This is a genomic window from Bacillus sp. ISL-77 (assembly GCF_018613105.1).
On sequence record NZ_JAGGQY010000047.1, the window covers coordinates 57,672 to 115,342 of the forward strand.

47 protein-coding genes and 1 other annotated feature (1 of these 48 only partly in view) are annotated in these 57,671 nt (G+C 38.8%); of the genes, 38 read left to right on the forward strand and 9 right to left on the reverse strand.

Annotated elements, in window-relative coordinates:
- Positions 1-176: 176 nt before the first annotated feature.
- The 3 genes from J7E77_RS19420 to J7E77_RS19430 all read left to right on the forward strand — a co-directional run bounded on the left by J7E77_RS19420 (position 177) and on the right by J7E77_RS19430 (position 4,883).
- Entirely contained in the window at positions 177-1,946 is a 1,770-nt protein-coding gene (locus J7E77_RS19420; RefSeq protein ID WP_214716550.1) for an ABC transporter ATP-binding protein, read from the forward strand.
- Positions 1,933-3,714, forward strand: coding sequence for an ABC transporter ATP-binding protein (locus tag J7E77_RS19425; protein WP_214716551.1), 1,782 nt, complete (start codon positions 1,933-1,935; stop codon positions 3,712-3,714). Before J7E77_RS19420 ends, J7E77_RS19425 begins: the two co-directional genes overlap by 14 nt.
- A 242-nt stretch (positions 3,715-3,956) precedes the next feature.
- Positions 3,957-4,883, forward strand: a complete 927-nt coding sequence (locus J7E77_RS19430; RefSeq protein WP_214716552.1) for an ArsR/SmtB family transcription factor — start codon at positions 3,957-3,959, stop codon at positions 4,881-4,883.
- Between the two features lie 154 nt (positions 4,884-5,037).
- Here the strand turns inward: J7E77_RS19430 and J7E77_RS19435 are convergent, their stop codons facing one another.
- Positions 5,038-7,593: a LamG-like jellyroll fold domain-containing protein gene (locus J7E77_RS19435; RefSeq protein WP_214716553.1), complete on the reverse strand. Its 2,556-nt coding sequence runs from the start codon at positions 7,591-7,593 to the stop codon at positions 5,038-5,040.
- Positions 7,594-7,942: 349 nt separating this feature from the next.
- Between J7E77_RS19435 and J7E77_RS19440 the strand changes: the two genes are divergently transcribed.
- From J7E77_RS19440 to J7E77_RS19485, 10 genes are all read left to right on the forward strand, one after another.
- Complete coding sequence (locus J7E77_RS19440) at positions 7,943-8,884, forward strand: arabinan endo-1,5-alpha-L-arabinosidase (RefSeq protein ID WP_214716554.1); 942 nt, start codon at positions 7,943-7,945, stop codon at positions 8,882-8,884.
- A gap of 573 nt (positions 8,885-9,457) precedes the next feature.
- Complete coding sequence (locus J7E77_RS19445) at positions 9,458-11,095, forward strand: extracellular solute-binding protein (RefSeq protein ID WP_214716555.1); 1,638 nt, start codon at positions 9,458-9,460, stop codon at positions 11,093-11,095.
- A gap of 196 nt (positions 11,096-11,291) precedes the next feature.
- Positions 11,292-12,149 carry an ABC transporter permease gene (locus J7E77_RS19450; protein ID WP_214716605.1) on the forward strand — a complete coding sequence of 286 codons (858 nt, stop codon included), beginning with the start codon at positions 11,292-11,294 and terminating at the stop codon, positions 12,147-12,149.
- 58 nt (positions 12,150-12,207) lie between these two features.
- Complete coding sequence (locus tag J7E77_RS19455; protein ID WP_214716556.1) at positions 12,208-13,110, forward strand: carbohydrate ABC transporter permease; 903 nt, start codon at positions 12,208-12,210, stop codon at positions 13,108-13,110.
- A gap of 92 nt (positions 13,111-13,202) precedes the next feature.
- Complete coding sequence (locus J7E77_RS19460; RefSeq protein WP_214716557.1) at positions 13,203-15,482, forward strand: glycoside hydrolase family 127 protein; 2,280 nt, start codon at positions 13,203-13,205, stop codon at positions 15,480-15,482.
- Between the two features lie 51 nt (positions 15,483-15,533).
- A complete protein-coding gene (locus J7E77_RS19465; protein WP_214716558.1) occupies positions 15,534-16,529 on the forward strand; it encodes a LacI family DNA-binding transcriptional regulator in 996 nt (331 codons plus the stop codon).
- Between the two features lie 59 nt (positions 16,530-16,588).
- Positions 16,589-17,605 carry a Gfo/Idh/MocA family protein gene (locus J7E77_RS19470; protein ID WP_214716606.1) on the forward strand — a complete coding sequence of 339 codons (1,017 nt, stop codon included), beginning with the start codon at positions 16,589-16,591 and terminating at the stop codon, positions 17,603-17,605.
- A gap of 58 nt (positions 17,606-17,663) precedes the next feature.
- Positions 17,664-18,290: a YesL family protein gene (locus J7E77_RS19475; RefSeq protein WP_214716559.1), complete on the forward strand. Its 627-nt coding sequence runs from the start codon at positions 17,664-17,666 to the stop codon at positions 18,288-18,290.
- Between the two features lie 277 nt (positions 18,291-18,567).
- The gene (locus tag J7E77_RS19480; protein ID WP_214716560.1) at positions 18,568-19,272 is read left to right on the forward strand and encodes a DsbA family protein; all 705 of its coding nucleotides are present in this window, start codon (positions 18,568-18,570) and stop codon (positions 19,270-19,272) included.
- Between the two features lie 2 nt (positions 19,273-19,274).
- The gene (locus J7E77_RS19485; protein ID WP_214716561.1) at positions 19,275-19,679 is read left to right on the forward strand and encodes a disulfide oxidoreductase; all 405 of its coding nucleotides are present in this window, start codon (positions 19,275-19,277) and stop codon (positions 19,677-19,679) included.
- A 73-nt stretch (positions 19,680-19,752) separates the two neighbouring features.
- On the opposite strand, the gene J7E77_RS19490 is transcribed toward J7E77_RS19485, so the two are convergent.
- Entirely contained in the window at positions 19,753-19,839 is an 87-nt protein-coding gene (locus J7E77_RS19490) for a YjcZ family sporulation protein (RefSeq protein WP_214716607.1), read from the reverse strand.
- A gap of 232 nt (positions 19,840-20,071) precedes the next feature.
- On the opposite strand from J7E77_RS19490, the gene J7E77_RS19495 reads away from it, so the two are divergent.
- Positions 20,072-21,052, forward strand: a complete 981-nt coding sequence (locus J7E77_RS19495) for a 2-hydroxyacid dehydrogenase family protein (protein WP_214716562.1) — start codon at positions 20,072-20,074, stop codon at positions 21,050-21,052.
- Positions 21,053-21,101: 49 nt separating this feature from the next.
- Here J7E77_RS19495 and J7E77_RS19500 read toward each other — a convergent pair whose 3' ends face one another.
- Both J7E77_RS19500 and J7E77_RS19505 read right to left on the reverse strand, forming a co-directional pair.
- A complete protein-coding gene (locus J7E77_RS19500) occupies positions 21,102-22,367 on the reverse strand; it encodes an FAD-dependent oxidoreductase (protein ID WP_214716563.1) in 1,266 nt (421 codons plus the stop codon).
- A gap of 139 nt (positions 22,368-22,506) precedes the next feature.
- The gene (locus tag J7E77_RS19505; protein ID WP_214716564.1) at positions 22,507-22,953 is read right to left on the reverse strand and encodes a Dps family protein; all 447 of its coding nucleotides are present in this window, start codon (positions 22,951-22,953) and stop codon (positions 22,507-22,509) included.
- A 361-nt stretch (positions 22,954-23,314) separates the two neighbouring features.
- Here J7E77_RS19505 and J7E77_RS19510 point away from each other — a divergent pair, with 361 nt between their 5' ends.
- From J7E77_RS19510 to J7E77_RS19560, 11 genes are all read left to right on the forward strand, one after another.
- On the forward strand, positions 23,315-23,917 hold the full coding sequence (locus J7E77_RS19510) for a cell wall hydrolase (protein ID WP_214716565.1): 603 nt from the start codon (positions 23,315-23,317) through the stop codon (positions 23,915-23,917).
- Positions 23,918-24,295: 378 nt separating this feature from the next.
- Positions 24,296-25,657, forward strand: coding sequence for an APC family permease (locus J7E77_RS19515; RefSeq protein ID WP_214716566.1), 1,362 nt, complete (start codon positions 24,296-24,298; stop codon positions 25,655-25,657).
- 206 nt (positions 25,658-25,863) lie between these two features.
- A complete protein-coding gene (locus J7E77_RS19520; RefSeq protein ID WP_214716567.1) occupies positions 25,864-27,150 on the forward strand; it encodes a Glu/Leu/Phe/Val family dehydrogenase in 1,287 nt (428 codons plus the stop codon).
- Between the two features lie 32 nt (positions 27,151-27,182).
- The gene (locus J7E77_RS19525) at positions 27,183-27,473 is read left to right on the forward strand and encodes an SAV0927 family protein (RefSeq protein WP_214716568.1); all 291 of its coding nucleotides are present in this window, start codon (positions 27,183-27,185) and stop codon (positions 27,471-27,473) included.
- A 22-nt stretch (positions 27,474-27,495) separates the two neighbouring features.
- Entirely contained in the window at positions 27,496-27,744 is a 249-nt protein-coding gene (locus J7E77_RS19530) for a biotin/lipoyl attachment domain-containing protein (RefSeq protein ID WP_214716569.1), read from the forward strand.
- A gap of 116 nt (positions 27,745-27,860) precedes the next feature.
- A complete protein-coding gene (locus tag J7E77_RS19535) occupies positions 27,861-29,984 on the forward strand; it encodes a sigma 54-interacting transcriptional regulator (RefSeq protein WP_214716570.1) in 2,124 nt (707 codons plus the stop codon).
- 249 nt (positions 29,985-30,233) lie between these two features.
- Positions 30,234-31,727, forward strand: a complete 1,494-nt coding sequence (locus J7E77_RS19540; protein WP_214716571.1) for an aldehyde dehydrogenase family protein — start codon at positions 30,234-30,236, stop codon at positions 31,725-31,727.
- Between the two features lie 25 nt (positions 31,728-31,752).
- Entirely contained in the window at positions 31,753-33,126 is a 1,374-nt protein-coding gene (locus J7E77_RS19545) for a putrescine aminotransferase (RefSeq protein ID WP_214716572.1), read from the forward strand.
- Positions 33,127-33,154: 28 nt separating this feature from the next.
- Positions 33,155-34,525, forward strand: coding sequence for a 4-aminobutyrate--2-oxoglutarate transaminase (gabT, locus tag J7E77_RS19550; protein WP_308160707.1), 1,371 nt, complete (start codon positions 33,155-33,157; stop codon positions 34,523-34,525).
- 39 nt (positions 34,526-34,564) lie between these two features.
- A complete protein-coding gene (locus tag J7E77_RS19555) occupies positions 34,565-35,986 on the forward strand; it encodes an NAD-dependent succinate-semialdehyde dehydrogenase (RefSeq protein ID WP_214716608.1) in 1,422 nt (473 codons plus the stop codon).
- Between the two features lie 322 nt (positions 35,987-36,308).
- A complete protein-coding gene (locus tag J7E77_RS19560; protein WP_214716574.1) occupies positions 36,309-37,433 on the forward strand; it encodes an HAD family hydrolase in 1,125 nt (374 codons plus the stop codon).
- Between the two features lie 45 nt (positions 37,434-37,478).
- Here J7E77_RS19560 and serA read toward each other — a convergent pair whose 3' ends face one another.
- On the reverse strand, positions 37,479-39,122 hold the full coding sequence (gene serA / locus J7E77_RS19565) for a phosphoglycerate dehydrogenase (protein WP_214716575.1): 1,644 nt from the start codon (positions 39,120-39,122) through the stop codon (positions 37,479-37,481).
- 63 nt (positions 39,123-39,185) lie between these two features.
- Positions 39,186-39,398 (reverse strand) — a binding site (T-box leader).
- Between the two features lie 289 nt (positions 39,399-39,687).
- On the opposite strand from serA, the gene J7E77_RS19570 reads away from it, so the two are divergent.
- Together J7E77_RS19570 and thrB are read left to right on the forward strand one after the other, a co-directional pair.
- Complete coding sequence (locus J7E77_RS19570; RefSeq protein ID WP_214716576.1) at positions 39,688-40,983, forward strand: homoserine dehydrogenase; 1,296 nt, start codon at positions 39,688-39,690, stop codon at positions 40,981-40,983.
- Between the two features lie 98 nt (positions 40,984-41,081).
- The gene (gene thrB / locus J7E77_RS19575; protein ID WP_214716577.1) at positions 41,082-41,999 is read left to right on the forward strand and encodes a homoserine kinase; all 918 of its coding nucleotides are present in this window, start codon (positions 41,082-41,084) and stop codon (positions 41,997-41,999) included.
- Here thrB and J7E77_RS19580 read toward each other — a convergent pair.
- Both J7E77_RS19580 and J7E77_RS19585 read right to left on the reverse strand, forming a co-directional pair.
- Entirely contained in the window at positions 41,992-44,541 is a 2,550-nt protein-coding gene (locus J7E77_RS19580) for an EAL domain-containing protein (RefSeq protein ID WP_214716578.1), read from the reverse strand. The genes thrB and J7E77_RS19580 overlap by 8 nt on opposite strands.
- A gap of 92 nt (positions 44,542-44,633) precedes the next feature.
- Entirely contained in the window at positions 44,634-44,777 is a 144-nt protein-coding gene (locus tag J7E77_RS19585) for a hypothetical protein (RefSeq protein WP_214716579.1), read from the reverse strand.
- A 185-nt stretch (positions 44,778-44,962) separates the two neighbouring features.
- Between J7E77_RS19585 and J7E77_RS19590 the strand changes: the two genes are divergently transcribed.
- From J7E77_RS19590 to J7E77_RS19635, 10 genes are all read left to right on the forward strand, one after another.
- On the forward strand, positions 44,963-48,211 hold the full coding sequence (locus J7E77_RS19590; protein ID WP_214716580.1) for a winged helix-turn-helix domain-containing protein: 3,249 nt from the start codon (positions 44,963-44,965) through the stop codon (positions 48,209-48,211).
- A 155-nt stretch (positions 48,212-48,366) separates the two neighbouring features.
- Positions 48,367-49,548, forward strand: coding sequence for a substrate-binding domain-containing protein (locus J7E77_RS19595; RefSeq protein WP_214716609.1), 1,182 nt, complete (start codon positions 48,367-48,369; stop codon positions 49,546-49,548).
- Positions 49,549-49,652: 104 nt separating this feature from the next.
- Positions 49,653-50,426 (forward strand): ABC transporter ATP-binding protein, encoded by a 774-nt coding sequence (locus J7E77_RS19600; protein ID WP_214716581.1) that lies wholly within the window; start codon positions 49,653-49,655, stop codon positions 50,424-50,426.
- Positions 50,404-51,111 carry an ABC transporter ATP-binding protein gene (locus J7E77_RS19605; protein ID WP_214716582.1) on the forward strand — a complete coding sequence of 236 codons (708 nt, stop codon included), beginning with the start codon at positions 50,404-50,406 and terminating at the stop codon, positions 51,109-51,111. The genes J7E77_RS19600 and J7E77_RS19605 overlap by 23 nt, the downstream gene beginning before the upstream one ends.
- Positions 51,112-51,129: 18 nt before the next feature.
- A complete protein-coding gene (locus J7E77_RS19610) occupies positions 51,130-51,990 on the forward strand; it encodes a branched-chain amino acid ABC transporter permease (protein ID WP_168245429.1) in 861 nt (286 codons plus the stop codon).
- A 7-nt stretch (positions 51,991-51,997) separates the two neighbouring features.
- Positions 51,998-52,996 carry a branched-chain amino acid ABC transporter permease gene (locus tag J7E77_RS19615; RefSeq protein WP_374102991.1) on the forward strand — a complete coding sequence of 333 codons (999 nt, stop codon included), beginning with the start codon at positions 51,998-52,000 and terminating at the stop codon, positions 52,994-52,996.
- 12 nt (positions 52,997-53,008) lie between these two features.
- Positions 53,009-53,188 carry a hypothetical protein gene (locus J7E77_RS19620; RefSeq protein ID WP_088089358.1) on the forward strand — a complete coding sequence of 60 codons (180 nt, stop codon included), beginning with the start codon at positions 53,009-53,011 and terminating at the stop codon, positions 53,186-53,188.
- Between the two features lie 18 nt (positions 53,189-53,206).
- The gene (locus J7E77_RS19625) at positions 53,207-54,229 is read left to right on the forward strand and encodes a 3-oxoacyl-ACP synthase (protein WP_214716583.1); all 1,023 of its coding nucleotides are present in this window, start codon (positions 53,207-53,209) and stop codon (positions 54,227-54,229) included.
- Complete coding sequence (gene phaZ, locus J7E77_RS19630; protein WP_214716584.1) at positions 54,222-55,118, forward strand: intracellular short-chain-length polyhydroxyalkanoate depolymerase; 897 nt, start codon at positions 54,222-54,224, stop codon at positions 55,116-55,118. Before J7E77_RS19625 ends, phaZ begins: the two co-directional genes overlap by 8 nt.
- 156 nt (positions 55,119-55,274) lie before the next feature.
- On the forward strand, positions 55,275-56,774 hold the full coding sequence (locus J7E77_RS19635; protein ID WP_214716585.1) for an acyl-CoA synthetase: 1,500 nt from the start codon (positions 55,275-55,277) through the stop codon (positions 56,772-56,774).
- Positions 56,775-56,802: 28 nt separating this feature from the next.
- On the opposite strand, the gene J7E77_RS19640 is transcribed toward J7E77_RS19635, so the two are convergent.
- On the reverse strand, positions 56,803-57,126 hold the full coding sequence (locus tag J7E77_RS19640) for a spore coat protein (RefSeq protein WP_214716586.1): 324 nt from the start codon (positions 57,124-57,126) through the stop codon (positions 56,803-56,805).
- Positions 57,123-57,329, reverse strand: a complete 207-nt coding sequence (locus J7E77_RS19645; protein ID WP_168245425.1) for a hypothetical protein — start codon at positions 57,327-57,329, stop codon at positions 57,123-57,125. The genes J7E77_RS19640 and J7E77_RS19645 overlap by 4 nt, the downstream gene beginning before the upstream one ends.
- 138 nt (positions 57,330-57,467) lie before the next feature.
- Between J7E77_RS19645 and J7E77_RS19650 the strand changes: the two genes are divergently transcribed.
- On the forward strand, positions 57,468-57,671 hold the 5' portion of the coding sequence (locus tag J7E77_RS19650) for a spore coat protein (protein ID WP_214716587.1). 6 nt of this gene lie beyond the right edge of the window; 204 of the gene's 210 nt are visible here — the first part of the coding sequence; its start codon is at positions 57,468-57,470; its stop codon lies beyond the right edge, outside the window.

Genomic DNA, 57,671 nt, shown 5'->3' on the forward strand with positions numbered 1-57,671 from the left:
ACTATAATAGGTTAATGAATGTTTTTATTTTTATAATTGAGGTGAAAGAAACATGGGTGAAAAATAAACAAACTCTTGCTATGGACCTAATATACTTATGTCCATACATATAATGGAAAATCCAATAATATGATGTATTTATGTTTAAAAGCTCTTCGGGGAGGAGGAAGTCGATCATGCAAAGCATGCGTTGGGCATGGGGGTATATAAGGAATTCTCGTGTTAGATTATTTTTTGGTCTTTTTTTGGCTCTTGTTGTTTCCGTATTAAATATGATCAATCCATATATCGCGGGTAAAATCATTGATAAGGTCATTTATGGACATCAGAACGGTCTATTATGGTATCTTTTGGGGTCAATGATCATAGTAACTCTAGTTAAAACCATTATCCGCTATAATTATCAATTGATTTTTGAAGTTATTTCTCAAGGTGTCATATTTACGATAAGAGGGCAGATGTATGACCGGCTTAACCAGTTGGATTTCAGTTTTTATGACCGGACCAAAACGGGAGATATTATGGCCCGAATGACCGGTGATATGGAAGCTGTAAGGCATTTTACGGCTTGGGTTATTTATATGATTTTTGAAAACCTTACCATATTACTATTTGCGATTGGGTTTATGTTTTATATTAACCCGCTATTAGCATTGGCCATGCTGGCAGTCACGCCAATTATCGGCTTTTTTGCTACGCGGTTATCCTTTACCGTTAAACCTACTTTTTCGGCGATCAGGGGCCAGTTTGCCAGGCTGAATTCAGTAGTGCAGGAAAACATTAGCGGGAATCGAGTCGTTAAGGCCTTTGCGAAGGAAGATTACGAGATTGAAAAGTTTTCAGTAGAAAATGAGGCCTTTAAGGAGAAGAACCTTGCCTCCGCAAGAGTTTGGGAGAAGTATCTGCCCGTCCTCGATTCACTAGCGGGAGTATTAACGGTTGTCATGATTTTAGTGGGAGGCACTATGGTCATTAATCATTCCCTTACTTTAGGTGAATTAGTGACTTTTAATTCCTTGATTTGGGCATTAAATAATCCAATGCGTATGGCTGGATGGTTAATCAATGATGTTCAGAGGTTTATTGCTTCAGCTGAAAAAGTGGAAGATTTGTTAAATACAAAGCCAGAGATCAAAAATGAAGGAAAAAGATTTAATGTAAAGCACATCAATGGGGTAGTGGATTTTAATCAGGTTTCGTTTAGCTATGGTGACGAACCGGTTTTAAAGGATATCAGCTTTAAAGTGATGCCAGGACAAACGGTTGGTATTATCGGACCAACCGGTGCAGGAAAATCCACATTAGTCAATCTTTTAAGCAGGTTTTATGATGCAACAAGCGGGGAAGTAAGAGTCGATGGTCTTAATGTAAAAGAATGGGATATCGCTAAATTAAGGGATAGCTTGGCAATGGTAATGCAGGATGTCTTTCTTTTTTCAGATACAATTGAAGGAAATATTGCCTACGGGAACCCAGAAGCTACCTTAGACGCAGTACAATCTGCTGCCAAAATGGCAGAGGCCGATGATTTTATTTCCAAGCTCCCAGAAGGATACGACACCATTATTGGGGAACGGGGGGTAGGTCTTTCCGGAGGTCAAAGACAAAGGATTGCGTTAGCCCGGGCGATTCTAAAAAATCCATCCATCCTGATCCTGGATGATACAACATCAGCTGTGGATATGGAGACAGAGCTACGTATCCAACGAACATTAAAGTCCATTTTAAAGGAGAAAACCTGTTTTATTATTGCTCATCGGATTTCATCTGTAAAAGAGGCAGATATAATTCTGGTAATGGAAAATGGCACGATAATTGAAAGAGGAAAGCATAAAGAACTGCTTGCGAAAAAAGGGTATTACTATAAAGTGTTTAGGAACCAAAATGGGAATTTTGATGGTAAGCACGATGGTGAGGATGTGATATATCTCAATGGCGCGCAATAAATTTGATGTAGATGAAGAATTGGAGTCCCCGTTTAGTTTTATTCATCTTAAGCGGATGTTTGCTTATTTAAAACCTTACAGAAAAAAGATCCTTTTAATCGTTTTTATCATGCTGATTGCTAGCTCCGCCAATTTAATCGGTCCTTATTTGATTAAAAAAGCCATTGACGAGAAGATTCCAAATAACGATGTTGCTGGTTTATGGGGTCTGGCCGGAATTTACTTAATCGCCCTCTTTATAACCGGAATTTGCATGAAATTTAAGATTAGAATGATGTCTCAGATTGGGCAAAGTGTCATCCTTCATATTAGGAAAGATTTGTTTACCCATTTGCAAAAGCTATCCTTCTCATTTTATGACAGCCGGCCGCATGGGAAGATTTTAGTAAGAGTCGTAAACTACGTAAACTCATTAAGTGATCTATTATCTAATGGACTAATTAATTTGATTACTGACCTTTTCAGTCTTTTCGTGATTATCGGTTTTATGTTAGCCATTGATGTAAAGTTAACGCTTATGGCCATGCTGGGTTTTCCAATCCTTGCAGCAGTAATCCTCCTTATAAAAAATGCCCAGCGAAAGGCATGGCAAACGTTAAGTAACAAACAATCCAATATGAATGCTTATATTCATGAAAGTATCAATGGAATTAAAGTGACTCAAGCTTTTACGAGAGAAGAAGAAAATAAACGCATTTTTAATAATGTATCTGAAGGTTATCGCAGCTCATGGATGAAGGCAGTACGAATTCAGTTTCTGTTATGGCCTTCGATTGAAAACATTTCAATACTGACAACCTCATTAATATATGTTGTTGGTATATCGCTGATTGGTAATGGCGTATCAGTTGGGGCTTTGGTGGCATTTGTCGGCTATATCGGAATGTTTTGGGCACCAATTGCAAATATCGGGAATTTCTATAATGCGATTATTAATGCAACAGCCTATTTGGAACGAATTTTTGAAATGATTGATGAACAACCAACGGTCAAAGATCGTCCGAATGCTGTAGAACTTCCTTTAATCAAAGGAAAAGTAGAATTTAAAGATGTTATTTTTGGATATGAAGATGGGGAACAAATCCTAAAGAACATTAATTTCTCTGTCAATCCGGGTGAAACGATAGCTCTAGTCGGGGCAACTGGTTCGGGTAAGACAACGATCGTCAGTTTGCTAAGCCGTTTTTATGATGTAAGCAGAGGACGAATTGAAATTGACGATATCGATATTAACACGGTCACTATTCCATCTCTCAGGAAGCAAATGGGTGTCATGCTTCAAGATCCGTTTATTTTTTCCGGCACAATTATGGATAATATTCGGTATGGACGGCTTGATGCTACAGATGAAGAAGTAATCGAAGCGGCGAAAGCGGTTCAAGCACATCCATTTATTAGCGGATTGTCAGATAGATATCAAACAGAGGTAAACGAAAGAGGCACAAGGCTTTCCACTGGTCAAAGACAACTCATCTCCTTTGCCCGTGCACTGTTAGCTGATCCGAAAATTTTAATCCTGGATGAGGCTACATCATCAATCGATACGGAAACCGAGCTTGCCTTGCAAAAAGGACTTGAGACTTTATTGGCGGGCAGAACTTCCTTTATAATTGCGCATCGCCTTTCCACGATTCAAAATGCAACACGCATCCTTGTGATCGATAAGGGCAGAATTATTGAGGAAGGCTCTCATCAAGAATTAATGGATCGAAAGAGTTACTATTGGAAGCTGCATCAATCACAGCATAAATCTTTAGAAGTGGGGTAAGCTGCCGAAGAAGAGAATTATCCAACTCAAAAGTTCCATATGATGGTTCCGGGTGAAAGATTTATTTATCATAAATAATTAATAATTCATAAAATGAGAAGAGTATACAGATGCCTGTATGCTTTTTTTTGTACTAGAAAAAGAAAGAAAGTTTGTCATATAGTCTTGTATAGGCCTCTTTATAGTAGTATTGTATTATTGTTAATATATTTATTAATGGTTTTTAAGGTGGAGAAGTAGAAATGAATTTAGATATTTCGGAACATTCATTGCCTGTTTTTGAGGCACTTGCCAGCAAGGTAAGGATAAAAATTATTCATCTCCTGGCTGAGCACCCGCGAAATGTAAAGGAATTGGCTGAAAGTCTAGAACTTAGCAGCGCAATCATGACCATGCATGTCAATAAATTAGAAAAAGCTGAAATCATCCATTCGGAATTAATTCGCGGCAAAGGTGGACTACAAAAAAGGTGTTTTTTGAATGTTGAGAGGTTAGAAATTGTTTTCCCTTCGAAAGAGCGTGAAATAAAGAAATTCCATGCAACAGAAGTGTCAGTGGGTCATTATACCGATTTTTATGTCGAACCTACATGCGGTTTGGCAACCGCAGAAAAAATTATAGGAGAGTTTGATGATCCTCGTTACTTTCTTCACTCTGACCGCATGAATGCAAAAGTGTTGTGGTATAGTAAAGGATTTATTGAGTATAAAATACCTAATTTTCTGCTCGGAAATCAGGAACCTAACGAACTAGAAATATCACTAGAAATATCATCAGAGGCTCCTTTTACTAATAACAATTGGCCATCTGATATTTATTTTTCCCTAAATAATACTTTATTGGGTAAGTGGACAAGTCCGGGAGATTTTGGTGACAGCCGCGGGAAATATACGCCTAACTGGTGGCCATCAGAGATCAATCAATACGGCTTGCTAAAACGCCTGAGAATTACTTCTGAGGGAACATATATGGATGGAATAAGGATATCAGATGTGAGTCTTGACGATGTAAACATCCATGACAAGCAATGGACGTTTCGGATTGCCGTCCATGAAGACAGTGAAAATGTAGGTGGAGTAACACTATTTGGTGCAGGATTTGGGAATTATAATCAGGATATTCTTTTTCGGCTCTATTACAGTGACAAAGAATTAACTAGAGCTGAATAGAAGGTTTTGTAGGTAAACTGCTGGAAATCAGTGGTCTACGTGACTGGAAAGTGGCTGATGCAGAGTAATCGGTCACGTAACTCTCAAAAACAATAATTAACAAAGCTTAAAAGAAAAAATCGTATGGATCAACCATACGATTTTTTAAATTTTATTAGTTTGTCTTTGCTAATTCCGCAAGTTGTGACGGTGTTAATGCACCTTCATAAATCCGTAAGTCATCCATTAAACCCTTATATGGAGTATCCCACCAGTTGACAGCTAGGCTAAATTTGCCATCCGAAGTCGTAAAGATATTGGAGAAGTCTGATCCTGTATACTTTTCAACACCATTTACATAAACTTTAATCGTGCCATTATCAACTGAGAAAGCCAAATGTGTCCATTCACCAGTTTTGATGGTTGAACCGATAGGGGCATCATACCATCTTGCGCTGCCTGACCAGACCATGGTGTTATTGGCTGCCGGTCCTTGCGGAAGAAGGCTCACCCAGTTATTAGGATCTTTTGCTCCAAAGAAAGTTGTAGTGTATGTGGTTAATTGTTCAGGTTTTAACCAAAGCGATACAGAATACTGGTTGCTTTTTATGAGCCCGTCTGGTAAGCGAACGCCAGATGCTCCGTTAAATACGGCGGCTTGGCCATTTTTTCCGGCAGCATAAGTAATGCTGCCGCCTGTATTATCGATTCTATTTCCGGTTAAATTACCATCAGCAAATTTTCCATTAATGTCACTTAAATTATTATCAAATCCATAATATGCTGTTAACACAGCGTTTGTCCATGGTAACACAGTAATTTCAAAGGTTTTGGTTGCTGTGACAATACCTTTCGTAATTGTTGCAGTGAGGGTTGCAGTCAAAGCTTCTGAACCAGCTTCTGGGCGATTGATTTTTCCAGTGTTAGAAACAACTGATTCGTCTGATGATGACCATGAAATCGTTGTATGTCGAGTTCCCTCAGTAGGAAGTGCCAAATTGGAAATGACTTTTGTTGTATCACCAAGTTTCAAATCATTGACAACAGCTGCTACGACTTCTTCATCGGTTTTATTTGTCAATTTACTTCCCCAAATAGATACACCTTCATTTGATAAGGCAGTAAATGTCATCACATAGCGTTCTGAAGTTGGATCCCATTGACGGACAAATACCCCATTATAAGTAATGCCATCTATTACTAGTATTACTTGATTTTGGCTGTCCTTTTCCCATGTACCAGTCACATCGCCAGTAATCGTATTATCTTTATTTAAACGAATGAAGACTGATTTATGAATAGCTGCAGAATATTCTTTGCCTTGGTTAATAAATTTATATTCACCAATTAGGTCTTGTCTGTTCACCTTATCAAGTGTTTCACCTGCATAGCGGTAAGGAGCAACCACAGGCCAGCCATCTTTGTTCATAAACATTTGGTGAACGCGCACTTCATGATACTCACCTTTTTGTGGGAAGCGGCTATGGAAAACTAAAAATTGCTGCCCAGACTTAGAATCCAAGTAAACTGAATTATGTCCTGGGGAAAGATAACCTACTCCAATTCCTGTTCCAGGATCTCCTACTTTTCTTTCGAACAAGAAGTTACCCATGATCTTATTTCCGTATGGAGTATTTTGAACATCGCCTGGAAGAACAGCATTTTGTCCTGCAGCATCTACATAAGGACCATCAGGGCTAGTTGAGCGGAACTGTCTCATGTTATAACCGCCGTCAGCGCCTAACCAGCCATATGTTACATATAAATAATAGTAGCCAGTATTTTTATCATAGATAACGTAAGGGCCTTCGCCAGATTTATAATAACCGCCGGCTATTTTGGTTCCAAAATAACGGTCAATTAGTCTTCCGTCAGATGTTTTCCCGTCTTTACCAGGATAGATCGCTTTACCAGTGGCCTTATCAATCTCAAGTACATAAATTCCTCCGGACCAAGAACCATAGGTCATCCACAGCTTGCCATCCTTATCATAAAACACAGTAGAATCGATTGCATTGGGAAAGTTACTATTATTAAAAGAACCATTACCATTAAACCAGCCAGACCTTGGACCTTCTAATTTACCTTCATCAATAAGATTTTTAATATTAGTATTATCCCATTTCTTATTTACAGTGCTATTTGCATCGTAAGCTTCATCTCTAGTAAAACCAGAATAAACGATAGTATCCACATACTTATATGGACCTTCAACATTTTGCGATACAGCATAGCCAATAGCAGAACGGATATAAGTAGATGATGCACTATAATAAATCATATAGGCACCCTTTGTTCCATCCTCATTAACATAGTCTTTATTATAGAAAACGTCCGGAGCCCAAACGGCAAAACCGCCCTTGCTGTCCGAATCATTTTCACCGGCCCATTTAAAAGAACCAGCTATATTTTTAGATAAATCATCGTATATCTTATTCCCAGGCGTTGTATAGCCATTGGTAAATGTTTGCCAATTGATTAAATCAGTTGATTTAGCAGCTTCAATATGAGAGCCGAATACGTAAAAAGTGTCACCATCTTTTACAATAGAAGGGTCGTGAACAGATACATTTTGAAAATCAGGCGTTTCACCTTGATGGTCAAGGTGTGGCTTATTATTATTTTCGCTTGGCGGACTAATAGGATTTTCTGTACCAAGTGCAGTAGTTGGGATAATTAAGATAAGCATTAGCAAAACAAGTGAAAAACTTCGTATCAAACATTTCCTCATTAGGTTGTTCTCCTCTCTTTTTTCAAATCCATATGAAAATACATCCAATCTGCTAAAACTAGAAATCCCTCCTATAGTTAGATTTTCTTACCATCAATAAAACGCTTACGAACTTAAATAATTAATATAAATATTAATGGATTAATAATACTATGAGTGAATTAAATACTCATGGGTATATAGTCTTGTTATTTGCTGAAAGACATAATGTTTAATGAATTTTGAAAGAAAGTCTTCGTTTCTTTTGTTATTCTGTTAATATTATTATTAATGTATTAATCTAATTATTAGTATTTGATAGAATTTGAGGAAATCATAACTTAAACTATTAAAAGGATTGGTGAACAAGATGAGTAACTCGAATAACTTTGGCGGAGTTAACTTTTACGATATGGAATGGAATTTGAAGGGGGATTTATGGGCCCATGATCCGGTAATCGCAAAGGAGGGAAACCTCTGGTACGTTTTTCATACGGGAAACGGCGTTCAAATGAAAACATCTGAAGATGGGGTCACTTGGAAGCAGGCAGGACAAATATTTCCGTCGTTACCGGAATGGAGTAAGGAGTATGTTCCTGAGAAAGAGGAAGATAGTTTATGGGCTCCAGACATCTATTTTCATAATGGAGTTTATTATTTATATTATTCTGTCTCAACCTTCGGGAAGAACACCTCGGCTATAGGGTTAACGACCAATACCACCCTTGATCCGGAAAATCCCGATTATGAATGGAAGGACTTGGGGTATGTTATCCACTCGACTGCAGCAGATAACTTCAATGCGATCGATCCTAATTTAATTTTTGATCAAGAAGGCCAGCCTTGGTTAAATTTCGGTTCCTTTTGGTCGGGGATGAAGCTGATCCAATTAGATCCGGCAACTATGAAGCCTGCTCCGGGAGCTGAACTGATTTCCATCTCAACCCGGAACGAAGAACCAAATACAATTGAAGCGCCTTTTATTGTATATCGAGACGGGTATTATTACCAGTTTGTATCGTTTGATTTTTGCTGCCGAGGCATTGAAAGCACCTATAAGATTGTCGTGGGCCGGGCAAAAGAGATAAGCGGGCCTTATATGGATAAGAATGGGGTTTCAATGATGGAAGGAGGCGGTACGTTGATTGATGCAGGAGATGAACGCTGGATTGGACCGGGGCATTGTGCCGTTTTCTTTTCCGGTAATTCGAGCATCCTCGTTAATCATGCCTACGATGCCTTGAAAAAAGGGAAACCTACTTTGCAAATAAGACCTTTGTATTGGGACGGAGACGGCTGGCCGCATTTATAGAGGAGCGAATATAAAAAAAGGCCCTCCATCTATGGACGTATATGGAGGGCCTCTTAGCTGATGAATTGAAAGATGTTAAAAAACTGTTCCGATAAATGGAGAGATTGTCATTTTATTTACCTCAACAACCTTAGTAATCTTTTCGATTGTTATTTAAGGTTAATATTATTATTAATTAATAAATAAAAAAGCAATTGACCAAAATATAAGTAAGCGTTATCATTTAAATATCCTCAAAACATTTAGTTAATAGATTAATATTTTTATTAACTAAATTAACACCTCAAGAATCTGTCAATTTACCTATTAGATAAGATCTTCTAGATAATAGTCAATCTGACTGAAGAACTTCACCTGTTTTTTTGTTAACGTACACGAACTTTTTTTATTACCTGGCCTGTATCAAAAATAAATAACTTACTTTCGTTGTATCTCGTGAACGTTATCTTTTTCTTTTTGTGTACGTTCACGTTACATATACTTCCATTTCTTAAAAGGGGTGAACAGAGAAAGAGTGTGTTTTTCTTCTGAAGGAAATGTTTTTTCAAAAATTGTAAAAATGGGGGAAATCAGATGAAAAAGAAAAAGGTTTTAAGGAGTTTACTGGCACTATCTTTATCTGCCTCAATATTAGCTGCTTGTTCTAACGATAAGGCATCTAACGAAGAAAATGCGGCAAGTGGCGGCAAGACAAGGGATGGCAAGGCACAAATAACTGCCCTTATTACAAAACATCCGTTAACACAAGATCTTTCAAAAATGGAATGGTTAAAAGAAGTAGAAAAACGTGCAGGCGTAACAATTAAATGGCAAGAGGTTACTGCGGACTGGGATCAGAAAAAGGGTGCAATGCTTGCCAGCGGTGATGTTCCAGATTTAATTATTGGACCAAACGCTATTACAGATGCAGATCAGGTACAATACCAAGGTTTGTTTGAAGATTTATCTGACGATATTGACAACAAATTGCCAAATGTAAAAAAGATGTTTGAAGCAAAACCGGAAACAAAGGGAATTGCCACACAGCTTGACGGAAAAATCTACGGACTGCCTAAATATCAACGGTTTTGGCCGGCGACAGCAACAAGACAATTTATCAACCAAAAATGGTTAGACAATCTAGGGTTAAAAGCGCCGACGAATTGGGATGAATTGTATGATGTTTTAGTAGCTTTTAAAGAAAAGGATGCTAACGGCAACGGCGATCCTAATGATGAAATTCCGATGGACTTTGCTCCAACTGGAACAGGAGGCTTTGGTTTCTTCCATCCGACAGTTCTTTTGGGAAGCACTGGGATTACTTTAGCTGAAGGCAGCGGCCAAGGCTATTTTGTTGAAGATGGGAAAGTGAAAAACTTCTTAACAGACGATCGTTATAAAGAATTTATTAAATTCTTGAATAAGTGCTATAAAGCCGGGTTAATCAGCAGAGAAGTATTTACTCAGGATTACACAAAATACCAATCTGTTGCCCGCGGAAATGGTGATGTTGCAAAGGTTGGTTATACGTATGGCTGGGAAGTAACAGACAGATTCGGAAACACACTGGCTCCGCAATATACAACGTTGGCTCCATTAAAGCAGTCAGCTGACTCAACCACAAAATTATCCTGGACCTACGATTATAACGCACTAAACTATGGTGCCAATATGATTACATTGTCAGCTCAAAGTAAAAACAAAGAAGCTGCCATGAAATTTATCAATGAATTGTACGATCCAAAAGTCAGTATGCAAGTACTGTTTGGTTCAATGGGTACCAATATCGCGGATAACGGAGACGCCAGCTACAAGGTATTGCCTCCGGCGGATGCGAAAATGGACCCAGGCACATGGAAATGGACTTCTACTTGGGCCGATAACGGACCTATGTATATTGCTGATGATTTAAAGCTGGAGCTTGGTACGGATATGCAATCAGTTGGCAAGCAAACCGAACCGCTAATGGGTGCACTAAATGCTGTAGATGAGGATAAAGACGTTTACCCTGGTATGTTTATTAAATACAGCAAAGAGGACAATTCGAAATTAAGCTTAAACGATACAAACCTTATGAATTTGGCGATGCCGAAATACTCGCAGTGGATCACAAAAGGCGGCATTGACAAAGTATGGAATGCCTATGTGAAAAATGCCGAGAAAACCGGCCTGCCTGAAAACCTAAAGGTTATGCAAAAGTATTATGACGATTACAAGAAAAATCAGAAATAACATATCATTCTGGAGGATGCTATACCATCTTGAAGTGGTATAGCATCTTCTTAAAATAAAGGAGGTACTTTTTGTGGCCTTTATAAACACGGAAACAAATAAATTAAACAGAAATTTATCAAGTACACCTGGTGCCAAAACAGTAAAGAAAGCAACAATATTAAACACCTTTAAACGTGACTATCAATTGTGGCTCATGATCTTGCCTGCTATTGTTGTTATTGTTATTTTCAACTACATACCGATGTATGGCATCCAGTTGGCTTTCCGCGAATTTGATTTTACCAAGGGGCTTACCGGGGGAGAATGGGTTGGGATCAAGTATTTTGAACAATTTGTTACTAACTATATGTTCAAAGATTTAATGACCAATACAGTCACCATCAGTTTAACAACGATTATACTAGGATTTCCGGCACCGATTATTATGGCGCTGATAATCAATCAAGTTTTTGGCGAAAGATGGAAGAAAACGTTACAAACAACTGTTTACTTGCCACACTTTATCTCCATGGTTGTTATGGTTGGTTTGTTAAATGTCTTATTATCACCAGAAACAGGAATTGTCGGCCATGTCATGAAATTGCTAGGGCTCGGGGACATCAACCTGTTGGCTTCCGAAAAAACCTTTGTCCCAGTATATGTTCTTTCTGATATATGGCAGCATGCCGGATGGAATAGCATCATTTATTTAGCGGCGCTGGCAAGCGTAGATCCGCAATTATATGATTCTGCAAAAATCGATGGCGCAAGCAGATGGCAAACGATTCGGTATGTTGATTTACCAGCCATCGTTCCTACGATGATTATCCTCTTTATTCTTAGTATGGGAAATATCTTAAATACAGGATTTGAAAAAATATTCTTAATGCAAAACCCATTGAATCTTCCAGTTTCTGAGGTTATTGCCACATATGTATATAAGATCGGTATTATTTCAAGTCAATTTAGCTACTCTGCTGCCATTGGTTTATTTAATACACTCATCAATTTTATTTTCTTATTAGCTATGAATTTTATTGCGAAGAGATTTTCAAATATTAGTTTATGGTAAATATATAAAAATAAGGGTTTTGCTAGGATGAATCTCAACCATGCAAGGAGGTAAAGTCATGGTGCTTTTTAATCGGAAAGGAAAAACTACTTCAGATTTAATTTTCGATTTTATTATTTTTGTATTTTGTCTGTTTATCTTTTTAATTGTTGCCTATCCTTTGTACTTTGTCATTATTGCATCTGTCAGTGACTCCACTCTGGTGTCTACTGGGAAAGTTCTACTGTATCCAAAAGGGTTCAGCCTATTCGGATATACGGAAATTTTTAAAGATACTAGAATTTGGGTGGGTTACAAAAATACTATTATATACACACTTTTAGGTACGTTTATCAATTTACTGCTTACCCTGCCGGCAGCCTATGTTCTATCAAGACATGAGTTTAAAGCAAGACGATTATTAATGTTTGTATTTGTCTTTACCATGTTTTTTAACGGAGGTTTAATTCCAACTTATCTATTAATGAAAGATTTAAATCTCACAAATAATATGTGGGTTTTCATCATTCCTTTTTCTGTCAATGTATTTAACCTCATTATTACACGGACATTTTTTGAAAGCTCTATACCTAAAGAATTGTTTGAGGCAGCACAAATGGATGGCTGCACACATTTTCAATTTTTTGGGAAAGTGGTGCTGCCACTTTCAAAAGCGGTTATATCAGTTGTAGGGCTCTATTACTTGGTAGGGCACTGGAACGACTTCTTCACAGGTTTAATTTACATTCGCGACTACAGTTTACAACCTCTGCAAATCGTTTTAAGAGACATTCTTCTTTCCAATCAAGTATTTGCTGAAGGAGCAGGTTCTGGAGGGGCATCCGGGGGTTACGCACAAAAATACGCAGATCAAATCAAGTACGGGGTTATCATTGTATCTACTCTGCCAATTTTAATTGTTTATCCATTTATCCAAAAATACTTTGAAAAGGGCGTTATGATCGGGTCTGTAAAGGGATGATCCAAGAAATGTATATTCCTGATCCGGTATGTTTAGCTATCGATTCAATTAAATCGATAGCTATAGAAATCTAAACAGAAGGAGGGGACGTAATGGAAAACGTTACGTTATTAGATGGTATTTTTAAAGAATCGCAAGAAAAGGGAAAAGAATATTTGGTTTATTTAGATATTGATAGACTTATTGCACCATGTTATGAAGCAGTTTCGCAAACACCAAAGAAAGTTCGGTACGGCGGGTGGGAATCAACTCCCATCAGTGGACATTCGATTGGTCATTGGCTTTCAGCTGCTTCTGCTATGTATACGGTTACGAAAGATGAAGAATTACTGAACAAAATTGAATATGCTGTTAACGAACTAGCTCTTGTCCAAAGCTTCGATGAGGATGGCTATGTCAGCGGCTTCCCTCGTACATATTTTGACAAGGTTTTTACAGGAGATTTCGAGGTTGAAAATTTCAGTCTCGCAGGCGGATGGGTTCCTTGGTACAGTATTCATAAAATTTTTGCAGGTCTTATTGATGTCTATTCCCTTACTGGAAACAATAAAGCATTAGAGGTTGTCACAAAACTTTCTGACTGGGCAAAAAAAGGAACAGACAATCTGAATGATGAGCAGTTTCAAAGGATGCTGATTTGTGAACATGGCGGAATGAACGAAGCAATGGCCGATCTATATACCATTACAAATAATGAAGATTATTTGAAGCTGGCCATCAGATTTTGCCATCATGCCATACTCGATCCTCTTTCTAAAGAGATCGACGAACTTGAGGGAAAACATGCGAATACACAGATACCGAAGGTCATCGGGGCAGCTAAGCTATATGAGATTACTGGGAATGAGGATTACAAGAATATGGCGGTTTTCTTCTGGAATGAAGTAACGAAAAACCGTTCCTATATTATTGGCGGAAATAGTATAGGAGAACATTTTGGACCAGTAAATAAAGAAACATTAGGTATCACAACCGCGGAGACTTGTAATACATATAATATGCTGAAGCTGACTGAGCATTTGTTCCAATGGAATCATAAGACTGAATATATAGATTACTATGAAAGAGCACTCTACAATCATATTCTAGCATCACAGGATCCAGATTCAGGCATGAAAACATATTTTGTTTCGACGCAGCCAGGGCACTTTAAAATCTACTGTTCACCGGACAATTCTTTCTGGTGCTGTACGGGGACTGGGATGGAGAATCCTGCCCGATATACAAGAAACATTTATTATCAAGAACAGGAAGATTTGTTTGTTAATTTATTTATTGCTTCTGAATTAATCATGGATGAAAAGAAAATAAAGCTAAGGCAAGAAACCGATTTTCCAAGGTCTAATAAAGTCCGATTATACTTTGAAGAAGCAGCAGCTGAATTCTTAAACGTACATATCCGTGTACCATATTGGGTTTCTGGAGCTCTAACTGTTTTTGTAAATGGTGTAAAAACCAATTCGATTTCAGAAAATGGTTATGTAACTATCGGCAGGAACTGGAGCGGCAGGGATACAATAGAATTTACCCTTCCCATGGATCTCCATACCTATACAGCTAAAGATAATCCTAGAAAAGTTGGCTTTATGTATGGACCTGTTGTTTTGGCAGGAGCACTTGGTAAGGAGAATTTTCCGGAAAGTGATATTCTCGAAGATCATTTAAAATTAAACAATTATCCACTTATTGATGTTCCTAGCTTTGTAGCTGACAAAGTAGAACTTAAGCAATGGATTAAACCTGTTGAAGGCTTTCCATTGACATTTGAAACAGATAAAGTTGGGCAGCCTGGCAATCAAAAAATTACCCTCGTTCCATTTTACAACTTGCATCACCAGCGCTATACATTATATTGGAATCTGATGGATGAAGAGGCCTACAAAACGTTTGTAGATAAAGAGAAAGAGGAGCTTGAAAAGTTAAGAGTTATCACCGTTGACGTTGTACAACCAGGTGAACAGCAGCCTGAGATAGAGCACAGAGTTAATAGCAAGAACTCTCAAACAGGTTATTTTAATGTGGTGGAAAAATCGTGGCGTGATAGTCGCGGAGAAGGCTTTTTCAGTTATGAAATGTTAGTGGAGCCTGATAAGAAAATGTACTTACAAGTAACTTATTTTGGCAGGGATAAGACACTTTTTGCAGATGGAAAAAAATATGAACGCGACTTTGAAATTGTGATTGATGGACAACTGGTTGCCACTCAAAAACTTGAGGGAAATCATTCTGACGGTCTTTTTAATATTTATTATGAGATTCCGTTAACAGTAACTGAAGGGAAACAACAGGTTGAAGTGAAATTTCAGTCTGGCGAAGGTAAGGCAGCAGGCGGTGTGTATGAGGTAAGAGTAATAAATTCCTTAAGTAAATGAGGTCTTAAGCTTTCAGAAATATCATGTTGTGAAATAGTGGAGGCACTCACTATGCGGGTTACGATAAAGGATTTAGCGAAATATTGTGGTGTTTCATCGGGTACGGTGGATAGAGCATTAAATAATCGTCCAGGAATAAAAGAAAAGACAAAGAAGCTTGTTTTAGAAGCAGCTCGCGAGTTAAACTACCGTCCCGATTTTACAGCCAGGAGTCTTGTAAAAGGTAAAACGATGACTTTAGGTATTGTTTTATTTGATTTATATAACCGATCTTTTGCACAATTGTTAAATGCAGTGGAATATAAGGCAAGAGAGAATGGGTACTTTATTTATATTGCATTATCAGATAAAGATCCAGAAAACGAAAAGCTATGTATTGAGTACTTAGCAAATCATAAAGTGGATGGAATTATCCTATTTACAGTCAATCAAGGTAAAGAGTTTGAGGACTATTTACAAGGGTTTTCCATACCAGTTATCACTATCTTTAATTATTTGTCAGAAAACTGGGATTATGTTGGAATTAAAGAAAAAGAAGCAATGATAGATGGAGTGGGTCACATTGTTGATAAAGGATATAAGAAATTCATCTATATTTGCCCTCCATTGAAGTACCAAGGAAAAACAAATATTTATACACAAGAAGAAAGATTAAAAGGATTTTTAGATGGATTATCAATAAAAGGCATCAATGAAGTTCCATTAATTATAAAACATAATGGTTATTTAAGTGAGCTGGAAGAAGTAACGTTTGAGAAAAATAATAAGACAGCCATCGTCTGTTCCTGTGATTTGTACGCACTTGAAGTCATGAATTTTTTAAAGAATAAGGATATAAAAATCCCAGAAGAGGTCGGACTGATGGGGTTTGATAATATTGATGTACTAAAATACATTTCTCCTAAGCTAACAACAGTTGAATATCCAGTTGAACAGATTGGATTTAGGGCCGTCGAAAGATTGGTAAATAAAATAGAAGATGGGGAATTTTTTAGCGAAATAACCCCATCGATTGACTATAGGATTATTGTGGGAGAATCGACTTAACTAATCCAGAATAAAAAGTAATACTCTTATTCTAATAATCCATAAGAAGGTGAATGATGATGATGAAACATCGCATTGTTGTGGCAGGTTGTGGAGAAATGTCGAATACGTGGATAGATTATGCAAGTAAGCGTGATAATACAGAAATTGTCGGGTTTGTCGATGTGAATATTGATGCAGCCAAAGCGATGGCAAAACGAAAGGGCCTAAGAGTCCCAGCATATAATGATTTATCACAAGCTATTTTTGAAACCAAAGCCAATCTTGTGTTTGATGTGACAATTCCATCAGCACATAAAGAGATTGTTACGACTGCAATCAAAGCTGGTTGTCATGTTTTCGGTGAAAAACCAATGGCAGAATCCATGGAAGATGCAAGAGATGTGTTACAGTATGCTCAATACTATGGCAAGAATTATACCGTTATGCAAAATCGTAGATACTTAAAAAAGATTCGGGCATTTCAAAATTTATTAGTAAACAATGCAATAGGAACAGTAGGTTCTGTTCATGCAGACTTTTTCCTGGGCCCTCATTTTGGGGGGTTCCGTGATGTGATGGATAACCCATTAATATTGGATATGGCCATCCACACATTCGACCAAGCACGCTTAATTATTGGATCAGACCCTGTATCTGTCTATTGTCATGAATATAATCCACCTGGCTCTTGGTATAAAGGAAATGCGTCTGCTATGTGTATATTTGAAATGAGTAATGGTATCGTTTTCACTTATCGGGGATCGTGGTGCGCAGAAGGGTTAAATACCTCATGGGAAGCAGATTGGAGAGTAACAGGGAGTAAAGGTAGTATTCGTTGGGATGGAATAAATCTACCAATCTGCGAAGTAATCGATGAATCCCAACCAAAAGATTTCATAAGTAAGGTTAAATCGATCGAAGTCCCATTTAAATGGGAAGGCCAAGAAGGTCACTGGGGTTGTTTTGATGAGATGTTTTCATCCCTTGAGGAGAATCGCATGGCTGAAACGGATTGCCGTGACAATATTAAAAGTATGTCAATGGTATTTGGAGCGATTGAGAGCGGAAAAAAAATGAAGAAAATCATTTTATAACAAATTTCACAAAATCTTAGGGACTTTATATTATAACTTTCAGAAATTTGGTGAAAAAATGAACATTTTAGATAGTAGATTTTACGCAGTAGTTGATAGACTTTCTAATCTTTTTATCCTTAATCTTTTTTGGATTATCTCTTGCCTTCCAATCGTAACGATTGCACCAGCTACTTCTGCGATGTATAGCGTTGTAAGACAATGGAAATTAAATCAAGATACAAGTGTGGTAAGAAACTACTTTCGATATTTTAAAGAGAATTTTAAACAGAGTTTTTTAATAGGAATCATTTGGATGTTGCTAGCGGTATTACTTTATTTTAACTATTTCTACCTAAATCAAGATCAATCTGGGTTAAAGTTTCTGATGATAATACCACTTATAATAATAAGTGTAGTGTTTTTAATTATTTCTACTTTTTTGTTTCCAGTAATGACTCATTATAACGCCACTTGGAAAGGTGCTATTAAAAATTCATTTCTTTTGGCTATAGTAAATTTCCCGTCTACAATACTCATTCTTGGTTTTCTAGCTTTACTTACTGTTATCATAATATATGTGCCAGCAACGTCTTTAATCATTTTTAGTGTTGGTGCATACATTAATTTTTCTCTATGTAATCGTGTTTTTCATAAAAATGAACAATTTGCAATCAATAATAATAAAATTATGGAAATTAATTAATAGAAGAAAAATATATAATTTAATAGTAACTTTTTGAAAGAATTAGCATTCGTCACATTCTATTGACGAATGTTTTTGTTTTTCTAAATCGTTAAATATAAGTATTGTTTTAATTGAAACAATGTCCTTAACTACTCAAATTTAATCGGCATTAAGAAGTCAAAAGACTTTCTATTTGCATTACAGAATAAGTTTAGTAAAATTTAATATATCAATGAACAACAAAATCATTAACTAAATTTATTAATTAGCATTAATTCATTTAAAGGAGACTATTATGGCAAATAATAATAAAAATAAGAAAAAAGAATCAAAATCATCATCTACCTTTACTTTTTGGATGATTGGATTGGTTGCAGTTTTTATTTTAGCATTCATTTTTTTAGGCAATCACTCCAAACAACAGGATAAAACCACTACTACAAAAATTGATTATAGCAATCAGCCATTCAAAGGTAAGGAATCAGCCCCTGTTTCGATCATTGAATTCGGTGATTATAAATGCCCAAATTGCAAAAACTTCGCCAAGGATGTCGTACCAATTATCCAGCAGGAACTTGTGGATACTGGCAAAGCAAAATTTTACTTTATGAATGATTCGTTTATTAACGTGGACTCGACTCGATCTGCGAAATTTGCGGAATCAGTACTTCAAGAGCTTGGAAATGAAACGTTTTGGAAATTCCATGATCTTTTATTCGAAAAACAGCCTGAAGACACTAAGTATGAAAAAATCGATTTGTTTACTGAGGACTTCCTAGTAGATACATTGAAGGAAGTTGCTAGCGGTAGTGACGTCGATAAGGTTGTGAAAAACTTCCAAGCTAAGAAATCCGATAATGCTTGGAACAAGGATATGGATTATGCTGAAAAACTTGGTGTTACAGGAACCCCGACGATATTCGTTAACGGAGAAAAGTTTGATGGACAAACTATTGATGACTTAAAAGACATGGTTGAGAAAGCCTCAAAAGGTGAATAAGTATGAATAAATCCTTAGTTCTCTCTTGGATTGCTGCCATCATTGCCACACTAGGCAGTCTGTATTTTAGTGAGGTTATGCACTACATTCCTTGTACACTTTGTTGGTACCAAAGGATATTCATGTACCCACTAGCCATCATCCTTGGAGTGGCGGTTTACCGGAATGATAAAGGCATCTATAAATATGCGCTACCGTTATCCATCATCGGTCTGCTGATCGCTGGATACCATACGTTATTACAAAAAATCCCCTATTTACAACAGTTTGAAATGTGTACAAGCGGAGTGCCTTGCTCAAAGGATTATATTAACTGGCTTGGCTTTATTACCATTCCGTTATTAGCCTTCATGGCCTTTACGATTATTACTGTCTGCTTAATCATTATTTCTCGCGACAAAAAGTAAAGAATTTATCAATAAAAAAGAGCGGTGAAACCAATAGGTTTGCCGCTCTTTTCTGTTGATAGCTTAGCTGCAATTAGTACATAAAAGATGCTCCAACAATGATCAATAAAATAAACAACACAACAATTAACGCGAAGTTGCTACTTCCACCATGTCCCATAAAAATCACCTCCTCTTCCGAATTATTACAATGTATGCTTGAAGGGGTTGAAGTGAAATGGACAAACGTTGACTATTAGAAAAAATGATGGGTTAATTTAATATCGCATAGCTTGTTAGCAGAATTTTAATAAATAAATAATTTTATAGGACTTTTTATTGTAGTATAATAATATACAGTTATTTGGATTATTGGAAAAGGCAGTCATTTTACTCAGGAGTGGTGATAGGCAATGGCAAAAATTTTAGTAGCAGGTGAGATTCCCCACAAGGGATTAGAACTATTATCGAAGGATCACTTGGTTGAAGTATTTACAGAAGAGAAATTGATTACTGAAGCGGAATTAAAAGAGCGCATCAAAGATAAGGATGCCCTTCTAAGTTTACTATCTACCTCTGTTACGAAGGATGTAATTGACCAAGCACCCCATTTAAAAATCATTGCGAACTATGGAGCGGGATTTAATAATATTGATTTTGATTATGCCGCATCCAAAGGAATACCAACCACCAATACACCAATGGCATCGACAGCGGCTACCGCTGACCTAACGTTTTCCCTTTTATTAGCAGCAAGAAGAGTGGTTGAAGGAGATGAAGTATGCCGTACTGTTGGCTTCAATGGATGGGCACCTCTTTATTTTCGCGGTCGTGAAGTATCTGGAAAAACAATCGGGATTGTCGGATTTGGTCAAATTGGCCAAGCTGTTGCGAAAAGAGCCGCTGCTTTTGACATGAAGGTTCTATATACGAGTCCAAGTCGAAAAAGTCCTCATGTTGAGAATGCACTAAACGCGACATATGTATCTTTTGATGAATTAGTTGCTGAATCTGATTTCATTACCATAAATTGTTCCTATAATCCAACCATGAAACACATGTTTAGCACAAGTCAATTTGAAATGATGAAATCAACAGCTTATTTAATTAACTGTGCACGAGGCCCAATCGTTGATGAAGCCGCACTTATAAAAGCGTTAGAAGAGAAACAGATTGAAGGAGCAGGGATTGACGTATTTGAATTTGAACCTGAAATTAGTGAGGGATTGAAAAATCTGAAAAACGTTGTATTAACTCCTCACATCGGTAATGCTACCTTTGAAGCACGAGATGCCATGGCGAATATGGCAGCGGGAAACATTGTTAAGGTATTAAACGGCGAAGCACCTTCTTATGTTATCAATGGAGTTATTAAAGAAACAATTCTAGTCTAATTATATCGGGCAAAAAAAAGACGGCAGCCGCCGTCTTTTTCCTGAAAGATTAACTATATTGGGGACGAAGTTTCGTGCGTTTATTGACGTGCTGCTCGGCACTTAAAGCCGCAATCGCCCCATCAGCTGCTGAAATAACTGCTTGTTTAATCGGTGTTCTTCTTGCGTCACCGCCTGCAAAGACGCCGTCAACATTGGTACGCAGGTACTCATCTACGATAACATAGCCTTCTTCATCGCGCAGAACTGCACCTTTTAAGAAGTCGGTTCCTGGCATCATCCCGCCGAGGTATAAGAAAATTCCATCCACATCCCATACCTGTTCTTCCTTTTTATTAGTAAGGACGACAATTTTCTCAACACTATCAGTCCCAATAATTTCTCTTACACGGTGACGTTTATAAATTTCAACTTTTAAGTTATTCTCTAATTGAGAAAGATCCACGTCCCCTTTTAGTTCAGTTGGAATTAACAATTTTACTGTTTTACAATACTTGGCTAATGTTTCGGCCTCGTGGATCGCTTCATCATTATCTCCAACAACCACGACAACTTGGTCTTGATAAAAGGCGGCATCGCAGGTTGAACAATAGCTTACACCCCGTCCAGTAAATTCCTCTTCGCCTTTAATCTTGCCAGAAGGAGCTTTTGCGCCAACGCCAATGAAGACACTTTTAGCTTTGATGGTACCTTCGGCTAATTCAATTTTTTTGATTTCATCTGAAAAATCAACCGATAGAACAGTGGAACGAATGAAGTCTGCGCCAAAATCCTTTGCTTGTGCTTGCATTCTTGTTAACAGTTCAAGCCCTGTAACTTCTTCGCGCACACCTGGGTAGTTCGCAATTTTATGAGTAATTGCTAGGGTGCCTGCTTTTGGAGCTTTATCAATGACAAGTGTCTTTAATTTCCCACGTGCAGCATAAACAGCAGCAGAAGCACCTGCGGGTCCGCCGCCGATGGTGACAAAATCATATACGTCTTCAAGAATTTTTTCATTAACTGATTGGAAAATAGTATCTGCACTTTCCTCACTAGTTTCTGGTTTTGAATTGCTTACCACGGGAACAGAGTCTTCTGATAATCCAAGCAGCTTGTTAAATTTTTTCTCTTGAAAGCCAAGGACTAGCTTTCCATTAATGAGTGTTGCAGGAGTTCCATAAATTTTCCGTTCCTTTAATTGATCAAAATATTCCTTATGTATGGAAGCATTTCGCTCTTCATATGCAAAGCCTTGATCTTTTAGGAATGTTTTTACTTTTTCACAATATGGGCAGCCGGTGCTGCTATAAACGATAATTTCGGGTGTTGACATTTAGGAAACCTCCAATTTGTAAGTATCTTTAATTTAATAATAGTAGAAATCTTAAATAAAAGTCAATACTTTTTAATAATTATTATAAATAACAAAACAGTCCAACAAATTGTTGGACTGTTTGCTTCTAATATGAAAATTAAATGGATCTGCCTAAGAATGCAGTTAGCATCCATACATGCTTCTCAAGCCCCGAATGAATCGCAAGCAGCATGTCTCCTGTTGTTTCATCGTTCTTCTCATCCGCAAAGCTCATGCCTTCTTTAAGTTCGCCAATGATAATAGAGAAGTCATTGATGACTGATTCAACCATTTCATCAGCAGTTTCATTATCTGTTGCTTCCTTAATAGATGAAATTTCTAAGTACTCTTTCATCGTAGCTGCCGGTTTTCCACCGATTGCTAGCAATCGTTCGGCTAATTCGTCAACATGCAGGCCAGCTTCATTATAAAACTCTTCAAATTTGACATGTAATGTGAAAAATTGTCCACCTTTTACATACCAATGATAGTTATGTAACTTCGTATACAAGACAGACCAGTTTGCAATTTGTTTGTTAAGTATGCTGACTAACTGATTTTCCATATAAAATAGCCTCCTTTTTATCCTCTCTTTATTATTACCAAACTTTGATGTTAAATCCTGTACAAATTAAAGGGATTTGTTGTCAATTTGGTGAAGTTTTTGTGGTATCGACGGTCTTTCTAGGCCTTTTTAGTGTTACATTCCTGATACAGGATGTAATAATCGTTCCTAAACTGTCCAAGAGAGTTATTTTTAGGAAATAAATGAGTAATGGTTATTACTTCCAATTGATAGATGAAAGCTTTCATGCAGGGCGCTACTTAAGCCGTTCGTATGTTACCACATTTTGGGTAATGAATTGGAATGTTACAACTGTTAGCCTTAATAGTAGAGACGCGAGTCAAATATTGGAGGTAATAAAATGAATAAATTTAAAAAACTAATGATTGCGACTGGCCTAATCTTGTCCATGTCAGCTTTTACATTAAATGGAACAACAAAAGCGGCCACGACCACACATAAAGTACAATATGGAGAAACTTATTGGAAAATTGCAACTAAGTATGGTGTAACGGTTAATAGTCTATTAAAAGCAAACAATAAAACTAGCAGTCTTCTTTATGCAGGATCAAATCTAGTAATCCCGAACTCTTCGATTACTGCAGCAGAAAAAGACTTAATGGCCCGCCTTGTTCATGCTGAGGCAGTAGGTGAGCCCTATGCAGGGAAAGTAGCAGTAGCCACAGTGATTCTTAACCGCGTATCTAGCCCTGATTTCCCAAATACCGTTAATGGTGTTATTTATGAAAAGTCTAATGGCTATTATGCCTTCACGCCTGTCCAAAATGGTACGATTAACCAAGCTGCTGATGCTGCTTCCAAAAAGGCAGTAAATGAAGCACTTGCCTTTAGAGGCCAGGGCAAAGGATCGTTATTTTTCTATAATCCCAAAACAGCGGTAAGTAAGTGGATCTATTCTCGTCCAGTAACAGTAACCATCGGTAACCACCGTTTTGCAAAATAATTATCTTGTGTAATTCTAGTATGTCATGAACATAATAATATAATCAGAGAAGCAGTGAATTCCTAAAAATGGATTCACTGCTTTTTCGTTATGCAAATTAGAGTAGGTTATGCAAAATTTCATAATATCCAAGTTTGTGTTTTTTATAAAAACGAAATTAAAAAGTGCAAACTAGGAGTTTCGGCAGACAAACTCGATTAATCATAGTTGGCACGAAAATTGCAATTATTTTAAATAGTTAGACTCTTTAGGTAAAATGAAAGGAGGAACCTTTCTGAGTTAATTTGTTTTAATTCATTACACCATCTTCGCTTGAAACAAAATGTAAATGCTTACGATTTCTTATTAATAAACAAATATCCGGATATAAAAGGAGAGATGGTTAAATTGGAGAATACTACTCTTAAGCGCTCGCTTGGACTATGGGCAATCGTTATGCTCGGATTGGGTTATATGACACCAACCATAGTGTTTGATACATTTGGAATTGTCTCTGTAGAAACAAATGGTGTGGTCCCACTAGCATACCTAGCAGCATTGGTTGTTATGGTATTTACTGCTATAAGTTACGGGAAAATGGTACGGGTTTTTCCAAGTGCTGGTTCGGCCTATACGTATACCCGAGAGACCATGAGTCCGCATCTCGGATTCATAGTCGGCTGGGCAGCGTTGCTTGATTATATATTGCTTCCGATGGTGAATGCATTGATTATTCGTATTTATATGGTATCTGTATTTCCTAGTGTTCCAGCATGGATTTGGGTTGTCGTTTATGTTGCGATCATCACTGCGATTAATGCTTGGAGTATGGGGAAAACCTCGAATTTAAATGCCCTGCTCGTTATTTTTGAAGTTGTCTTAATTGCAGCATTTATTGTCCTTGCTATTGTCCAGCTTTCCAAAGGAATGGGGCAAGGAACGATTTTAACAACAACACCGCTTTTCCATTCAGATATCCACCTCGGAGCAATTTTGACAGGGGCAACAGTGGTTTGTTTCTCCTTTATCGGATTTGATGCCGTAACTATGTATGCAGAGGAAGCAATTGACCAAAAAACGATGCCGAGAGCGATTATGTTGACGGTCTTCATTGGCGGCGCCATCTTTTTCGTCTGTAGCTATTTCGCCCAAGCCTTATTTCCAGATGTTTCAGGTTTCAAAGTAACTGATGATACCTTACCTGAAATCGGATTGTTTGTGGGTGGAACACTGTTTAAACTGATTTTCCTTTCAGGTGCCTTTGCTGCAACGGTAGCTTCCGGACTTGCCTCACACGCAAGTGTATCAAGGCTTTTGTACGTTATGGGACGAAATGGGGTTCTGCCTAAAAAGGCATTCGGTTATGTCCATCCAAAATTCCGGACACCGGTTTTTAATGTCATCTTAGTCGGTGTTGTTTCACTGCTAGCGATTGCCCCAAGTCTTGAGTTGATTTCCTCCTTTATTAACTTTGGCGCGTTAATTGCTTTTACATTCGTCAATTTATCAGTCATTGCTCATTTCGTTTTTCGCCAGAAGAGATATAAAACAGCTAAGGATATTTTCTCCTATTTAATTATGCCGATCATTGGAGCTGGATTAACGGGAATTTTGTGGGTGAACTTACAATTTGATGCACTCATTGGCGGGATTGTCTGGATCGGAATTGGTGTGATTTATATGCTTTTCCAAACAAGATTCTTTAAAATCAAAATTGCTGATTTAAATATTGATGACGCAGAAAAGACCTCTTCCCTTTAACAAAGGAAGTTACCTGAGCCAGGCTAATCGCCTGGCTTTTTATTTTATTAGGATAGTGGTTTGAAAGGTATGCAGAAATGAATAATTCAATCATTTTTTCATAGCGTATAGCTCCGTTTTACTAGATCACCGTATAGTAACCCCTATTTATTAGTTGGCACGAAACTTGCTTTAATTTAAGTAACAATAAAAAATGAGGTGTTAGAATGGCAGTCAAATCTCTAGACACGAAGAATACGAAAGGAAGAGAACAGGATAATTCCCTTCTTGAGTTTCAAGAAACGTTAAAAGAAGCTGTGAATATCCTGAACTACCCACCCCAAGTATTCGAATTTCTAAAGAAGCCGATGAGATTTTTAGAAGTGAGTATCCCTGTTCGAATGGACAACGGACAAACAGAAATATTTCAGGGGTACCGGGCTCAGCATAATGATGCATCAGGTCCAACCAAAGGAGGAATCCGGTTTCATCCAGACGTCACGGCTGATGAGGTAAAAGCATTGGCTGGCTGGATGAGCTTAAAGTGCGGGATTACCGACCTTCCTTATGGCGGTGCTAAAGGCGGGATTATCTGCGACCCTCGTAAAATGAGTTTAGATGAATTGGAAAAGTTGAGCCGGGGTTACGTAAGAGCAGTTAGCCAGCTGGTCGGTCCAACAAAGGATATTCCAGCGCCTGATATGTATACGAACTCGCAAATTATGGCGTGGATGCTCGATGAATATGACCATATCCGTGAATTCGACTCCCCTGGTTTTATCACGGGAAAGCCAATTGCACTTGGGGGTTCGAAGGGGAGGGAAACAGCGACATCCAAAGGTGTTTTATATACGCTGCAAATGGTCTGTGAATTAAGGAAATTACAGTTAAAAGATACCCGTGTCATCATTCAAGGGTTTGGAAATGTTGGCAGTTTCCTTGCCCAGTATTTATATGAGATTGGCGCAAAAGTAATTGGGATTGGAGATATGCTCGGCGGTTTATATGACGAAAAGGGGTTAGAAATACCATATCTCTTGGAAAATAGAGATTCATTTGGCATTGTGTCAAATCGCTTTAATAGTTCAATTTCAAACCAGGATTTATTAGAAAAGGAATGTGATGTCCTTATTCCAGCAGCAATTTCCGGGGTAATCAATAAATATAATGCCAGTAAACTTAACTGTAATATTATCATTGAAGCAGCCAATGGTCCTACCACAAAAGATGCGTTAAAAATACTAGATGAACGGGAAATCCTTGTTGTCCCTGATATTCTTGCCAATTCCGGCGGCGTCATTGTCTCCTATTTTGAATGGTGTCAGAACAATCAAGGCTATTACTGGACAGAGGAAACCGTAGATGAGCGGCTCAAGGAAAAAATGACTGCCAGCTTTTTAAAGGTTTTTCATACCTCCAAAAGGTATGGTGTAAATATGAAAATCGCTGCTTATATTGAAGGAATTCAAAAGCTGGCAGAGGCTTCGAGGCTTCGAGGGTGGTTGAAATATTAAAAAATGAACTGAAAAAAGAGGAGGACATTTTTATGAAGTTAGAGATATTAGCCGAACAAAAAGAACAGCAGTTGTTCCATTACTTTTGTTTAATATCAAATAACCATCGCTATGATTTGACGATTGGTTATTCAGAGCAGTTTTTTGGGAAAGCGATGGTCACTTCGATTCAGTCTGGGAAAATGGTGTTACTTTGCCAAGAGGACACCTATTCAGACCATCATTGGGCAGAAAGACTGGGAATCGAAACAGAGGATATCCCTGAATTTCAAGAGTTCTTCGGTTTAGTATTACAGACACGGCCTTTTCAGGAGCAGTATTAAACGAAAAAGGAGAGCGATGTTCATGTATTATGGTGTAGTTCTTAGCCCGTGTTATGGGAAGGTGGCAAGGATTTCGATTAAAGGCGAGTCAAGAATTTATGAATGGGAAACCTTATTTATGATTAAATCAGAATCAGGCAAATTAGAAACGGTTCAGACTAGTTTGAGCGGCGAAGTCGAATCGCTTGAAGTGCAGGAAGGTGATAAAGTTATTCCAGGGATGGTCCTCGCTTATATTAAAGAAGATTTATTTGTTACTGGTAGTGATTAATTGCTAGAAAAAGAAGATGGGACGGACATCTTCTTTTTTTGTGCTAAATTTAATTTAAAACATTTAGAATAAAGTGATAATATAAGGTAGATAAGGTTTTAAGGGGGAAGTAAACGATGTTTTCCGTTGCCAAAGAAAAAGTGAAACCGATTATTTCAGTAGACGTGGATGAAAGTGAAGAAGTTTTTCGATCTACCTTAAATAACCTTAAGGAACCCTTTTTGTTTTTAAAAAGACAAAATCACTTATTTGCTTATGTACTGCTTGAAAACCATAAAAAAGAGCATGCTTCGATTGCATTTCTACTTAATCAAGCGAAATCGCTAGATAGCATCTGCCATCTTAGCGAACAAATTTCCTTGCCTGCTTTGTTCCAAATTATAGGCGAACCCTTTGCTATCATTAGAGGTGAAGATGGTATTCCAGCAGGTTATATTCGCAGAGAGGACGTTCTAGCGGAGCTTTTTAAGCAGGAAAATAAAAGTGTCGACTTACTTAAAATTATTCTAACTTCGATTCCGATGGGGATTTTTGTATTGGATAAGGAAAAACGAATTATTAATTATAATGAAGCCGGATTAAAAATGATTAGATCAACAGCAGATAAGGTTATGAATCTTCCCGCAGGAGACATTTTTAGCCGTACCCATCTTGATCAGGTATTTACAACCGGTAAGACGCTTCTTAATCATCTGGTAATCAAAAATGAAATCGGGATTCTTGTCGATTATAGCCCCATCTTAAACTATGAGAATGAAGTCGATGGCATCATCATTGTTGCCCAGGATTTGCCTATGGTCGAAGAAATGGCCATGGAAATTGAATATATTAAGGATTTAAATAAGGACCTTCATGCGATTTTGTCTAGTATATATGATGAAATCCTCGTGGTGAATGACAAAGGGGAACTAATTAGGTTCAGTGAAAACATCATTCAAGATTTCTGGAAAGTAGATTTAAAAGAACTGATTGGTAAGAATATTCTCGAACTTGAGGACCAAGGGCTGTTTACACCTTCGGTCACAAGACTTGTTTTAGAAAAAGGAAAGAAGGTCTCTGTTGTTCAAGAAACAAAAGCTGGAAGAAAAATTCTTGCCGTCGGAAATCCGGTCTTTAATGAAAAAAATGAACTCGACCGGATTATCATTGCATCACGCGATATTACCGAAACTACACGATTAAAAAGTGAACTGCAAGAAATTAAAAAGATATCAGAACAATATAAGAAGGAATTAGACGATTTTAAAAGTAAGGACCGCTTTTTGAAAAAGCTTATTTACTGTAGTCCGAAAATGGAGAAGATTATCAATCAAGCCAAGAAAATTGCTGACTTTTCTTCGACAGTACTTCTTAACGGGGAATCTGGAGTTGGAAAAGAAGTAATTGCTCAGGCGATCCATCAATTAGGCAGACGCTCGACAAAGCCATTTCTTAAATTAAACTGCGGGGCGATCCCAGAAAATTTACTTGAAAGTGAACTATTCGGTTATGCGAAAGGGTCATTTACCGGAGCGGATAAGAATGGAAAAGAAGGATACTTTAAACAGGCTGATGGCGGTATTTTGTTTCTGGACGAAATCGGTGAGATGGCAATCCATCTACAGGTAAAATTGTTACGCGTACTGCAGGAGCAGGAAGTAATTCCGATTGGAACTACAATGCCAATAAAGGTGGATGTGCAGATTATCGCGGCCACCAATAAAAAATTAGAGAAAATGGTTGAGGAGGGTACCTTCCGCGAGGATTTGTTTTATCGCTTGAATGTCATTCCGATCCACATTCCGCCATTAAGAGAACGGACAGAGGATATTTCGCTGCTCGCCTTTCATTTCCTTCAGCAATTGAATGAGAAATATGAGCGCAATTATCATCTAACCCCTGATGCTATTAATGTATTAGAGTTTTATCCATGGCCGGGTAACGTCAGGGAACTTCAAAACATTATTGAAAGATTAGTAGTCACTGCCGAACACCCTACGATTGATGCTGAATTTGTCAGCCAATTTTTATCAATCGGCTTGGAACATAAAAAGATGAAGCCTGTAATTACAAGGGTCATTCCATTGCAGGAGGCCATTGATCATGTCGAGGAGCAGTTAATAGTGATGGCGATGAACCAATTCAAAACCACCACAAAAGCAGCCAAAGCATTAGGTATCAGCCAATCATCCGTTAGCAGAAAGTATCAAAAAATATTAACAGAGAAAAATATTAAAATCGAAAACTTATCTACCTTTTAATGAAAAGCTGTTTTAGATCTCGATGATCTGAAGCAGCTTTTTTTATGTCCAGCTCCAGCGCCTAGGGGCTCGGGGGCATAAGCCCTTGAAAAAGGGCTTCCGCTTTTTGATTATGCAAAATAAACTAGGTTATGCAAAGTTGCATACTATTTATTCAGATATTTTGAAAGAAACCTATTTCGATAGTCAATAGGCATTGGCACGCTTCTTGCATTAATGTTAGTGAGGGTGAATAAAGGAGGAATTTAAATGGTCGAGGTAAAAAACCGAGTTGTAAACCTGAAGATGTTTATTGATGGTGAGTGGAAGGATGCCGAAAATCAAGAAACACGCCCAGTTATTAATCCTGCAACTGGTGAGGTTATTTCATATGCACCTGAAGGAACGACTGCTGATGCTCGTACTGCAATTTATGCAGCACGGAGAGCTTTTGAAGAAGGTGTTTGGTCAGGGATTTCTGCTCAGGAACGAGCCTCCTATTTATTAAAAATTGCTGACAAAATTGATGAATATACCGATGAATTAACCCAGTTGGAAACAATGGATAACGGGAAACCATTAAGAGAAGCAGGCTTTGATGTCGGGGATGCGGCCGCCTGTTTCCGCTATTATGCCGGCCTGATTACAAAGCCTGATGGACAGACCTACCATGTCGCCGATCCTATGCAGGCTATGGTTGTCCGCGAGCCGGTAGGTGTTTGTGGCTTAATTGTTCCGTGGAACTATCCGTTGTTAATGAGTGTTTGGAAAATTGCCCCTGCCTTAGCAGCGGGAAATACAATTGTCTTTAAACCGTCTGAAGTGACGCCAGTAACCCCGAAAAAGCTATTTGAAATTTTTGAAGAAGTTGGTTTGCCAAAAGGGGTGGCTAATATGGTAATGGGCGCTGGAGCGGTTGTTGGAAATGAAATCGCTTCCCATCCTGAGGTCGATATGATTTCGTTTACCGGCGGTACGAAAACGGGCAAGCACATTATGAAAACAGCAGCTGATACGATGAAAAAAGTTTCATTAGAATTAGGCGGTAAATCGCCCAATATTATTTTTGCTGATGCTGACTTTGAAACAGCAGTCGATTATGCCTTATTTGGTATCTTCGCAGGGTCCGGTCAAGTATGCTCAGCTGGTTCAAGGATCCTTGTCGAAGAAAGCATCCATGATCAATTCGTCCAGCGTTTTGTCGAACGGGCTAAGCGAATTCAAGTAGGACCAGGAAATACATCTGGAACAGAGATGGGTCCGCTTGTCAGTCAGGAGCACTTAGAAAAAGTTCTTTCTTATATTGAATTAGGCAAACAGGAAGGTGCTACAGTTGCTTGCGGGGGAAATCGAATCGTCAGCAACGGGTTAGAAAAAGGTTATTTTGTTGAACCCACCGTTTTTGTCGATGTGAACCAAGAGATGAGAATTGTCCAAGAGGAAATCTTCGGTCCTGTTGTTGTGATTCAGAAGTTCAAGGACGAAGCGGAAGCTATAAAACTTGCAAATGGTACGGTGTATGGGTTAGCCGGTGGTGTGTTTACCAATAATGGTGCAAAGGGTTTGCGGGTCATAAAAAAGCTGCGTGCAGGGATTACTTGGGTAAATTCCTACCATCCTACTTATAACGAAGCACCATGGGGAGGCTATAAGCAAAGTGGGATTGGGCGAAGCCTGGGAACGTTTGGGCTTGAAGAATTTCAAGAAATAAAACAGATTAATATCAATTTACAGGTTGAGCCGGTTGGCTGGTTTTCAAACTAATTCACTACTAGGAGGAATATAAATTATGAGTATCGATTTAAAACAAGAATTAAAAAGTGAGCAAAATAAAAATGTTAGTGAATATATTAATAAGGTTCTAAGTTTAATAGAAAAAGAGGAAATTAATGAAGCGGAAGCGGCTTGGATTACGAAAGAAACCGTTGACGGATTCCGTGAGAACGTAAATCCAGGCTTCCTAGAATACCGCAAAACAGTTACTGAAGGCGGCCAATTTGCGGCAGTGGAATGGTCTGATAATGGATCATGCTTTAAGGATGTTAATGGTAAGGAATATATTGATTGTCTTGGCGGCTTTGGCATCTATAATGTCGGTCATCGAAATCCTAAGGTGGTTAAGGCGGTAACTGACCAATTAAAACGTCAGGCGCTTCATAGTCAGGATTTGCTCGACCCGCTTCGTGCGATGTTAGCAAAAATCTTAGCCGATATCACTCCAGGCAATTTAAAGTATGCCTTTTTTACCAACAGCGGGACAGAAAGTGTGGAAGCAGCCTTAAAGCTCGCGAAAATGTACAGCGAGCGGACAACATTTATTTCTACTACTCGTGCATTCCACGGGAAAAGTTTAGGCTCGTTGTCAGGAACGGCGAAAGGGATGTTCCGTAAACCATTCTTACCGTTAATACCAGGCTTCCGTCATGTGCCTTTTGGCGATATAGACATGATGAGAAAAACGTTTGAAGTCTGTGCTTCCGTTGGAGAAGATGTGGCTGCAGTTATTTTAGAGCCGATTCAAGGTGAAGGAGGAATCATCCTTCCACCGGAAAACTATTTAAAACAAGTTCGTGAGCTTTGTGATCAATATGGCTCCTTGCTCATATTTGATGAAGTGCAAACAGGAATGGGCCGAACTGGAAAAATGTTTGCTGCTGAACTGTATGAGGTTGTACCAGATATTATCTGTCTAGCAAAGGCCTTTGGCGGCGGAGTGATGCCAGCAGGTGCCGTTGTAGCCACCGAAAATGTTTTCAAGAGCTGGTTTGATAATCCATTTATGCATACAACAACCTTCGGCGGTAATCCGTTAGCATGTGCGGCAGCGATTGCGACGATTGGGGTGTTAATTGAAGAAAAGTTACCAGAAAGAGCAGCGGAAGTGGGGGCCTATTTCCTTGCAGAACTGAAAAAGGCAGCAAAAGACCATGAAGATAAGATTCAAGAGATCCGTGGTCAAGGCTTAATGATTGGCATTGAATTCCATCAAGATGAAATCGGCTACGAGGTCTCAAAAGGGATGTTTGACAGAGGAATCCTAGTAGCAGGGACTTTGATTAATTCAAAAACCATTCGTATCGAGCCGGCTTTGACCATTAGTTATGAAGAGGTAAATAAAGTGGTTAGCACCTTTAAAGATGTATTAGAACATTTAGATGTCTAACGATTTTTTAAGAAGGGGGAGCACAGAGGTGGAAAAGAAATATGTTAAGCTCCAAACAGAGATACCTGGGCCGAAATCAATGGAAATTTTGGAGCGGAGAAATAAATATGTCCCAAAAGGAATCAGCAATAACTGCCATTCCTTTGTAAAAAAAGCGCAAGGAGCCCTGGTCGAAGATGTCGACGGTAATTGTTATATTGATTTTGCTGGCGCTATTGGAACGATAAATGTTGGCCATTCACATCCAAGAGTGGTTAGAGCTCTTCAAGAACAAGCTAGTCAATTTATCCACACGGGCTTTAATGTGATGATGTATGAATCGTATATAACTTTAGCCGAGCGGCTTTGCCAGCTTGCCCCGGGTGATTTTGACAAGCAGGCGGCTTTTTTTAACAGTGGTGCAGAAGCGGTTGAGAATGCTGTAAAGATTGCCAGGAAATATACAAAGCGCCAGGGAATTGTTTCGTTTACAAGAGGGTTCCATGGACGGACGTTAATGACAATGACGATGACAAGTAAAGTGAAGCCGTATAAATATGGCTTTGGACCATTCGCACCAGAGGTTTACAAGGCGCCATATCCCTATGGGTACCGCCGCCCTGAAGGAATGAATGAGCAGCAATATAGCGATATGATTATTGAACAATTTGAACAGTTTTTACTGGCGGAAGTTGCTCCTGAAACGATTGCAGCTGTCGTAATGGAACCAGTGCAAGGAGAAGGCGGCTTTATCGTCCCTGACACTGCCTTTGTTAAGCGTGTAAGAGAAATTTGCACACAGTATGGAATCTTGTTTATTGCCGATGAAATCCAAACCGGGTTCGCGCGGACCGGAAAGTACTTTGCCATCGATCATTTTGGAGTCGTGCCTGATTTAATTACGATATCGAAATCAATGGGGGCTGGTGTTCCGATCAGTGGCGTGATTGGCAGGGCAGATATTATGAATACCGCTGAAGTTGGCGAAATCGGCGGAACCTATGCGGGAAGTCCGCTTGGATGCCGGGCAGCGCTGACAGTATTAGATATTATTGAAAGTGAACAACTGAATGACCGGGCCAGAAATATAGGAGACCGCGTGCTCGAAAAAATGCACCTCCTTGCGGAACGTTTTGAAGGCATTGGTGATGTCCGCGGCCTGGGTGCCATGTGTGCGATGGAAATCGTCAAGGATAGACAATCGAAAACACCCGATAAAGGAGCGGTTGGAAAAATTGTGAAAGCTGCAGGGGAACGTGGCTTGATGTTACTTAGCGCGGGGATTTATAGCAATGTTATTCGCCTGCTCATGCCCATAACGATCCCTGATGACCAACTGGAAGAAGGACTACAAATTCTTGAAGAAGCAATGGAAGCAGTTTATAAAAATGATCCTGCCATATACGTTGGAGGGGAATAAAATATGGATACTGTAAAGAAAAATTATCAAATTTATCCCATGTATCTTAACGGAGAATGGGTTGGAAGTGATTATGAGGTAATAACAGAAATTATTAATCCTGCAACAAATGAAGTAATTGGTGCCGTGCCAACAGGCGGCGCATATGAAGCAGAAAAGGCTGTCAATGCAGCCCATAAAGCCTTCAAAATCTGGTCGAAGAAAACTTCGGAAGAGCGTTACAAGTTGCTGATGAAATGGTTCAATTTAATTGAAGAAAACAAGCATGATATTGCACGGATTATGACAATTGAGCAGGGTAAACCGCTAAAAGAAGCACTTGGAGAGGTTCAGTATGCAAATGGCTTCATCTCTTGGTATGCCGAAGAGGGAAAACGGGTGTACGGTGAAACGATTCCGGCATCGCATCCAAATAAAAGAATCCTAGTTAGAAAGGAACCAGTTGGTGTGATAGCGGCGATTACCCCGTGGAACTTCCCGGCGGCAATGATTACGAGAAAAGTAGCGCCGGCACTTGCAGCAGGCTGTACAGCCGTTGTAAAACCAGCTAATCAAACACCGCTCACAGCATTAAAAATGGCTGAGCTTGCCCATGAAGCCGGAATTCCTGCAGGGGTTTTGAACGTAATAACTGGACGGTCGTCAGAAATTGGCGAATCGTGGCTGAAGGACCCACGCGTGACAAAAATTACCTTTACAGGATCAACAGAAGTTGGAAAAACGTTGATGCGAGGTGCCGCTGAAACAGTCAAAAAGGTTTCGCTCGAACTTGGCGGGAATGCCCCATTTATTGTGATGGATGATGCAAATTTAGCGAAAGCCGTTGAAGGACTTGTGCAATCAAAATTTCGTAATGCAGGTCAGACTTGTATTTGTACTAACCGAGTATTTGTGCAAGAAGGGATAGCAGACAAATTTATTAAGCTTTTTCAAGCAGAATTAGAAAAGCTTAAAGTTGGCAACGGACTGGAAGAGGGAACAGATATCGGTCCACTAATCGATCAAGCCGCTTATAAAAAAGTAGAAGGACTGGTCAAGGATGCAGTTGAAAAGGGTGGAAAAGTCACTTATAGCGGGCTCAAGCCTGCGGAAGACAACGGCTATTTCTATGCTCCAACAATTTTGACCAATATTAATGACGAAATGGAGTGCATGAAGGATGAAATCTTTGGCCCACTCGCTCCGATTTCGACCTTTAAAACGGAAGAGGAAGTTATTGAACGAGCAAACAATTCTTGTTACGGATTAGCTGCCTATGTGTATACAGAAAATTTAAGCCGTTCCTTTAGAATCACGGAACAACTGGAATACGGAATCATTGGCCTGAATGATGCCCTGCCTTCAGTCGTTCAAGCACCATTCGGGGGATTTAAAGAGAGTGGTCTTGGACGAGAAGGTGGACATTACGGCATCGAAGAGTTTTTAGAAGTAAAATATATATCGATAGGTTTGGATTTATAGGAGTCATTTTTTCTTCGAGAGAAACCACGACTAAAAGCTACAATCATGCAAGGGGAGTATGCGCTCGGGTATCGCGAGGACAAACCATTAAGTAGAATGCTACCACCTTGGCCGCTTGAAGAAAGTTTAATTAAAGGGTAGATCTATTTTAATAGGAATAAGCCGTGCATTTTGAGAACCTCATACACGGCTTGTTCTTTTTATTTTAATTTGATGAAATTTAAGATTATTATCAGTTTTATTAAACAATTTACTTCAAATTGATTGTCCTACTGTGTTACGATAGCGTATAAAAGCAAACTGGGAAATGAGGGTGGGATAAGTGATTAAAACAATTTTGTTTGACGTAGATGGGGTACTTTTAAGCGAGGAGCATTATTTTGATGCTTCCGCCTTAACCGTTTGGGAGATGTTGATTAGCTGTAATTACTTGGGACTTGAACCAGAGCAATTTATAACGGATTATAGTGAAGATGAAATCAAGGAAATAAGAGAGTTAGTATTTGAAAACGATAAAGTTCTCAAGTTTATGAAATCACGCGGCTTAAACGCCAACTGGGACATGATCTATCTATCATTCTGCCACCAACTTATCCACCTGTTGTCACAAATTAAGGATACTGAATTTGAGAAAATCACTAAATGGTGTCAGGCACCAATCAATAGAGAAACATTATTGGAAATTGGCAGGGTGTTGAGTAATTATCGTGTAAAGATGAATTTCAGTTTGTTTGTGGAAGAGTTTTCACGCTCAGAAGCAACGAAGCAGGAATTGTTTAGTTATTTGAATGAGTTGGCGAAGGAGAAGCTTGGGGTCGAAACTTCTATTTTTAAAAAGGGAGAACTTTGGTCCGTTTGTGAGCATGTATCCCAAGAATGGTATGTGGGGGATGAACATGTTCTTGCCTCTACGGGAAGACCCTCGGTTCAAAAGGGGAAAAAGGGCTTTCTGGCAAATGAAACCACATTAGCCTCGAGGCAGGAAATTGATGAGTTATTTCAATTCTTAAATTCATCAGGTTTCACGATTGGAATCGGGACAGGCAGGCCTGAATTAGAAACAATTCAGCCGTTCCAGCATTTAGATTGGTTAAAGCATTTTGAAGTGAATCGGATCGTCACCGCTGATGAAGTGCTAATGGCGGAAAAAGAGCTGCCCGAAAGGAAGTCGCTGTCGAAGCCGCATCCATTTACATATATCATGGGACTTCTCGGAAAAGAAGCATCAGTTCAGGATTGTTTAAATACGCGTTTGCCGCTTGAAAATGCGGAGACCGTTCTAGTGGTTGGCGACTCATTGGCGGATTTGTTAGCGGCTCGACAACTGGGCTGCCCGTTTGCCGCGGTGTTAACTGGTCTGTCAGGAAAAGATGCGAGAAGTGATTTTGAAAAGCATGAAGCAGAATATATTCTTGATACGGTGCTCGATTTGAAAGGGATATTATAGGTGCAAAAAGGAGGGATTGCTTGATCGCAATCCCTCTTCCCCTGCCTAGATACTTTCTACTTTTTCTATTTCCATACGTCCCGGTTCAAAAGAATCCACATTTGATAACTCCAAGACTTGTGCTTCCTCTAGTCCATCAATTAATTTTAAGGCGTGAATGACATTAGCATTTAATGTCTTATCCAGGGTTAAAACCATGATAGCTTCGCCGCCGACCTCTGTTCGACCAACCTGCATTGTTCCAATATTGATTTGGTGATCACCCAATAGAGAACCGACCTTACCAACCATCCCTGGTACGTCACGATGCTTAATATATAACAGGTATTTTTCTGGTTTGACATCAATCCGGTATTGATTGATTTTTAGAATTCTAGCTCCGTAGCCATTTAAGACCGTAGCACCAATTTTGGCCGTCTCAAAATTATTGGTAACACTCAGTTCCATATAATTTGCAAAGCCTTTATTCGAAGCATTTTTTACAACATTATAGGAAACTCCTTGTTCCTTCAACAGGTGAAGAGCATTAATTAAATTGACCGAATCGCTTAAATGATAAGATAGGACACCTTTAAGCATCGTACGAGTTAACAATTCTGTATCTTCCCCGATTAATTCGCCATAATAATTAATTTCAATTTTAGTAGGTGCCTGTTTGTTTAATAATTGAATGACAAGCTGCCCCATTTGATCACCAAGCAGTAAGTATGGCTGCAGTTTCGCCTGTGTTTCCCCTGACATTTGCGGCATATTAACCGCGTTTTGAATGGATTGAGATTCGAAAATCTCAATGATTTCTGCACTTACCTCTTGGGCAACTTTTTCTTGAGCTTCAACCGTGGAAGCCCCTAGATGCGGTGTTACAATAATATTTGGATTTTGCAGTAATTCTGGGTCGGCAACAGGCTCTTTTTCAAAAACATCAAGGGCTGCTCCAGCCACATGCCCTGTCTGAATGGCTCTAACTAGTGCCTTTTCGTCGATAACACCGCCGCGCGCACAATTGACAAAACGGACCCCTTTTTTGGTTTTTCGCAAATAGTCATCATTAATAAGTCCTCTTGTGTCATTGGTTAGAGGTGTATGAATCGTAATAAAATCTGATTCTTGAGCAATTAAATCGAGACTGGCTTTCGTCATGCCCAGTTTCTTTGCGCGCTCATCAGTTAGATAGGGATCAAACCCTAAAATATTCATCCCAAAGCTTTTTGCTCGTTTCGCCACTTCAGTTCCAATTTTACCCATGCCAATTACGCCAAGTGTTTTCTTATATAATTCCACCCCTTTAAAGGAGTTACGGTCCCATTCGCCGGAGGTCGTTTTCTGATGGGCTTGGGGAATTTTTCTTGCTAATGATAACATCATTGCCAAGGTATGCTCGGTTGCTGCAATTGTATTAGCACCAGGTGCATTGATGACAATAATCCCTTTTCTAGTTGCCGCATTCACATCAATGTTATCGACCCCGACACCTGCTCTAGCGATCACACGGAGACGGCCAGCTGCTTTGAGCAGTTCTTCACTTACTTTCGTTTGGCTCCGGACAATAAGAGCATCGTATTCGCCAATGATGGTTTTTAACTCGTCTGTCGGAAGTGTTGGCTGTCGGTCTACCGTAAAATTAGGATGATCTATTAAGCTTTTCAACCCCGTATTGCTAATTCCATCGGTAACAAGGACTTTAAACATTTTTGAATCCTCCTTTAATTTCTAATAAAAAACGTCCCTCATAACAGACAGAATTGTCTTGTTATGAGGGACGTGAATAAACGCGTGGTGCCACCCTCTTTTGCTGCAAAATAAAAGCAGCCTCAACAAGTTAACGGTTTCAACCGGGCACCGCCTACTAAAACTTTCGGCGGCCAGTTCAGAAGGGCTGGGCATCTTAAGAAAACTGCACTGGTTCGCAGCAAGCACCAGCTCTCTGAAGCATTTTCTTAATAACGTCTTCGTCATCACTTTTCATTTATGGAAGATCTCTAAAAGATTGAAATTTCAAAAAAATAACTGAATATAGTGATTATTCTACAACCATACCTTCAATATTGTAAAGGGATAAAAGAGAAAAAATATTTCAGATTTTGCTGAAAAATTTTGCTCAATAATAGTAATCCCTTTATAATACGGTAGTAAGCGGTTACACTATAATTACTAGAAACAAACCTATTGTAAAAAAATAAAGAGAATCATATAATGTCTACAACAGAGAAACAATTGTATGCCTTGAGTGGACAAATAAGTAGGAGGGTAAAACATGAAAGCAATCTCGATTGGGTTATTGGGTTTAGGCACTGTAGGTTGTGGGGTAGTAAAAATTATTGAAAAAAATCAAGATAAATTAATCCACCAGGTGGGCTGCCCGGTTGTAATAAAAAAGATACTTGTCCAAGATATACATAAAATTAGACCAGTTGAAATAGATGCTAAGGTTTTAACCTCAAACACGGAAGAAATCCTTTTCGATGAGGAAATTGATGTTGTAATCGAGGTAATGGGCGGAGTACAAGATACAAAAGATTATTTAATCACTGCCCTTCGTCAAGGTAAGCATGTTGTTACAGCGAATAAGGATCTAATGGCCTTGCATGGTTCGGAACTGTTAACCGTAGCTTCTGAACACGGCTGTGATTTGTTTTATGAAGCAAGTGTTGCCGGAGGGATCCCCATTCTGCGAGGATTAGTCGATGGACTTGCCTCTGACCGAATTAAGCAGCTGATGGGAATTGTAAATGGAACAACCAATTATATACTAACCAAAATGAGCGACGAAGGCCGTTCCTATGAAGAGGTCCTCAAGGAAGCACAGGACCTTGGGTTTGCCGAAGCAGATCCTACCTCGGATGTAGAAGGACTAGATGCCGCCCGTAAAATGACAATCTTAGCGACATTAGGCTTTTCGATGCATATTGATTTGGAAGATGTACAGGTGTCCGGTATTTCGAAGGTAACCGATGAAGATTTGCGCTATGGAAAACAATTAGGATATACGATGAAACTAATTGGCTATGCCCATCGTGAAGGGGAAAAAGTCGAGGTAAGTGTGGCCCCTACGTTCTTATCAAATAATCATCCACTTGCTTCGGTACAAAATGAATATAATGCCGTTTACGTTTATGGTGAATCGGTTGGTGAAACTATGTTTTATGGACCAGGTGCTGGAAGCTTGCCAACTGCAACTGCAATCGTTTCGGACTTAGTCGCGGTAATCAAAAATCTAAGGCTTGGGGTAAATGGACGAAGTGCTGTGACACCTCAATATCCAAAGCAATTAAAAGATAATGGGGAGAAATACTCTAAATATTTCTTAAGGATTCATGTGCAAGATGAGGTTGGTGTTTTCGCTGATATCACCACCATCTTTGCAAAATATGGAGTCAGCTTTGAAAAGATCTTACAGCTGCCTGTTAAGAAAAACGAAACATCAGAAATTGTTTTAGTGACACATCGAGCATCATTAACTAATTATGATCAAATTTTACAAGAATTAAATGATCTCCAGGCAGTTAAGGAAATAAAAAGTGCGTATCGGGTAGTGAGGAAATCGTTATAAGCTGGCCAGGATTATTAGAAGAATATATACGAGTAAGCCAATCCCATTACCAAATGATGAAAAGGCAGTGACTGAACATATTCGAGGAGTTGTCTATAGTGACATTAAATGATCGTTTTACCATCAATGTACCTGCAAGTACAGCAAATCTAGGCCCAGGCTTTGATTCAATGGGACTAGCTGTTGATTTGTATTTGACGTTAGAGGTGGAGGAGAGCCAAAAGTGGGATATTCGGTCTGCTTGTGATGAATTGAAATCCCTCCCAACTGATGAGACCCATTTTATCTGTCAGATTGCTATTAAAACGGCATCTAACTATGGCATCGAATTACATCCTTGCAAAATAAAAGTCGAAAGTGATATTCCGCTAGCACGTGGGCTTGGTTCAAGTGCAGCAGCGATAGTTGCGGGGATTGAACTAGCGGATACGGTAGGAAGGCTAGGTCTAACACAGCAAGAAAAGCTACTAATCGCAACAGAGATTGAGGGTCATCCAGATAATGTGGGTGCTTCTCTTTTCGGTGGACTGGTCATCGGCTCATATAAACAAAACGAAGTAGATATATTAAGCTTTTCTAATATTTCTTTTGAGATGGTAGCAGTTATTCCAGATGAGATCCTCTTAACAAAGGACTCACGCGGGGTGCTTCCAGCAGCTTTTTCTCGTGAAGAGGCCATTCAAGCTTCTTCTACTGCAAATCTTTTGGTAGCGGCCCTATTAACTCAAAACTGGGAGATGGCAGGGAAAATGATGGAGCAGGACCTTTTTCACCAACCGTACCGAAAACCATTGATTAACTTTTATCAAGAAATAGTAGATTATGCTAAATCCAATGGTGCATTCGGAGTGGCACTAAGCGGTGCAGGACCAACTGTTCTTTGTTTTACGGAGAAGGGAAAAGGAAACCAGCTCGCACAAGGAATCCAAAGTGCATTTTCAACTATGTCAGCGAAGATACTAAATATAGATTATAGAGGAAGCAGGGTTAATATGGTGGAGAGATTTATTAAATAATCTCTCCACTTTTATTTTGATCCTTTCGAAGGTATTGCTCAAACTCCTCTGTGTTTAACGGTTTGCTGAATAAATAGCCCTGCATTTGAATGCAATTTTTCGATAGTAAAAAATCTCTTTGATACTCTTTTTCGACGCCCTCTGCGATTACATTGAGATGGAGACTTCGAGCAAGGTTAATAATCGCCTCTGGGATCTCTGAATTTGCATAATCTTCATGGATATCTTGAATGAATGATTTATCAATTTTCAAGGTATCGATTGGTAAATTTCTCAAATAGCTTAAGGAAGAATATCCTGTTCCAAAATCATCAATCGCAATAGCAATGCCCATGCTTTTAAGCAATTTAAGTGATTGAATAATTTCCGTTGAATTATTCAAGAGAATGCTTTCGGTAATTTCTATTTCAAAATTATTAGAACCCAATTGACTTTCCTTCAGAATCTCTGTGACATGTTTTACCATGCTAAAAGGTTCATGAAATTGATGGGCCGAGAAATTAACTGAAACTGATATCGGGTTAGGACGGTTACGATTCCACTTGCACACCTGATGACAAGCTTCCTTCATAACAAATTCCCATAAAGGATGGATTAAGCCAATATCTTCAGCAATCGGAATAAACAGTTCGGGTGAGACAAATCCGAGTTCATCATCATTCCATCTTAATAGTGCCTCAGCTCCATAAATTTTACCGGAATCAACAGTAACCTTCGGTTGATAATAAACTTCTACCTTGCCATTTTCAATGGCCTTTCGTAACCTAACTTCAAGTTTTGGTCTTTCAATGTTCGACTCTATTAATTTCTCGGTATAAACGATGACTTTGTTACCACCTTGCTTTTTCGCAGAGTACATTGCAACGTCAGCATAAACAACGAGCGCTTCCATATTTTTTGTATGCTCTGGAAATAAGCTAATACCACAGCTTGCACTGAGATAAATTTCGTTGCCATCTAATAGATAGGTTTTTTTAAGAGTATTGACAACTTTTTCTGCTGTAGCTTTTGTTGCTGAGAGGTCAAGATTCATTAGCAAAATAATAAATTCATCACCGCCTTGTCTAGTAATGATACTATTATCACTAGGCAAACACGCAGTAATCCGCTCGGCAACGATTTTCAGTATTTCATCCCCTATGTTATGTCCAAAGGAGTCATTCACCTGTTTAAAACGATCCATATCAATGAATAAAACCGAAACCGTTTCACCGGTTTCTTTTGCGTGTTCGATAGTAGGTTTTAATTTTTCTGAAAAATATCTTCTGTTAGACAAACCAGTTAATGGATCATGATATGCCTGGTATTCAATTAATTCTTTGCTCTTATTCAAATCATTCACATAGTTCTGCAAATCATTAGATAAGGCATTCACATTTTCCGTAAGCAGGCCTAATTCATCTTTTCGTTTTAAGTGTAATTTATTATTAAAGTTACCTTGTGCAATTTCATTCACTTGCTCAACGATATAACCGATTGGCTGTGTAATCGAACGGGAAAAAATCAAACTGATAATAAATACGATAATCATAATAAAGAAGGAAAGTAAAATATGAACAAAAAGTTCATGAGTGAGTTCTTTCTCAATGAGCCCATAATTATAAACAAGGCCGATGACAAATGGTTCAGTGGGTGTGGAGAAAACTGGTACAAAGGTTTTCATTATATCTTTACCATTAAGATCATCCCTGTAGGATTGCACTTGTTTTGAATTTATCGCCTGTTTAATAAATTTTGCATCAACTTGATAGTTTTTATATCTATATGATCCGTACCATACTGGTTTGGCAGAAATACGAATATAACTATTACCGTTTAAAGTGACAACTTCTTTCTTTTTACCGAAGTTCTTTGGATTGAACACTGTCAGTTCTAAGATGCCTCGTTCTTTTGTAAAACCTTTTATTACTTCCCCAGGTCCAAATCGTCGTTCATACTCTAATACTTCATTGTCACGAAAATAAGGATTGATAATATAGTTGGTCGTGCCATCAAAATAATAGCCCCATTTATCCGTATGCTTGGGATTGGAAGAAGCAATCTCAATCGGCCCAGACCAAAAGTAAGGCAAGGTTAAACCTTTTCCAACAGAAACAGGCGTTAACGCAAACAATTGGTGAAAGGCATCATACCAATATCCCCATCCCTTGGTAGACATATTAATTTCCTTATGGTCTGATGACCGAACACCAATAATATCATCTGCAGTTTTCGCTAAAAGGGTTATATGCGATACCATTACTTCTTGGGCAAGTTTCTTTAGTTGCTCATTTGTAATATCTTGATAGTTAGGTGGCAGTGCATGTTTTATCGCTAACGATGCTGTCCTTAATTCTCTGGCATGAATATCTTCAACATACAATGTGCCTTCTCTTATATTCTCAACTTGGAATGACACTTCTTGAGTGATCATTTCAATTTCTCTTTCATTAGTTTCGAGCAGCTGGTTTTTTGAACGAATATAATGAAAGGCATTATTGGTTAATAAAATCAAAAAAACCAACAAGCAAAAAATCAATGGCACCTTTTTTTTGATGGACAATGACGCAACACTCCAATTAAACTGTGACCCACCCATTTTTATAGGGGAGGAGTCACAGCTGTTTTGTTATAACTTCACTACCAAATAGGATTTTAACCTTTCAAACCTTCCAACCATTCTTTATAACATTCATCACAAAGTGATTCATTTCTTTCCTGGTTTGAGGATACAAATGAGACATAGTGCAACTGTCTTTCTTCAATCTCAGTGGTACAATAAAAACATTTTTCAAGCATAGAAACCCCTCCTTAGTTCTTATTTCTATAGTTTTTTCCATTATTTATTTTTAATTACATAGAAAAAATCCCCACTTATGTTTAAATTAACAATTGATTGTGTTTTCCTTCCTACTCGTACACTTATTACTCCCAATATGGTAAAATAGTGTAAATATTGCGAAAATGGAAAGGGGGCCGATCATTTGAATCTGCCGATCATTCAAACAAAGCTGCGCATTCCAGTTGTAAAAGATGACTTTATCAGAAGGGCTAAGCTTACTCAGAAAATGAAGAAAATCCCTGAATACCCTTTGACCCTTATTCATTCTGGGGCTGGTTTTGGGAAAAGTACGGCACTTGCTTTATTTATGAGGGATGAAAAAATTCCAGGCTGCTGGTACTCCATTTCATCGATCGATGATGATATCCTTCCTTTTCTCACCTATATCATCCATTCCATTCGCGGAATTACTCCTGACTTTGGAACCGAACTAGTTACATACATCGAATCAATGGATCGTTATATTCGCGATGAGGAATTAGGTGTTTTGTGTTCCCTGTTTATTAATGAAATCTTATCGATAAATGAAGAGATTACTTTAATCCTCGATGACTTCCATCAAATTGAACATTCCTATGCCATCAATAGCTGGATTGAAAAATTACTTGAACACATCCCTGCCAATTTTCATTTAGTTATTTCAAGCCGGAGCTGTCCAGGATGGAAGCATTTGACGAAAATGAAGGTCTGTGGGCAATTATTAGAGATTACAAGAGATGACCTAGTCCTTACGATTGAAGAGATGGACCTGTTATTAACAGATCTTTACGGATTAGAAGTTGAATCTCAACACCTCCAAACCATCTACCAAATGACAGAAGGCTGGGTTATAGCTTTGTGCATGATTGCCACTCAGATTCCACTAAAGAATGATATATCTGAGCTTTTTGAACACTCTTCGCATTCCCTTCAAGACTTTTTTCAGTATTTAGTAATGGAAGTCTTTTCAAAGCAGCCCCTAATAATCCAGCAGTTTCTAGAACAAACTTCAATCTTTGAAGAGATAGAGGAAGAAATATGTGATGAGGTAATTGGGATTCATGGAGCCTCCAGTATGCTTGAACAGCTAAAAGACCGAAATTTATTTATCCAAAAGATTGGATTAACTCACTACCGTTATCATGCCTTATTTAAAGAGTTTCTCGAAAATACTTTTCAAAAAAATAACCCGGGAAACTATGCTAGACTCCACGAAAAATGTGCTCGTTTTTATGAGAAAAGGAAACTGTGGGAGGCAGCACTCCATCATTATAAAAAAATCAATCACTATCAAGCGATTGCCTCCATCTTACAATTGAATGGCTTAACGATGCTTGAAAGCGGAAAATTGGAAAGCTTATATGATCAGTTAACGATGATTCCTGATTCAGATATGGATGTTTATTACCATCTTTGGTATTTAAAAGCAGAAGTCCATCGCTATCGTTCCCACTATACAGAGGCAGAGGATTGTTATAATCGGACCTATTCTATGGCAGAAAAAAGGCAAGATTATCTTGGGATGAGTAAAGCATTAGAAGGGAAAGCCAAAATTTATCTAGATACAATTCAGCCGCAGCATGCTGAGAGGTATTTATATGAGGCAATAACCTATCGAGAAAAAACCAATGGTTCAGTTGAGGAAAAGGGTAAACTTTATCAATTGCTATCGGAGAATCTGCTAAACTCGGGTAAATCATCTGAGGCAGAAAAATGGATCAAAAAGACACAGGAATCGAAGTCTTCAAGTCCGAACGGAAATTTACAAGCAAGATTGTATTTAAGAACCGGGCGTTTTGATGAGGCGAAGAAATTGCTTTATCTGTTTCAAGAGGAAAAGAACGGGGCTAAGGTTACGTCCCTGCCGCAAGCACACCGTGAAACCAATTTATTACTATCATTAATTGAAGCGTTTACGGGCGAGGGATTAAAGGCAAAAGAACTTGCACAAGCGGGAATTCAGCAAGGAATAAGCCTAAAGGCCCCATTTGTTGAGGCATGTGGCTGGATTCGCATGGGTCATTCCGTACAGATTCTAAATAAATATGAATTAAACTTAGCTGAAAACTGCTACCAGACTGCTTTAGAAATTATGGATCAATTGAATGTCGACAGAGGGAAAGCGGAACCACTAATGGGTCTCTGTATTTTATATGGAACGAGTGGAGAACTCCATCGGGCCTTAGATGCAGGCGAAAAAGCTCTTCAAGAGACAGAGAAAGTCCATGATGTCTGGCTTTCTGCTTTAATTACCCTTTGCATGGGGATCGCCTGTATTTATAATCAACGGCTGCCTAAGGCCTATCTGTTTTTAGAAAAAGCCAATTCTTTATTCGAACAATGTGAAGATTCATTTGGGCTAATGTTAAGCAAGTTCTGGTTTTCCTATATTTATTATTTACAGAAAGAAACAGATTTATTTATGAAAACGATGACTGAATTCTTACGTTCCGTCCAAGTTCACGATTTTGAATTCTTTTTTCAGAAGAGATCTGTATTTAGTCCAAAGGATTTGCAAGTGTTTGTACCTTTGTTAATTGAATGCAGGAAAGAGGAAATTCAAAAACCATATGTCGAGAAAATCCTTCGGGAAATGGGAGTGGCCATGTTTGAAGCACATCCTGGTTACACAATTCGGGTTCAAACTCTTGGTCAATTCAAACTATGGCTCGGTGAGAAGGAAGTTAGGGAGAAGGATTGGCAAAGAGAAAAAGCCAAGGAGTTGTTTCAGTTATTAATTACAGTAAGTGAATCGATTGCCAAGGATGAAATCATTCAAATCCTTTGGCCTTATCAAGATAAAAAAAGTGCGGACCGTGATTTTAAAGTGGCCTTAAATAGTCTGCAAAATGTGCTGGAACCATTACGGAAGGCGAGAGCTGCACCATTTTTTATAATAAGGGAAGGCTTGTTCTATGGGCTAAATCCGAATGCTGTGATTGAATTAGATACGACCCAATTTCAAACATGGATTCTAGAAGGATTACAAGAATCTGATCCTGATAAAGTCATTAACTTTTTAGAAAAGGGCTTGCAACTTTATCAAGGAGAATACTTACCTGACCGCCGTTATGATGATTGGTGTATTAACAAAAGAGAGAGCATGCTCGTTTATTTTTTACGAGGGGCCGAGAAAATGGCCCAGTTAATGGTTCGCAAGGAAAATTACGAGACGGCTATATTCTGGTGTGAAAAAATTCTTGAACGCGACCGAACATGGGAAGAAGCGTATCGTTTGCTCATGTATTGTTATTACCGGAAAAATAACCGTCCTCAAGCGATGAAATGGTATCAAAAATGTACAGATGTATTAGAGGAAGAACTAGGAGTAACTCCGTTAGAACCGACTAAGCATATGTATCAGATGATCATTGAATCAGAAAAAGTCGTCCATCCAATGAAGCAGCCTTAATAAGAGGCTGCTTCTATTTTTGTAACTAGTTTGTAACTTCCATCTCCTATCATAAAATCAAAGCTATGCCATTTTGATATTAAACATTTTAAGGAGGAAAAAGAGTGAAGGGTAATAGAGGGAAATGGGCAATTTTAGGTTTACTTATTTTTGTGATGATGTTTGCCAGTGCATGCAGCTCAGATCAATCATCATCAGACTCGAAAGACAATGGTGGTTCGGAAAATAAAGATCCAATCAAAATTGGCGTGCTTGCCTCCAAAACTGGGGCTTTAGAAGCCTACGGAAAGCAAACCTTAAGAGGTTTTGAGCTAGGCCTTGATTATGCAACCGAAGGTAAATTGGAGGTTGCTGGCAGAAAAATTGAATTCATTGTGGAAGACACAGAAACGAAGCCGGAAGTAGCTGTGCAAAAAGCAACAAAGCTATTAGAGGAAGATAAGGTAGATTTCCTTGTTGGATCCTCCAGTTCTGCGGATACCTTGGCCGTCTTACCGCTCGCTGAAGAATATCAAAAGATAATGGTGGTTGAACCTGCAGCAGCTGATAGCATTACAGGTTCAGAGTTTAATAAGTATATGTTCCATTCAGCACGTAACTCTTCTCAAGATGCCGTAGCAGGTGCTGCAACGATTGCAAAAAAGGGAGTGAAAATAGCGACACTTGCTCCGGATTATTCGTTTGGTCGTGATGGTGTTGCTGCTTTTAAGAAAGCCGCCCAAAAGCTGGGTGCTGAAATCGTGAAGGAAGAATATGCGGATCCAGCAGCGACAGATTTTACTTCTAATATTCAAAAAATAGTTGACGCAAAACCTGATTACTTATTTGTGGTATGGGCCGGAGCAAACTCCCCTTGGAAACAGTTGTCCGATATGAAGGTTCAAGAAAAAGGAATCAAAATTTCGACTGGAGCCCCGGATATTGCTGCTTTATCAACAATGGAGCCGTTGATTGGGATGGAAGGTTTTACTGTTTATTATCATGACCTGCCGAAAAATAAAATTAACGACTGGCTCGTAGCGGAACATAAGAAGAGATTTAACAACGAAGTTCCTGATTTATTTACCCCAGGGGGGATGAGTGCTGCTATTTCGATTGTAGAGGCATTGAAGAAAACGGAAGGTTCTGCAGATGCTGATAAATTAATCGAAACCATGGAAGGTATGAGCTTTGAAACACCGAAAGGAAAGATGACTTACCGACCAGAGGATCACCAGGCACTGCAAACCTTGTATGCAATTAAGCTGGAGAAGAAAGATGGTGTTCCATACCCAGTCCCAGTACTGATCAGGGAGCTATCTCCTGAAGAAACTGCACCACCAATACGGAATAAATAAGTTAAAGTCATCTCAACTGATAAAAAATGACGAGGGTTTGACCGACATAAATTGCTGGTCACCCTCTTCCTTATTTTACGCTAAGAACTTAGGTGGTGAAACGAATGTCTACACTTATTGAAACCGATGATTTATCAATTACGTTTGGCGGTCATACTGCAGTGGATTCCGTCAGTATTTCCGTTCCTGAAAAACACTTCAAGTCAATTATTGGCCCAAATGGGGCCGGGAAAACAACCTTTTTCAACCTGTTAAGCGGACAATTAACTCCTACTAAAGGAAAAATATATTATCGCGGCAAAGATATTACGAGATTTTCATCTACGAATCGAACAAGGGTGGGAATCGGCCGTTCTTTTCAAATCACTAATGTCTTTCCAAATCTAACAGTCTTAGAAAATGTCAGGTTAGCCGTTCAATCGCAAGCAGGAATTCGTTACCAAATGTTGTTCCACTATAAAAAGTACCGGGTATTTGAAGAAAAGGCTCTTGAGTGGTTGAAATTGGTCCTATTAGATGAAAAAAAGAATTCACTAGCAAGTAACCTCGCGCATGGGGAAAAGCGGAAGCTTGAGATTGCGATGCTGCTGGCTCTTGGAACTGAGGTACTTTTATTAGATGAGCCAACAGCGGGGATGTCGCTTGAAGAAGTTCCAGCGATATTAGAAGTTATTAAAAAAATAAAAGCACAAGCGAACCGGACGATTGTCCTGATTGAACACAAAATGGATATGATTTTGGATCTATCAGATTCAGTGATGGTGTTATTTAATGGAAGACTGCTAGCAGACGGAACTCCTGAAGAAATCATGAAAAATGAAACCGTTCAGTCTGCCTATTTAGGAGGTCATTTTGATGAACGACCTGTTGAAGCTTGATCAAGTAGAAACGCATATTGGTCAATACCATATTCTACAAGGTGTTTCCTTTGAGGTGAAAAAAGGCGAAGTAACGGTACTGCTTGGAAGAAATGGAGCAGGAAAAACGACGACATTACGAACCATTATGGGACTAAATCCAGCTTCGAAGGGAAGTATTGCTTTTAAAGGAGAAACAATACAAACACTTCCCACCTATTCCATTGCTAAAAAGGGTATCGGCTATGTCCCCGAAGATCAAGGGATTTTTGCAGGTTTAACAGTAGAGGAAAATATGCGCGTGGCAATTCAGAAAGAAAATGAAGAAACGGCTAAAAGGATGGATTCGATTTTAGAGTTGTTTCCAGACTTGAAAAAGTTTTGGAAAAAACCAGGCGGCCTTTTAAGCGGCGGGCAAAAACAAATGCTTTCGATTGCCAGAGCCTATGTAAATGAAAACGAGCTCTTGTTAATTGACGAGCCTAGTAAAGGCTTGGCCCCCATCGTGGTTGAGAAGGTGATGGAATCTATTTTACAAATGAAAGATCAAACCACCATTGTGTTAGTGGAACAAAATTTCATGATGGCAAGCACGATTGGTGATTGTTTTTACATTATCGATGATGGAAGAACTGTAAGTCAGGGAACAATGAAGCAATTAAAAGAAGATGAAGAAATGAAACGAAAATATTTAGGGATTGCGTAAGGAAGGGGGAACATCTTTGTGGAATTACTCATGAATTTAACCTTAAATGGCTTGGCAACAGGGATGCTGATTTTTTTATTAGCCGCCGGTTTAACCCTCATTTTTGGTTTGATGGACGTGCTGAATTTTGCTCATGGCGGGTTATTTGCCTGGGGAGCTTATAGTGGTCTTTGGATTTACTCGAAAACAGGCAGCTTTATGATTGGAATTATTGGCGCCATCCTAACAGGATTTCTGTTAGGGATTATTACCGAAAAGTGGATCATTAAACCGGTGTATGGAAATCATGTCCAGCAAATATTAATTACTCTTGGTTTAATGCTGGTTTTATCCGAAATGCTGAAAGTCATTTGGGGTCCTAATCAAATAACCGCATCGCCCCCCGATTATTTAAAAGGAAGCTGGGAGCTTGGCGGCGTCATTATTATTAAGTATCGAGTCTTTATCATTTTTGTGGGATTTCTCATTTTTACCGGCGTTCAATTTTTACTCAAAAAGACCAAAATTGGTCTAGTGGTCCGAGCTGGCGTCATGAATAAAGAAATGGTTCAGGCGCTTGGAATCAATATTCAAAGGGTATTTATGTTTGTGTTTATGATTGGTGCCGGAATGGCTGCTCTAGGTGGTGTCCTCCTTGGACCATATTCGGGAGTAATCCATGCGGGTATGGGAATGGAGTTTGCCATTTTAGCGTTCATTGTTGTCGTCATTGGGGGGATGGGCAATTTTAAGGGCTCCGTTTTAGCCGCCATCTTAGTAGGGCTTTCCGGTTCTTTTATGGCCTATTATGTCCCGGACCTCTCACTGGCAGTTAATATGCTCCTAATGGCAATTGTCCTTATTATTCGGCCGCAGGGTTTATTTGGAGCGAAGGGGTGAAAATACATTGAGATTTATTCAAGGGAATAGAATGACAGCGATATTTTTAGTCGTCGCCGCTTTTCTGCTGCTATTACCTTTTGTTTATGAATCTAGAAACCTATTGATTTTGTTAACACAAGTGTTTGTGTTTTCAATTTTTGCGATGAGCTATGACCTCTTATTGGGCTTTACGGGAATCGTCTCATTTGGGCATGCCATGTTTTTTGGAATTGGAGCTTATTCAATGGGCATTTTTATGAAACGATTTGAACCAACGCTTATTTTCTTTTTACTGGCAGTCTTAACAACAATTGTGCTTACAGCTGTGGTCAGCTTCATTGTTGGGTTGCTTACACTACGTTTGAAAAGTCATTTTTACGCAATGCTAACCCTATCTTTATCTGGCCTTTTCCTCGTCCTAGCGGAAAAGTGGCGGACCTTGACCTATGGAAATGATGGGTTCACTTTTCGGGTCCCAGAATTGTTTATTGACCGAACTAATTTTTATCTCCTCAGTCTTATTGTTATGGTTGCCGTTTTTCTCATCCTGAAGCGATTTACCAATTCACCGTTGGGACGCGTGTTACAGGCAATTAGAGAAAATGAGCAGAGAACGGAATCATTAGGGTATCATGTTCTTCATTATAAAATTGCCGCAAGTGTTGTATCTGGAGTACTGGCGGGTGTTGCAGGGATTTTATATGCGATTTCGCTCCGATTTGTGAATACGAGTGTGTTCTCAATGGATATCACCTTAGATGCCTTATTAATGACGATCATTGGCGGGGTTGGAACATTAATTGGGGCAATTATCGGGGCAGGATTAATTGAATTTGCTCATGATTGGCTGACAGAATTAGCGAAAGAGCATTGGATTTTTGAGCGTTGGATAATCTTCTTCGGGATAATTTATATCTTGGTGGTGATGTTTTTCCCTCGTGGAATTGTTGGTACGTTAAGTACGCTTTCATGGAAAAGAAAAAAACAACCATCCGCAAAAAAAGAGGGGAAACTGGCGGGATAGAAGGAGGAAGGAATGGAGTTAAATCAAATTGCTTCTTTTGTTGTTCGGTTTCAGTTGGCCGCTTTTGAGAAGGAAACAGGCGAGAAACAATGGAGAATAAAAGTTACCCATGTTCAAGAGGACAGAGAAACATTATTTGAATCGATTGAAGAAGCGCTGATTTTTATGAAGGCAATGGCGGAAAAAGCATAGAGAGGTAGGTGATTAGGTTTGCAAATCGGGATCCTGAGCACGGGCATTTATTTGCCTGAACAATTTTTGACTGGAAAAGAAATTGCAGAAATGGCCGATATCCCTGTTTCAGTTGTTGAAGAAAAAATGGGCATAAAGAAAAAGTATATCCCAGGACCAGAAGACCATACGTGTGAAATGGGGATCGTCGCTGCCAAACAAGCTATTGCTAAAGCAGGAATCGATCCAATGGAGATTGACCTTGTCATTTATATTGGTGAGGAACATAAGGAATACCCTCTGTGGACCGCTGGTATTAAACTTCAAGAAGCAGTTGGAGCTTTGAATGCATGGGCATTTGATGTTGCCTTAAGATGCGGAACAACTGTCATGGCATTAAAAGTAGCAAAATCTATGATGATTGCTGATCCAGGTATTGAAACGGTTCTTCTTGCAGGTGGGTATCGGAATGTGGATTTCATTGATTACGACAATCCAAGGACCCGTTTCATGTTTAATCTCGGTGCTGGCGGTGGAGCGATACTTTTAAAAAAAGGGCATAACGAAAACCTATTAATGGAAACGGAAATAATTACTGATGGTTCTTTTTCAGATGACGTCGTCGTTGTTTCCGGAGGGACTAAGAACCCCATTACAAAAGAGGCTATTGCTCAGCGGCTTAATAAGCTCGATGTTCTCGATCCAGAAGGTATGAAGAAGCGCCTCGAACAGAAATCAATGAATAATTTTCTAAAGGTCATTCGTGAATCTTTAAGGAAAAGTGGGTTTAGCGAGAAGGATATTTCTTATCTTGGTATCCTTCACATGAAAAAGTCCGCACATGAATATGTTTTAAAAGAACTGGGTTTGTCCGAAGAGCAGTCTATTTATCTAGAAGATTATGGTCATATCGGGCAAATTGATCAGATATTGTCCTTGGAGTTGGCCTTATCAGATGGAAAAGTAAAAGAAGGCGATGTTGTCGTTTTAGTTAGTGCTGGAATTGGCTATGCGTGGGGAGCAACTACAATTAAATGGGGGAAGGTTGATCTGGATGGTTAATGTGACATTAAAGGAAGCTAAACTTACAAATGGCGAAACACTTACTTATCGGGAAAGGGATGGAGGAGAAATAAAAGTTTTGTTAATCCACGGAAATATGACTTCTTCGAAGCACTGGGATTTGGTGCTTGAGAATTTGGATGCCAAATATAAACTATATGCGGTTGACTTACGAGGATTTGGCGGTTCAACCTATAACCAACTAGTAATGTCTATAAAAGATTTTTCAGATGATGTAAAGCTGTTTGTTGATGAAATAGGCTTAAAGGATTTTGCGGTTGTTGGATGGTCAACCGGTGGTGCGGTTGCTATGCAGTTTGTGGCGGATTACCCTGGGTATGCAAACAAACTTATTTTATTAGCATCTGAATCCACCCGTGGCTATCCATTTGACGGGAAATTAAATGAAAATGATGAGCCGCGGAGATTTGCGTTACATGAAGAGATCAAAAGGGATGTTACGAAAACAATACCTGTCCAAACCGCTTATGACACGAATAACACTGAATTATTGAAGCTCATTTGGAACGCTGTTATCTATACTCACAATCAGCCTGCACCTGAACTTTATGATGCGTATGTTCAAGATATGAGAACCCAGCGGAACTTAGCTGAGGTTCATCATTCCAATAACACGTTTAATATCAGCCACCATCATAATGGACTAGTTGAAGGAAATGGGAAAGTGGATGATATTACGGTACCAGTACTGGTGCTAAGCGGAGACCGTGATTATGTGGTAACTGGAGACATGACGAAGGAATTACTAGAGGACCTAGGGGAAAAAGCTAGGTTTATTGAGTTAAAGAATTGTGGTCACTCCCCATTGGTGGATGATCTTCCACAGCTAGTAAACGCAATTACACAATTTTTAGATAATGAATTATAAAGATAAGAAGAGGGTTACACGTGAGCAATTTGTAGATATCCTTCAAAAATGAGTCGATAACCTTTCTTATCCGATAATAGAGTCTGATTATGTAACTCCCTTGTAACTGGAAATCAGTAAGATAGTTGCATCTAGTAGTGAAGGAGCGATTATTCGGTGAGGTGGGAACTGGATTGGCTTGATAATAGAGCAAGATTATCTCCGGAAAAGGATGCAATTATAGATGAAAAAACAAACCAAGCTTGGACGTTTAAAGAAGTAAATGAACGTGCAAAGTCTGTAGCAAGCTGGCTTCTGTCCCAAGGTGTTAGAAAAGGCGATCGGGTTGCCCTTTTATCACCTAATGATATTAGCTATTTTGATTTATTATTTGCCTGTGGAAAATTGGGAGCCATCTTGGTTCCTCTGAATTGGCGATTATCGCAGCATGAGATCAGCGAAATACTGCAGGATTGTACACCCGTGTTAATTGGTATTCATCAGCAATTTGAGACGATCTACGAACAATTAACCAACGTTTGCCCGAATTCCTTTTTAATTAGAGCGGAAAATTATCTTGAAATTTCTTCGTATCCAATTAGAGATAGTTTTACAGAAGATATCATTGAAACCGACCCGTTGGCGATGATTTATACAGGGGGAACAACCGGTAAACCTAAGGGTGTAGTGTTAAGTCATCAGTCAATCTTATGGAATGCAATGAACACAATAATAAGTTGGAGCTTAACAGCTGAGGATGTTACGGTAAATTATTTACCGATGTTTCATACGGGTGGAATAAATGCGCTTAGTATCCCTGTCCTTATGATTGGTGGAACTGTTGTTATAGGCGATCAATTTACCGGACAAAAGGCAGTGGAATCCATCAATCGTCATCGCTGTACGATTATTCTCTTGGTGCCTACCATGTATCATTTGCTCATTCAAACCGATGACTTTCAAGGCAGCGATTTTCCGACAATGAAAATCTTTTTATCAGGTGCTGCGCCCTGTCCTCTACAAATATATGAGGCTTTTCAAAAAAAGGGGTTAGCCTTTAAAGAGGGGTATGGGTTAACGGAAGCAGGGCCGAATAATTTTTATATTAGCCCGGAAGATGCCCAAATAAAACGTGGGTCTGTCGGTAAACCGATGCTGTTTAATTCGATAAAATTAGTAAAATCAGATGGCCAAGAAGCAGAAAACAATGAGGTTGGTGAACTATTAATTAAAGGGAAGCATGCTTTTTCGTTTTATTGGAATAATGAACAAGCAACATCGGAAACGTTGATGGAGGGCTGGATTCATACAGGGGATTTAGCCAAAAGGGATGAAGAAGGCTTCTATTATATTGTCGGCCGGAAGAAAGATATGATTATCACAGGCGGAGAGAATGTATATCCGCTTGAAATAGAGCAATGGCTCGCGGAACACCCAGACATAGATGAGGTCGCAGTCCTCGGATTGCCGGATAAAAAATGGGGCGAAATTGTAACCGCTTTTATTGTGTTAAAAGACTCTTCAACTGTAGGAGAGGAAGAATTGAGACCTTATTGCGAGCATAAATTAGGTCGATACAAAATTCCAAAGCGATTCATTTTCTTAGAAGAACTGCCAAAAACCCATGTGGGAAAAATAGATAAAAAGAAATTAAAGGAAATGTGCACGATCATTTAAAGGGAGAACAAAGCGTTCTCCCTTTTTCTTATAATCTAATCGAGGCATTTTCCTTCTTTTGTGCAAGATTTAATGCCGTATCTGACACTGTTAGGTCCACCTGCAGCTGCTCACTTAGATCATGTGGATGATAAAAACCCTTTGCTACCATAAAGTTGGTTATTTTTTCATGTGTAGCAATGGCGTCATTTAATTGTGCTCGTAAGGCTGCTTTCAATTCTGGTGTAGCGGTTTCCGTAATCGCAACAGCATAATTTCTCACACCGGCCTTTGCGGAAATGAGAAAGTCAGTTGCAATGACTTGGTCAGTCATTCCGCCCATTCCCATCATGTTTTGAATGAAATGATTCACTGCTTTTCCCTCCGATCTCTCAAAAACTGCTGTAGCTGTTGTATATGCTGGGTACCTGTAGTGACATCCCCTGAAAGTATTGTCTTCAGTTCCTCGTCTTGGGCCAAAACACTCATCGTTGTCGCCTTAGTTAAGCAAAGATTTTTAAATGATAACAATTCATGAAGGTCTAATGTTTCATGAAGGCCTAAATACTTTGTCATTTTCGTTCCCTCCAACACGAACATACTTTATCCTCATTATATTTTCTTAGATAATCCCAGTTTATTCACCTTATCATCTGCATAAAAGGAAACGACAAAAGGGGAAAATACATATGTTAAGAAACTGGAGGTGTTTATATGGAGGAGGGTAGCTTGGGTTTACATGAAACGATGGAAACCCATGAAATTCTAAACTTTAAAACGGTTTGCTTGCTTAAATCAAAATTAATGCAAGGACTCTGTTTCGATAATGAACTAAAAGCACTGATGCAAAAAGATGTACAGCAAACGATTAAAGATATTAATGAACTTATCGGTTTCTATAAACAAAGCCAACTACTA

Coding starts and splice junctions, on each gene's coding strand:
- J7E77_RS19600 (WP_214716581.1), top strand. CDS start 49,653: ATGTCTACACTTATTGAAACCGATGATTTATCAATTACGTTTGGCGGT.
- J7E77_RS19440 (WP_214716554.1), top strand. CDS start 7,943: ATGAGTAACTCGAATAACTTTGGCGGAGTTAACTTTTACGATATGGAA.
- J7E77_RS19430 (WP_214716552.1), top strand. CDS start 3,957: ATGAATTTAGATATTTCGGAACATTCATTGCCTGTTTTTGAGGCACTT.
- J7E77_RS19645 (WP_168245425.1), bottom strand. CDS start 57,329: ATGACAAAGTATTTAGGCCTTCATGAAACATTAGACCTTCATGAATTG.
- J7E77_RS19520 (WP_214716567.1), top strand. CDS start 25,864: ATGGCAGTCAAATCTCTAGACACGAAGAATACGAAAGGAAGAGAACAG.
- J7E77_RS19450 (WP_214716605.1), top strand. CDS start 11,292: ATGATCTTGCCTGCTATTGTTGTTATTGTTATTTTCAACTACATACCG.
- J7E77_RS19435 (WP_214716553.1), bottom strand. CDS start 7,593: ATGAGGAAATGTTTGATACGAAGTTTTTCACTTGTTTTGCTAATGCTT.
- J7E77_RS19445 (WP_214716555.1), top strand. CDS start 9,458: ATGAAAAAGAAAAAGGTTTTAAGGAGTTTACTGGCACTATCTTTATCT.
- J7E77_RS19545 (WP_214716572.1), top strand. CDS start 31,753: ATGAGTATCGATTTAAAACAAGAATTAAAAAGTGAGCAAAATAAAAAT.
- J7E77_RS19525 (WP_214716568.1), top strand. CDS start 27,183: ATGAAGTTAGAGATATTAGCCGAACAAAAAGAACAGCAGTTGTTCCAT.
- J7E77_RS19505 (WP_214716564.1), bottom strand. CDS start 22,953: ATGGAAAATCAGTTAGTCAGCATACTTAACAAACAAATTGCAAACTGG.
- J7E77_RS19510 (WP_214716565.1), top strand. CDS start 23,315: ATGAATAAATTTAAAAAACTAATGATTGCGACTGGCCTAATCTTGTCC.
- J7E77_RS19490 (WP_214716607.1), bottom strand. CDS start 19,839: ATGGGACATGGTGGAAGTAGCAACTTCGCGTTAATTGTTGTGTTGTTT.
- J7E77_RS19515 (WP_214716566.1), top strand. CDS start 24,296: ATGGTTAAATTGGAGAATACTACTCTTAAGCGCTCGCTTGGACTATGG.
- J7E77_RS19420 (WP_214716550.1), top strand. CDS start 177: ATGCAAAGCATGCGTTGGGCATGGGGGTATATAAGGAATTCTCGTGTT.
- J7E77_RS19460 (WP_214716557.1), top strand. CDS start 13,203: ATGGAAAACGTTACGTTATTAGATGGTATTTTTAAAGAATCGCAAGAA.
- serA (WP_214716575.1), bottom strand. CDS start 39,122: ATGTTTAAAGTCCTTGTTACCGATGGAATTAGCAATACGGGGTTGAAA.
- J7E77_RS19455 (WP_214716556.1), top strand. CDS start 12,208: ATGGTGCTTTTTAATCGGAAAGGAAAAACTACTTCAGATTTAATTTTC.
- J7E77_RS19605 (WP_214716582.1), top strand. CDS start 50,404: ATGAACGACCTGTTGAAGCTTGATCAAGTAGAAACGCATATTGGTCAA.
- J7E77_RS19485 (WP_214716561.1), top strand. CDS start 19,275: ATGAATAAATCCTTAGTTCTCTCTTGGATTGCTGCCATCATTGCCACA.
- J7E77_RS19585 (WP_214716579.1), bottom strand. CDS start 44,777: ATGCTTGAAAAATGTTTTTATTGTACCACTGAGATTGAAGAAAGACAG.
- J7E77_RS19570 (WP_214716576.1), top strand. CDS start 39,688: ATGAAAGCAATCTCGATTGGGTTATTGGGTTTAGGCACTGTAGGTTGT.
- J7E77_RS19540 (WP_214716571.1), top strand. CDS start 30,234: ATGGTCGAGGTAAAAAACCGAGTTGTAAACCTGAAGATGTTTATTGAT.
- J7E77_RS19425 (WP_214716551.1), top strand. CDS start 1,933: ATGGCGCGCAATAAATTTGATGTAGATGAAGAATTGGAGTCCCCGTTT.
- J7E77_RS19555 (WP_214716608.1), top strand. CDS start 34,565: ATGTATCTTAACGGAGAATGGGTTGGAAGTGATTATGAGGTAATAACA.
- J7E77_RS19475 (WP_214716559.1), top strand. CDS start 17,664: ATGAACATTTTAGATAGTAGATTTTACGCAGTAGTTGATAGACTTTCT.
- J7E77_RS19500 (WP_214716563.1), bottom strand. CDS start 22,367: ATGTCAACACCCGAAATTATCGTTTATAGCAGCACCGGCTGCCCATAT.
- J7E77_RS19470 (WP_214716606.1), top strand. CDS start 16,589: ATGATGAAACATCGCATTGTTGTGGCAGGTTGTGGAGAAATGTCGAAT.
- J7E77_RS19620 (WP_088089358.1), top strand. CDS start 53,009: ATGGAGTTAAATCAAATTGCTTCTTTTGTTGTTCGGTTTCAGTTGGCC.
- phaZ (WP_214716584.1), top strand. CDS start 54,222: ATGGTTAATGTGACATTAAAGGAAGCTAAACTTACAAATGGCGAAACA.
- J7E77_RS19530 (WP_214716569.1), top strand. CDS start 27,496: ATGTATTATGGTGTAGTTCTTAGCCCGTGTTATGGGAAGGTGGCAAGG.
- J7E77_RS19595 (WP_214716609.1), top strand. CDS start 48,367: ATGATGTTTGCCAGTGCATGCAGCTCAGATCAATCATCATCAGACTCG.
- J7E77_RS19480 (WP_214716560.1), top strand. CDS start 18,568: ATGGCAAATAATAATAAAAATAAGAAAAAAGAATCAAAATCATCATCT.
- J7E77_RS19495 (WP_214716562.1), top strand. CDS start 20,072: ATGGCAAAAATTTTAGTAGCAGGTGAGATTCCCCACAAGGGATTAGAA.
- J7E77_RS19465 (WP_214716558.1), top strand. CDS start 15,534: ATGCGGGTTACGATAAAGGATTTAGCGAAATATTGTGGTGTTTCATCG.
- J7E77_RS19535 (WP_214716570.1), top strand. CDS start 27,861: ATGTTTTCCGTTGCCAAAGAAAAAGTGAAACCGATTATTTCAGTAGAC.